Source organism: Verrucomicrobiota bacterium, assembly GCA_016871495.1.
In the GTDB taxonomy this organism is placed as follows: domain Bacteria; phylum Verrucomicrobiota; class Verrucomicrobiia; order Limisphaerales; family VHDF01; genus VHDF01.
The window spans coordinates 1-54,874 of record VHDF01000026.1 but is presented as its reverse complement, the minus strand read 5'-3'; the positions used below and the strand labels follow the sequence as shown (position 1 = coordinate 54,874).

Here is a 54,874-nt window from a genome sequence, read left to right as displayed (position 1 = left end):
CAGATCGAAATGGATGTCCCCCGCAATCGATCCACCGGGACCAAAAATGGCTTCCGTTCATGGTTGAAAGGCGTCGGCGAGCACTCCGCTAGCGCCAATTTCCCAGGCCGCGACTCGAATATCACCGAGGTGGCCCCCAGCGGCATCCAGAGCACCGGCATCAGCGCCACCGTCCGCAACTTCACCCAGGTTGGTGAGATTCGCGACCGAAGCCCACACATTGAACACGTCGTCGATAAGATCTTTGTAATCCGACAACCCCCAACCCGGAACCCCCAGCGATGTGATGGACACGGTGGGGCCAACATGACCGGGATCGAAGCCCGATACATCGACTTTGCCCGCCCCCATGATGCTCCATGTGGCACCTCCCGGCATAAGGAAACCTAGCCCCCGGGAGGTGTTGGCACCGGATCCCAAGCTGTCCCCAAAACCCCGAAATCGGAGGGTTCAAGGGTTGGAACCACCGACATGGCGTTCGCGAGCGGAGCCCAAGCGGCAAGCCCAGCGATCACGGAAAATGCGGCTGTCGATCGGGTTGAAGAAGGAAAAGCCCAAAAGGAATTCTTCATAGATTGGAGGGGTGTATGAGCTATTAGCAAGAATCGTTCCTCGTTTCTGAAAAGGCATTCAATGTTGTCATCATTTATTGATTAGTAACATATTACACATACACAACAGATCAATCTTGAGGGGTTTGAGAGTGGTGTTTTTGTAAGGAATACCGACACTCGAGATGTTAGAAGCCAGGGAACTTGGTTGAACTCTTTTCATGATCAAGCTGTTCGAGTCTTGATGCAAACTGTAAAAAAACCCGACACTGCTCAATCCTTCAGCTCAAAGACTTCGTAGGCGGTTTTTTGCATGCCCAGTTTGCGGTAAACACCTTGCGCCTTGCGGTTGGTGGCGTCGGCATAGAGACGGAGCGAGGCGGTTCCGGGGGTGGCCTGCTTTTGGCGGCGGACTTCCTGAAACAGGGCTCGGAAAACGCCCTGCCGACGGTATCGCGGGTCCACGTAAACGCTCTGGATCCACCAATACACGCCGTTATGCCAATCGCTCCATTCGTAGGTGATGCAGAGTTGTCCGACAACACGACCGGCTTCCAGGGCGACGAGGTAGAATCCGTAGGTGGGCGAGGCGATGAGGGATCGGGTTCCGTTTTCCGTGCTGGCTTTGGAAAGGCGCTTGCCCTCGGTTTCGAACGCCATGGCCCGGTTGAAGCGCGCGACGGCCGCAACGTCGCCAAGCTGGGCTTGCCGGATCAGAAACCGGTGATCGGCCGTTTCCGCCTTACGGCGTGGTGGACGCGGATTCGCCGGTTTCACGGCGTTTGAAGAGTTCGGAGACGTTGGTGGGATCCAGATCGGCGAGATCGATGCCGCCGCTGTTGTCGCGACCCTGGGCGATGAGCAATTGATCCGCGATGCACTTGATGGCGATCGAGGCATAATACTTGATCATGCCAACGCTGAGGGTGGCCTTAAAAATCACGACCACCAGGCAATTCTCGTCCACGTTCAGGATGAGGGTGCTGAAGCGCTCACCCTGCTGGTACATGCCGGTGAAATTAGTCTCCGTGATGAGACTGGCCAGGAATTGGGTGGCGTTGAACGCGTTGGAGGCGAGGGTGGCCACCTGAGTGGTGTCGAAATCCGCGCAGTGGCCGCACTGATGGATGAGATAGCCGGCCTTCTCGACGATCAACGCGCTGGTGGCCTCGCTTTGGAGGACGAGCTCGTTGAGCGTTTCCGTAAAGCTCTTGGAATCTTCCTCGGTGATTTGAGGAAAGCCGGCCATAGGGTCCCGATCGACTTACTTGCGTCCCGACTCGTTGATGAATTTGTTGAGCAGCAGCCGGACAATCATGTTCAGGGTTTCGAACACCCCGTCGCTCTTCGAGGCCACCGCCGTGAACGAGGGCACCTGCACCTCGCGGTTGTTGAGGAGAAACTCCATGTAATCGACGGGCGCCGGGTTGGCCGCGTCACGCTTGTTGTATTGCAGCACGTAAGGGATGTCGTCGAGTTTCAATTTGAGGGACTTCAGGTTGTCTTCCAAATTGGCGAAGCTCTCCACGTTCTCCTGCATCTTTTCGTAGTTGGAATCGGCCACGAACACGATGCCGTCCACGCCCCGAAGCACCAATTGCCGGGTGGTGTTGTAAATGACCTGGCCCGGGACCGTGTAAAGCTGGAATTTGGTTTTGAATCCCTTGATCGACATCGCCTCGAGCGGAAAGAAATCGAAGAACAGGGTGCGGTCGGAACTCGTGGCGAGCGACACCATCTTGCCCTTGCTCTCCGCGTTGGGCACCTGCACGTTCGCATGAACCTGCTCCAGGTTGATCGTCTTGCCGCATTTGGCGGGCCCGTAATAGACGATCTTGACCTGAAGCTCTTTCGTTGCCTGGTTGATGATGGCCATAAGAATCGAGGGTGGCTATTTCGAAGCGAGCTTCCCCAGCTCCTTCAAAACGAGATCCAGCGTCGCGGACGGGAGCGGGGCATCGGCGGCACTTAACAAGCCCAAGTAGAATTTGGAGACCGCAAAGACCCGGCACTGAACCAGGCCGGCGTTCATACTGACCTGCTGGACCTCTCCCAGGCGAATCTCTTTCGAATACTGATTCAGGCGGGAAAACATCTCGGGAAGGAATCCGGCGATCAAATCCGCCTTGAGCGCCTGCGAAACTTGACCGGCGACCAGCAACCCGTCGCTCGTGGAGATGACGGCGCCCGAGAAACCCTTCATGCCCGCCAAGCGCTGGACGAGCTCCTGTGGAGTCCAGCTCGTTTTGCCCGGCTGTTGGAAAACGTCAGCCAGCGTCGGGGCTGCAGGTGCCGCCGGCGCAGCCGGTTTCTGAGCCTTGGCAGGATCAGGAGCAGGTGTCGGAGCCGGTGCTGGAGTCGGTGCTGGAGTCGGCGCAGGCGCGGCGGGCTCGGGAGTGGCAGCCGGAGCAGCCGGTTTGCCCGCGAAGACATCAGGAATATTGTCGCCGACCGTGACTTTGCGCTGAGGTTTGGCCGGAGCCTTCCGCAGCAAATACATCGGCGCGAGCAGGGGAATCGGCAGATCGAAATCGGCGGCGTCATCCAATTCAGGACTTCCTCCCTTGATCCATGACTTGAGCTGAGCCCCTTTGACTTGAATCCGACCTTTCTTCACGCCCTGCTCGATCGCGGACATCGGGATGTCCACCGTGGCTTCGCTCGCGGCCGTGGCCGCTTGCTTGGCCGCCTCGGGCCAAGCTTGGATCAATTGTCCCAATTTGACCGTGATATCCGCTCCAATGGTCAGCGGTGCTGACGGTGCAGGAGTTGGCGTGGGAACGGAAGTTGGCGCTGGGGCAGGCACCGGCTTGGCCGCAGGCAAAGGAGCCGGCTTGGCAGCCGCGGGAGCCGGCGCGGGTCCGGTGCCGACGGGCTTCGTCGGCATCGGCTGGGCAGGCCGCAAAGAGGCTGGATCCGGCAGGCCCGAGGGGGGTTTGACGGGCGCTGCCGGGGCAGGGAGAGGCGGATTGGTCCCGGGTTTGGCGGGAGCCGTGACAGGTGCTTTCTCGGGACCCTTTCCCTTGCTCCCAAAGAGAGCCTGGATATCATCCGGCACTTCCACTCTCCGCTGGCTCTGTCGGCGCGGCAATTGGTCGGGACGAAGTTTGGGGAGGATTTCGGAAAGCGGAACCTCGATGAGGGTGGAATCGGCTTCACCGACGGACTGCAAATAGCCTTCCGGCGCCAGTCCGACGAGCTCAGTGTAGGGGATCTTGACGGCACCCGAAGTGAGCTGGGGAAGGATGGCATCCAGGCTCAGGGTTACGGTGGCTCCTCCCGGCGAACGAAGAATGCCGGCCTGCAGATTCTCGGGGAATTTGGTCGTTACGACGGCCAAGGAAACCACGATGCCATCTCCCACCAATGGAGCAGGCGTCGGCGCGGGAGGGGGGCGGGGTCGCTTTTCCTGAAAGGTTCTTCAGTAGGCCAAACATCCGATGGAATCCTGCGTTAGCCTGTCAGAAGCACTCTCGGCAGTCGATACATTTCCTTGGAGCGGAAAAGGTTCAAAAACACGTGCTGCACGCGGCGGATCCGTCCCCGCGAAGCAGACCCTGGGCCGGTTTCCTTCACGGGCAAAAAGAGGGAATCTCGATTGACTTCCTCACAATTAGCTCGCATCTCCTGATGATTCCGCGAGACTAGAACCACTACCCGCTTCCAGATGAAAGGCCGCCATTCCTCCGCGCCGGGATTTACCTTGATCGAACTCTTGGTGGTCATCGCGATCATCGCCATTCTCGCCGGGATGCTTTTGCCGGCACTGGCTCGGGCGAAGAAAACTTCCCAACGCGTCGCCTGTTCCGCACATTTGCGGCAACTGGGATTGGCGAATGCATTGTACCTCGATGAGGCGGATCAGCGATTCCCCACCCACGCCGGGGGTCCGGTGCTGTCGTATTACGGCTGGGGAGGCAAGAAAGGCACCGAGTATCTCGAGGAGCTGCGCTTTATCAACCCCTATGTCACCGTGGATCGCCGCGTGAAAACCAACGACAACGAGGGGGTTTTTCGGGTTTTCAAATGTCCCAACGACAAAGGCGCCACCAAGGGACGCTGGGCTAACGATCGCAAGCCCTCCCTCTTCGACACTTTCGGCAACAGTTATTTCTACAATAGTGGCGGCAACGAAAACGGCACCAAGGGCCTTCATGGCAAGAAATCCGCCGAAATTCGATCCCCGAGCCTGATGGTTCTGGCCAATGACTACCCCTTCGGCATGTGGGGCTGGATGACCGAGGCTCCGGGCGGAAAGACGCAACCCTTCCAGCACGCCTATTGGCATCACAACAAGGCGCTGGGGTGGGGCAACGTGGTGTTTGTGGATGGACACGTTGCCTTTCTGCGCTCCTTTCCAGACAAGCCCACTTATCAGGACGGACCTGGCTACACCTTCATGTTTGACGGTCCAAAGTTGTAACCTTCAAATCTTCACAGGAGCCACGCGGGCGCCGGGTTTGATGCGGTCACCCGGGTAAAGGATGACTTGTTCGCCTTCGCGCAGGCCGTCGAGAATCTGCACCTCGGTGCCGCTGTTCCTGCCGGGTTGGACCGACCGGAGACGCGCGACATGTCCCTCAAGCACAAAGGCGCTCCATTGATCCCCTTGGCGAAAGAGGGCGCCCCCCGCCACCTTGACGGTTTGATTGGTCTGCCAGGTGATGATGCGTGCTTCCACACGGAATTGATCTCCCAAATTGCCGCGTTGATTCGGCGGGGTCAGCAAATCCGCCACCACGTAGACCCGCTGCTCTTCCACTCCGAGCGCAGACACTTTGGTAAACGCGGCCGGCTCCACCAGCCGCACGATGGCCTTCAGTGAATCCTGGCCGCCCCACTGTTCCAGTTCGACCGAAGTTCCAGGCGAGATCATGGCTCCGTCTCGCGAAAGCACTTCCACAATCACTTCAAGGTCGGCGGGATCGCCGATTTCCAACAAGGGCGCTCCAGCCGGAACCACCCGCGCGCTCTCCTCGATCATGCGGAGAACCCGTCCTCGGGCCGGCGCCCGCACCTCGACATGCGCACCCTCCGCTTTGCCGGGGGCATGGAATTCGGCCAGTTCCGCCTCCGCCAGCCGCAGCGCGCTCTCGGCTGCGGTCAATTCGCGGGAGGCGGACACTTCCCTCCATTGCGCCTGCTCCAAGTCCTGAATGGATAACGCCCGCGCTTCGTGAAGCTTTTCGGAACGCTTCAGCTCGCTCGCGGCAAAGCGGTGTGCTTCCCGGGCGCGGTCAAGCTGAGCCGAGGCCGAATCGCGGCGGGCCTCGGAAAGCGAGCGCGAGCGGGCATCCAGCGGCGCCGGGGTCAAGGGATCGATGACGGCGACCACTTCGCCGGCCTGGGCGATGGGCGAGCCCACTTTCAGGGGAATGCGGCGGAGATTGCCCGCCACGGGCGCGGACACCAAAAAGCGCTCGCGGATACGGGTTTTCCCTTCCTCGTTGATGGTGGAACGCAGGGGCCCTCGATTCACGGTCGCAATTTCGACCGGAGTGGGTTTCGGCCAGAGCCCATAAGTCACCAGCACGGCCAGGAGGGTGAAACCGGCGTAGGGAAGCCAGGGGCGGCGGCGGACTTTGGGATCAGGAGAGTTCATCAGGAAAGGGGACCTTCAGGAACACGCTTCATTCCGGAGCGCGGAGGGCGCCCACCAGGTTTAATTGCTTGAGTTTCCGGAGCACCACTCCCGCGGACAAGAGGGAGGCGGTGAAGACCACGATGACGGCGAAGGTGTAGTTGAAACGGGTGAGCACGAGCGGAAGCCGCACGGTTTCGGTGTTCACGGCTTGAATGATGCCGGTGGCGAAGCCGGTGCCCAGCAAAAGTCCCAGGGGGACGGCCACGAACGCCAGCGCACCAAGTTCCAGGATCAGCACTCGCGCCACTTCAGGCTGGGTAAACCCAATGACGCGCAGGGTCGCCAGATCACGGCCCCGCTCGGCCAGAGAGATGCGAGCGTTGTTGTAAACGACCCCAAAAGCAACGACCGTGGCGAACGTCAGATAAATGGATTGAATCAGGTTGATGCTGGCCGCGGTGGTTTCGCGAAAATTGGCCCGAAGCGATTCCTTGACGGCCACCCAAGCCACCCGCGGCTGCCTCTTCAAGGCCGCGAGAAAGCGTTCCTTTTCTCTCGAATCCACGCAGAACGTCGCGCCGGTGACCACGTCGCCCTCGCCCATCAGCCGGTTCAGCGAGCCCCGCTCCATGTTGACTTTGATCCCCGCGAAGTCGTCCGACAACCCAAGCAAAGGCACTTCACGCACCCGGCGCTGGCCCTCCAAGAACTCCACCTTTAAGAGATCGCCCCGGCGGGCTCCCAGGACCTCGGCCAGTTTCACCGAGATCACAAGACCGTCCGGCGGCAGCGGAATCTGTTTGTTGTGCGCATCAATGGCGCGCTCGTGCATCGAGTCCGAGGGTAATCCGCTGATCCCGACCTGCCGGCTGCGGTGTCCAAAGTGAATCCGCGCCGCGGCATTGCGGAAAGCCTCCACGCTGACGACGCCCGGCAGCCTGGCAAAATCGTGCAAGGTCGATTGGGAGTCCGGCTCGATCAAGCCCAGACTGACATCGTGGCGCTGAGCGATGTCCCACTGAAATCCAAGCACCTCGCGGACGCTGTCGCGAAACGCGTTGGGAATGATCAGAATCGCCGTGGCCAGGGAAAGCCCGGACGCCGTGAAGAAGGCTTGCCAGGGCTTGCGTTCCAGGTTGCGGACCGCCATCCGAAACGGATTGCTGAAATGGCCGGACAACCCCGCGCGTTCCAGGAAGGACGGCCGGAAGCTCGCGGGGGGCTCCGGACGCATGGCTTCGGCGGGCGGCAGTTTCGCGGCACGGCGCACCGCGCCCAGCACGCCGAGCATGGCGGCGCCCACACCGACACCGAGCGCGATGCCCAGCGCGGCGGCATCCACCTGAAACGCGAGCGCGGGAAAACGGAAGAACCGATGGTACATGTCGACCAAGTTCGCGCCCAGGAGGACTCCCCCGACGGCGCCAATCAGGGTGCCGCCACAAACGAACACGATGGCAAACTTCAGATAATGCCAGGCGATCTGCACATCCGAGTAACCGAAAGCTTTGAGAATCGCCACTTGCTCGCGTTGCAAATTCAGCAGCCGGGAGAGCACCGAGTTGGTCATGAACGCGGAGACACTCAAGAACACCATGGGAAAGCCAATGGAAAGGGTCGTCAGCACCCGAATCTCGTCCGACACCCGGATATCGGAGGGATGATCCTGGCGGCCGAAAGCCCCGCGCCCTCCGTAAGGAAGCAGCAGGCGGTCGAGTTCGGCGCTCACGGCTTTCTCCGAGGCCCCGGGCCCGAGGGCCAACGCCAGATGATTGAAGGCCTGGTCCATGTCGAAGGCATTGGCGAGTTCCTCGTAGGGCATCCAGAAAATGCCGTAGGTGCGGTTGTCGGGAAGCGCCGAGCCGGGACGGGACTCGAAGACGAATTCGGGGGAAAGCACGATGCCGTTCACGCGAAAACGGCGCAGGCGTCCATTGAGGATCATGGCCATGGTGTCCCCCGGACGGAGCCTGTTCGCGAGGGCGAATGCCTCCCCCACCAACACGGCGCCGCGCGCGCCGGGTTCGAGCCACTGGCCGGACCGAAGGAACAGGCGGTTCAGCAGAGGCGTTCCCTCGTCGGGAAGCGAGCGAACCAAGCCGCTGGCGGGTTCGACCAGACCGTCGATGTCAAGCGTCACTTGGGCCGAGATCCCGGGTTGCACCTCGGCCACGCCGGCAATGGCTCGCGCCCGGCGGGCCACCTCCAGGGGAGCCCGTTTCAAGTGGACGAAAAGATCCGCAAACCGATGCGCACGGTAGTAACTCTGGCGGGTGGTTTCCAGTGAATGAATCAGGCTGCGAGCCATGATGAGCATGGCCAGTCCGCAGGCCATGACCAGGCAAACAGCCACGGCCTGGCCTTTCATGCGCGCCAAATCGCGAAGCAGTTTGCGGTCGAGTTGCCCGATCATGATTACCACTTCAAGCCGCTCACCGGAGCCCGGCGGTCATTGCGCGTGATGTGATGCACCTTGCCGTCCATGAAATGCAACACCCGGTCCGCCATGTCGGCCATGATGGCGTTGTGAGTAATGATGACGGTGAGCGCCCCCAACTCGCGGTTGACCCGGTCGATGGCTTCGAGCACCACAATGCCGGTCTTGACGTCCAGGGCGCCCGTCGGCTCATCGCAGAGCAGCACCCGGGGGCGCTTGGCGATGGCGCGCGCGATGGCGACACGCTGCTGTTCCCCTCCGGAAAGCTGGGCAGGAAAATGATCGAGCCGGTGGTCGAGCTGAACCATGCCCAGCGCCTCCTCCGGGGGCATGGGATGCGAGGCGATGTCGGTGATCAACGCGACGTTTTCCCGCGCCGTCAGACTCGGAATCAAATTGTAAAACTGGAAGATGAATCCGACGCCCTCGCGCCGGTATTGGGTCAGAGCCTCCTCGTCCGCGGACGCCAGGTTCATGCCGTGGTACCACAGTTCTCCCGAGGTGGGCACGTCCAGGCCTCCCAACTGGTTCAGGAGCGTGGTCTTCCCGCTGCCCGAAGGTCCCAGCAACACGACCAATTCGCCCTCGAACAACTCGAGATCAACGCCGTCGAGAGCGCGGACCTCGGCGGAGCCCTCACCATAAATCTTGCGCAGAGCCGCCGCGCGAAACACCGCGGGGGAAGAGGAGGACGCAAGGGCGGGCACGGCGGCCTCGACATCAACGGTGGTTTGCTTCCACGCCGGCGGCGTGGCGTTCCATCCAGCTCTTGAAAGCGGCCAGCGTCTCGGCGCTGACGTGGTGCTCGATGCCCTCGGCGTCTTGATCGGCCACCGGCGCCGGAACCCCGAGCGCACACAGGAAAGCGCTCACCAGCTCGTGCCGTTTTTGACAGTGGATCGCGAGTTGACGGCCTTTGTCCGTCAGAAAAATCGCGCGATAAGGTTCATTCCGAACCAAGCCTGACTTCTTGAGACGGGCGATGGTGTGGATGACGGTCACAGGGGAAACGCCGAAGTGGCGCGCCAGATCGACCCCTCGGGCCTCGCCGTGGGCTTGGAGGAGCCCGGCGATGGCCTCGACGTAGTCCTCGGCCACTTCCGACGCGTTGTCGCGGCGGGTCTTCCGGTGGCGCGCCGCAGTGGCGCTGCCCGGCGTCCGCCGTCTTGCCTGGTGAGTCCCCGGCTTCATGTCCGGTTCATTCAAACCGCGCTTGACATCCGGAGCAAGATAATTAGCATGCGCTAAATTTAATGGTATAGACTATGAGATCTACCACTGACTATAAGCGGCGCCGGGCGCTCGGGGGGATGGTCGCCGGGCTGCTGGCCAGCGTGCTGGCCCTGGCCCTGGAGGCGGCGACCCGTCCACTGCCCCGGCCTTACCAGATCGTGGCCACCTGCGGGATGGTGACCGACGTGGTGCGCGAAGTGGCGGGCGCCCACGCACGGGTCATCGGGTTAATGGGGGAAGGTGTCGATCCCCACCTCTACAAGCCCACCCGCGATGACGTGAACCGACTGCTCCAGGCCGACGCCGTGTTCTACTCCGGGCTGATGCTGGAAGGCCGCATGACGGATACCTTTCTGAAAATCGCCCGCAAGGGCACGCCCGTTTTCGCCGTCACCGAGTTGCTCGACGAAAAGTTTTTGCTCGAGCCCGAGGACATGGCGGGACACACCGATCCCCATGTCTGGATGGATGTGCAGGGATGGATGGCCGCCACCCGGGCCATCGCGCAATCGTTGTCCTCGGTGGATCCCGCGCATGCCGAGGATTACGCCACCCGGGCGAAACGTTACCTGGAGCAGTTGCAGCGGCTCGACGATTACGCGCGCAGCTCTCTCGCCACGGTGCCCAAGGATCGCCGCGTGCTCGTCACCGCTCATGACGCATTCAACTACTTCGGCCGGGCCTACGGCCTGGAGGTTCGCGGCATTCAAGGGATCAGCACCGAGTCGGAGGCGGGGGTGGCCGACATCAACCGGCTGGTGGAAGACATGGTGAAGCGGAAAATTCCCGCCCTCTTTGTCGAGTCCAGCGTGTCGGACAAGAACATCAAGGCGTTAATCGAGGGTTGCCGCGCGCGCGGGCACACCGTGCGCATCGGAGGCGAACTTTTCAGCGACGCCATGGGCAAACCGGGAAGCTACGAAGGCACGTATGTGGGGATGATCGACCACAACGTCACTTTGATTGCGCGCGCGCTCGGCGGGGACGCTCCCGCGCGCGGCCTCAACGGAAAACTTTCGCCCCATCCGTGAAGGCGCCTCTCGCTTCGCCGCTGAGCATTCGCGACCTCAACGTGGCCTACCAGACCAAGGTCGTGGTTTGGGACGCGGATTTTGAGGCCCCCGCGGGCCAACTGGTGGCCATTGTCGGACCCAACGGTGCCGGCAAGAGCACCTTGCTCAAGGCCGCGCTGGGTTTGGTTCCCGCCGCTTCCGGCAAGATCCAGTTCTTTGGCGAGCCTTACGCTAGGGTTCGTTCACGCGTGGCTTATGTTCCGCAGCGGGAGAGTGTCGATTGGGATTTTCCCGTCAGCGCGGTGGATGTGGTAGCCATGGGCCTTTACCGGAAATTGGGATGGTGTGTTCCGGTGAGGAAGAAGCACTTCGATGAAGCGGCCATGGCGCTGGCCAAAGTGGGATTGGAGGCCTACGCCGGGCGGCAAATCAGCCAGCTTTCCGGCGGCCAGCAACAACGCGTGTTTCTGGCCCGGGCACTCGCGCAAAAAGCGGACCTTTATCTCATGGACGAACCCTTCGCGAGCGTGGATGCCGCCACGGAGCGGGCCATCGTGGAGGTGCTCCGCGCGTTACGGACGGAGGGCCGGACGGTGGTGTGTGTTCATCACGATCTGCCGACGGTTCCCGAGTACTTCGACCATGTGGCGTTGCTCAACATGCGGGTGGTCGCGCAGGGTCCGGTGGCGGAGGTGTTCACGGCGGAGAATTTGCGCAAGACTTACGGAGCGCGTCTCACGTTGCTGGAGGAGGCGGCCCAGGCGGTGGAGCGTGCGCGCGTGACGGTGGAGCACCGGGGATGACGGGGTTTGAATATAACACCCGCGTGGTCATCGCGGGAGTCACCGCGCTGGGGCTCGCGAGCGGCGTGGCGGGTGCCTTCCTGCTCCTGCGCAAACGCTCCCTGTTGAGCGACACCTTGAGCCACTGCACGCTGCCCGGCATCGCGCTCGCGTTTCTTGTCGCGGAGGCCTCCGGCTTCTCGGGCCGGTCCTTGCCGTGGCTGCTGGCGGGAGCCTCGGTGACCGGAGTGCTTGGCATGCTGACGGTCGTGGCGATTCGAAGCCGGAGCCGGGTGAAGGATGACGCGGCCCTCGCCATCGTCCTCAGCGTCTTCTTTGGATTGGGCATGGCGTTCCTGGTGTTGATCCAGCAATTGCCCACGGGCAACGCGGCCGGCCTCACGCACTTCATTTACGGCAAGGCGGCGTCGCTGGTGGCTTCAGACGCCCGTTTGATCCTGGTGGCCAGCTTGATCGTGGCGGGAACCTGCGCCCTGCTTTTCAAGGAATTCAAGCTGCTTTGTTTTGACCAGAGTTATGCCCGCAGCCAGGGCTGGCCGCTGGCCGGGCTCGATCTGTTGCTGATGGGGCTGGTCGTGATGGTGACCGTGGTGGGCTTGCAGGCGGTGGGCTTGTTGCTGGTGGTGGCCATGCTCATCATTCCCGCCGCCGCCGCCCGGTTTTGGACCCACCAGCTTGGTCGCATGGTCGTCCTGGCGGGCGTTTTTGGGGCAGCGAGCGGTTTGATCGGGGTTGGGATCAGTTCCCGCATTCCCAAACTGCCCGCGGGAGCGGTCATTGTTCTTGCGGCGTTGTCGCTGTTCGCCATCAGCATGGTCTTCGGCCTGCGGCGAGGCGTATTGATGAAGAAGCTTCACCAAAGGCAGGTCTCCCTCCGCGTCCGCCGCCAACACCTGTTGCGCGCGATTTACGAGTGGTGCGAACAACACGCCACGGCTCCCGGATTTGAAGCCGCACGGCTGCTTGAGCGGCAGGTGCCCGCCTCGTCTCTCTGTGCCATGAACGGATGGGATCCGGCGACCTGGACCGGGCTGCGGCGGCTCGGCCAAGGGGAAGGTTTGATTCAGTGGATTCCGGAATCAGGCACCTGCCAGCTTACCGGTCAGGGAAAACTCGAAGCCAGAAGGGTCACGCGCAATCACCGCCTCTGGGAGACTTACTTGCTGCATTACGCAGACGTCGCGCCGCAACACATTCACCACAACGCGGACCAGATCGAGCACGTCATCGAACCCGAGATCGTGAATCACTTGGAGGAATTACTTGAGGTCCGGTCGGGAAACGCGCTGGTCCCTTTGGATCCGGAGAAACCATGAATTGGTCCGAACTCGATACCTGGATCGTGGTGACGGGCGCCCTGTTGGGAATGGCCTGCGTATTGCCCGGCACCTTCCTGATGTTGAATCGGCAGAGCATGCTCGGGGACGGCATCAGCCATGCCGTGCTGCCGGGGCTCGCGGCGGCGTTTCTCCTGACGGGTTCCCGGGATGTGCTGCCGATGATGACTGGCGCGGTGGCTGCGGGCCTGCTCACGGCCTGGCTGACGCAGGCCGTGGAACGTTTTGGGGAAGTCGAGAGCGGCGCGGCGCTGGGCGTGGTGTTCTGCGGGCTTTTTGCGCTGGGCTTGATTCTGATCCGGGTCTCCTCCGACAAGGTCGATCTGGACGCGGACTGTGTGTTGTATGGTGCGATCGAGACGGCGGTGATCGACACCCGCTCCGTGCCCCGGATCACTTGGATCAGCGGTGGTTTGCTTCTTTTCAATCTTCTCCTGGCGACGGTCTTCTACAAAGAACTGAGAATCAGCGCGTTCGATCCCGCCTTGGCGGACGCCCTCGGGTTTCGGGCGGATCGAATTCGGCTCGGTCTGACGCTTTCCGCCTCAGTCACGACGGTGTTGGCGTTCGAAAGTGTCGGGAGCATTCTTGTCATCGCGATGCTGGTGGTCCCGGCTGCCGCGGCTTCGTTGTTGACCCGGAAACTACACCTCTTGCTGGGATTGGCCATGCTCCTGGCTGCCGCCAGCGCCTTGGGCGGGCATCTGGGCGCGATTGCGGCACCGCGCTGGATTGGAAAATGGGTGGGGCACCCTGAATTGGGAGCCACCAGTTCCGCCGCGATGATGGCGGTGTGCGCGGGCATGATTTTCCTGGCCTGCTGGGCGATTTCGCATGCACTGACCCGCCGACACTCGCAACCAGCCTCCACCGGCGAAGCCACCCGGGGAAAAGTGTCCGTGCGGCAAGAGTGCGCCCCTTGAAGTGGAGGGCCGGATCATCTTGGGGGGCAGCTTGTCGCTCTCATCCGCCGTGTACCTGCAGCAGATCCGTTCTTGGTTGGAGGGATACTCCAACGGGCGGCGGAACTTCGGACCGCAGCTTCCGTCGTTGCGGTGCCGGATTCAAAGGATGGACCTGCGTCGCATCAAGGCCGCAGGGTTCGAAAAACTCCTCGCCAGAAGTCCCGCGCCCGTGAAAATGACGGCATGCGCATGATCGCGAAAATCGGGTTGCCCCTGCTTCTCCTCCTCGCGCTCGCCTGGTTCGGGTTCCCTTTCGCGCAAAAAAAGAGCGCCCCTGGCGGCACGCCATTCCTGCCAACCCGGAGCAGTGAAGCCACCCCACCGGTCCCCGCACCTCCGGGGATGGTGTGGATTCCCGGGGGTGAATTCTCCATGGGCAGCATTGACCCCACCGACATGGTTTGCGGTGGACCCGACCGCATGACGGACGCCAGACCCATTCACCAAGTCCGCGTCGATGGGTTTTGGATGGATGCCACGGAGGTCACCAATGAAGAGTTCGCCCAATTCGTGGAGGCGACCGGATATGTTACCGTCGCGGAGAAAGCACCGAAACCGGAGGATTTTCCCGACGCACCTCCGGAAAACTTGGTCGCGGGATCCGTGGTCTTCCAACCCACCGCCGAACCGGTGCCCCTGACCGACCATTTGCTCTGGTGGAGTTATGTGAAAGGAGCGAACTGGAAGCAGCCATTCGGGCCGGGGAGCAGCTATCGCGGACGCGAGAAGCACCCCGTCGTTCATGTCGCCCACGAGGACGCGGCGGCCTATGCCCGGTGGGCGGGGAAGAGGCTGCCCACCGAAGCGGAATGGGAATTTGCCGCCCGAGGGGGCGAGGCCGCAAAGCCTTACGCCTGGGGAACGGAATTGAAACCCGGCGGAAAATGGCAGGCGAATATCTGGCAAGGCCCATTCCCGGTCACGGACACCGCGGAAGACGGCTTTGCCGGCGCTGCCCCGGTGGGGCAATTTCCTCCCAATCCTTTCGGACTCTACGACATGGCTGGAAATGTTTGGGAATGGTGTGCGGATTGGTATCGTCCGGATTACTACGCATTGCTCGCGTCTTCCAACAACGTCGCCCTCAATCCAACGGGCCCGTCCGACAGTTACGATCCGGTGGAACCGGGTGCCTCCAAGAGGGTTCATCGCGGTGGTTCGTTTCTTTGTTCCGATCTCTACTGCACCCGCTACATGATTGGCTCCCGCGGCAAGGGTGAAGTCTCCACCGGCAGCAACCACCTCGGGTTCCGGTGCGTCAAGAGCCGTTGACCCATCCTGATCCAAGGACAAGGAACTTTATTCTCGTGGGGTTGGCGCGGTGCGCGGTTTGTCCCCATGGTGTTTTCTCGGAGCCCAGCGTCCTTGAACCTTCGAAAAACCGCCTCAGCCGAGAATCAGCCTTCCCGCTGGGCTGAATTAGACGCAGGAATACACAAGTGCGCTATTGCGCCGCTCGCGTGAATTTGCAAAGAGTCTGAGGATTTGAACGGACGTTACGACACACCAAGTACAATGCAGCACGCGAAGACGAAGCCCGAATCTCAAGGCGGTTCGCTCCGGTTAGGACCCCCGCCCAAACAAGGGCTCTACGACCCCTGGTTCGAACACGAGGCTTGCGGGGTGGGATTTATCTGCCACATGAAGGGCAAGAAATCCAACTCGATCATCCGCCAAGGGTTGCAAATCCTCAACAACCTCGATCACCGCGGGGCCTGCGGATCCGAAAAGAACACCGGCGACGGGGCGGGCCTCCTCATGCAGATGCCCCATAAGTTCCTCAAAAAGGCCGCCACCGCCGCCGGGATCAAGCTGCCCAGCGCCGGACGTTACGCGGCCGGCATCGTTTTCCTGCCCAAAGACGCTGCCACCCGCAAAGAATTTCAGCGCGATTTCGACCGCATCGTCGCGGAAGAAGGCCAGGACGTTCTGGGTTGGCGCGATGTGCCCTGTGACAACACCATGCTCGGCGCCACCGCACTCCGCTCCGAGCCGTTCATGTCCATGGTGTTCATCAAACGAGGCCCCTCGTGCAAGAACGAGATGACGTTCGAACGCCGCCTCTACGTCATCCGTAAACAAGCCGCAACCAAGATCCGGAATTCAGGGCGGCCCGATTGCGAGTACTGGTACATCGCCTCGCTCTCCTACAAGACGCTTGTTTACAAGGGCATGCTGCTCACCGGGCAGCTCGGCGCCTACTTTGCCGACCTCCGCGATTCCGACATGGAGTCCGCCCTGGCCCTGGTGCATTCCCGGTTCTCCACCAATACGTTCCCGTCCTGGGAACGCGGGCATCCTTACCGCTATATCGCCCACAACGGCGAAATCAACACCTTGCGCGGCAACATCAATTGGATGCACGCCCGGGAATCGTTGATCGCGCATGAACTCTTCGGAGACCACATTGACAAGATCAAGCCGATCATCAATCAGAACGGCTCCGACTCGGCGATGTTCGATAACGTGCTCGAACTGCTCACCCTCGGCGGACGCACTCTTCCGCACGCGGTCATGATGATGATCCCCGAGCCCTGGCAATACCATGATGCCATGTCCCCCGAACGCCGGGCGTTCTACGAGTACCATTCCTGCATCATGGAGCCTTGGGACGGCCCGGCCTCCATCGCCTTCACGGACGGCAATTGCATTGGCGCCATCCTCGACCGCAATGGACTCCGGCCCTCGCGCTACTACGTCACGAAGGATGACCTCGTCATCATGGCGAGCGAGGTGGGTGTGCTCGAAATCAAGCCGGAGAACGTCGTGGCCAAAGGGCGGCTTCAGCCCGGACGCATGTTCCTGGTCAACATGGAAAAAGGCCGCATCGTGGCCGATGAGGAGATCAAGGATCAGCTCTGCCGAGAACACCCCTACGGCGAATGGATCAAAAGGAACATGGTCAAATTGGATGACTTGGCCGATCCAGACCATCTGCCCGAGCCCAGTCACGCGACCGTGCTGCAGCGGCAGCAGGCTTTCGGTTACACGTTTGAGGACTTGCGGATCCTGATGGTTCCCATGGCCCGCGATGGTGTGGAAGCCGTGGGCTCGATGGGCACCGATACCCCCATCGCGGTGCTCTCGAACAAGCCGCAACTCATCTACAACTATTTCAAGCAACTCTTCGCCCAGGTCACCAATCCACCCCTGGATTGCATCCGCGAGGAAATCGTCACTTCCACGGTCACCACCATTGGTTGCGAGGGGAATTTGCTCCAACCCACGCCCGAGTCGTGCCGTTTGATCGAACTCAAAAGCCCCATCCTCAATAACGAAGAGTTCGCCAAACTGCGGCACCTGCAACATCCGGCCTTCAAATCCGTCACCCTGCCCATCCTCTATCCGGTCGCCGAAGGCGCGGACGGCGTCGAACGGGTCATGGAGGAGATTTTTGCCAAAGCCGACGAGGCGATTGCCGCGGGCGTCAATGTGCTCATTCTGACCGACCGGGGCATCAACGCCCCGATGGCCGCCATCCCGGCGCTGCTCGCGGTCAGTGGACTCCATCATCATCTCATCCGCCGCGGCACCCGCACCAAAGTCGGCTTGGTCCTCGAATCCGGGGAACCCCGCGAGGTGCATCATTTTGCGCTGCTGCTCAGCTTCGGATGCGGAGCGATCAATCCTTACCTCGCGTTCGCAACGCTGGACGACATGATCCAACAGGGCCTGCTCCCCTCGGTGGATCACAAGACCGCGGTCAAGAATTTCGTGAAGGCTGCCGTCAAAGGCGTGGTGAAAGTGATGTCGAAGATGGGCATCTCCACCATTCAATCGTATCGCGGCGCGCAGATCTTCGAGGCCGTCGGCCTCAATCATCACGTGGTGGACAAGTATTTCACGTGGACGACCAGCCGGATCGAGGGCATTGGTCTTTCGGAAATGACACGCGAAGTGGAGGCTCGCCATCGCCACGCCTTTCCCGAACGGCAGGTCAACGGCCACACCCTCGAAGCCGGGGGCCAGTATCAATGGCGGGCCGACGGCGAGGCGCACCTGTTCAATCCGCAAACGGTTCACAAGCTCCAAAAGGCGGTTCGGCTCGGCGACTACAAAGCGTTCAAAGATTACAGTCGTTCGGTCGATGAGCAGTTGAAGGCAGCCTGCACCCTGCGCTCCCTGCTCGAATTCAAGCCGCGCCCCTCGATCCCCATCGAGGAGGTGGAGTCCGTTGAAACCATCCTGAAGCGCTTCAAATCCGGGGCGATGAGTTACGGTTCCATCTCCAAGGAAGCCCACGAAGCCCTGGCCATCGCGATGAACCGCGTCGGCGGCAAATCCAACACCGGCGAAGGAGGCGAGGATCCGGAGCGCTACGTCTGGAAAAATGAGCGCGGTGACTCCAAGAATTCAGCCATCAAACAGGTCGCTTCGGGGCGATTCGGCGTCACCAGCCTTTACTTGGTCAACGCGAGGGAGCTGCAGATCAAGATGGCCCAAGGCGCCAAGCCGGGCGAAGGCGGGCAGCTCCCCGGCGCGAAAGTCTATCCCTGGATCGCCAAGACCCGCCATTCCACCCCCGGCGTGGGACTCATCTCCCCGCCACCACATCACGACATCTACTCGATCGAGGACCTGGCGCAGCTCATTCACGATCTGAAGAACTCAAACACCCGCGCGCGCGTCAGCGTCAAGTTGGTTTCCGAGGTCGGCGTCGGCACCGTCGCCGCGGGAGTGGCGAAAGCTCACGCCGACGTGGTGTTGATCTCGGGATTCGACGGGGGCACAGGAGCTTCACCTCAAACCTCCATCAAGCATGCCGGCATTCCCTGGGAACTCGGCCTCGCCGAAACCCATCAAACGCTCGTGCTCAACAACCTGCGTTCTCGCATCGTGGTTGAAACCGACGGCCAGTTGAAGACCGGCCGCGACGTCGTGGTCGCCGCGCTCCTCGGCGCCGAGGAATTCGGCTTCGCCACCGCGCCTCTCGTCGCGCTCGGATGCATCATGATGCGCGTCTGCCACCTCAACACATGCCCCGTGGGCGTCGCCACCCAGGATCCGCGCCTGCGCGCGCGTTTCACCGGGGATCCCGCCCACGCCGAGAACTTCATGCGTTTCATCGCCATGGAGGTTCGCGAATGGATGGCCCGGCTCGGATTCCGCACGCTCAACGAAATGATCGGGCGCACTGACGTGCTCGAACCCCGCCAAGCCCTCGACCATTGGAAAGCCAGCGGTCTCGATTTCTCCGCCATTCTCTATCAGCCCAAAGCCGGCGCCGAAATCGGGCGTTTCTGCACCGACAGCCAGGACCATGGCATCGAGGAATCCCTCGACAACACGGTCCTGCTGGACCTTTGCAAACCCGCGCTCGAACGCGGCGAAAAAGTCCGGGCCGAAATGCCCATCCGCAACGTCAACCGCGTGGTGGGCACCATTACCGGAAGCGAACTCACTCGCCGCTGGGGAGCCGGGGGCCTGCCGGACGACACCATCCGCATCCACTTCAAGGGCAGCGCCGGCCAGAGCTTCGCCGCGTTCCTGCCCAAAGGCATGACGTTCATCCTCGAAGGGGACACCAACGATTACTTCTGCAAAGGCCTCAGCGGCGGACGCGTCGTTCTGCATCCCCCCGCAGGGAGCCCCTTCAAAGCAGAGGACAACATCATCTGCGGAAATGTCGCTTTCTACGGCGCCACAGGCGGCGAGGCGTTCATCCGCGGCATGGCCGGCGAACGTTTCTGCGTCCGCAATTCCGGTGCGATCGCGGTCGTCGAATCCGTCGGCGACCATGGCTGCGAATACATGACGGGCGGAAAGGTCGTCGTCCTGGGTCCGACCGGACGAAATTTTGCGGCCGGCATGAGTGGCGGCATCGCCTACGTGCTCGACCTCGCGGGCGATTTCACCACGAAATGCAACAAGCAGATGGTCCAACTCGAGAAGATCGAGGACCCCGCCGAGGCGGCGGATCTCCGCCAACTCGTCCAGCGCCACCAGGAATGGACGCGCAGTGAGGCGGCCTCCCGTGTCCTCGCCGATTGGGAAACCTACGTCGGTAAATTCGTCAAAGTCATCCCGAAGGATTACAAGCGGGTCCTCCAGGCGCTCAAGCGGGCGGAGGAGGCGGGGCTCAGCGGCGAGCAGGCAATCAACGCGGCGTTCGAGGCCAATGCCAAGGACGAGTCGCGTGTCGGTGGAGGCTGATCAGCACCCCCCGCGAGTTGAAACCAAACCAGCTCCGGACGGCGGCGCGCCCGGAGCACCAGGACGATTCGATCTGACAACCAAACGGCAACTGCATGGGTAAACCCACTGGATTTCTTGAATTCGAACGCGCTCTCCCGGCCGACCGGGGATCCGTTCAACGCATCGGCGACTGGAACGAGTTTCACGAGCACCTGCCCGAAAAGGGGCTGCGCGACCAGGCGGCGCGCTGCATGGACTGCGGCGTTCCCTTTTGCCACACCGGCCAGCTCATTTCCGGCATGGCCAGCGGCTGCCCGATCAATAATCTCATTCCCGAATGGAATGATTTGATCTACCGCGGCCTCTGGCAGGAAGCCATCGAGCGGCTCCACAAAACCAACAACTTCCCCGAGTTCACCGGCCGCGTCTGCCCCGCTCCGTGCGAGGGCTCCTGCGTCCTCGGCATCAACGACCCGCCCGTCACGATCAAGGAAATCGAGCGCACCATCATCGATCACGCCTTCGAGCAAGGCTGGGTCACGCCCGAACCTCCAGCCCGTCGCACCGGCAAAAAAATCGCCGTCGTCGGATCAGGACCGGCCGGACTCTCCGCCGCCGCTCAGTTGAACAAGGCAGGGCACTCCGTCACCGTCTTCGAACGGGCCGACCGCCCCGGCGGATTGCTCATGTACGGCATCCCCAACATGAAGCTCGATAAGGAAGGAGTCGTGCTGCGCCGTCTCAAAGTCCTGGAGCAGGAAGGCGTCCAATTCGTGTGCAATACCGAAATCGGCAAGGACATTTCCGCCCGGCAGCTCATGGATGAATTCGACGCCATCGTGCTCTGCACCGGCGCCACCAAGCCGCGCGATCTTGGGATTCCAGGACGCCAGCTGCAGGGCGTGCATTTCGCCATGGAATTTCTCCATGCGAACACGAAGTCTCTGCTCGACAACCAGTGGGGACCTTCATTCATCAGCGGTAAGGACAAGGATGTGGTGGTCATCGGCGGCGGCGACACCGGCACCGATTGCGTGGCTACTTCGATGAGGCATGGCTGCAAGAGCCTGCTCCAGGTCGAAATCCTTCCCAAACCTCCGCTCACCCGGGCGGCGGACAATCCCTGGCCCGAATGGCCCAAGACCTACAAGCTCGACTACGGCCAGGAGGAAGCCAAAGCCAAATTCGGGGCCGATCCCCGTGTGTATCTCACCACCGCTACGCATTTCGAGGGAGACGACCAGGGCCGCGTGGCCCGCGTGCATCTTGTGGACGTGCAATGGGAGAGGAACGACAAAGGCATGTTCATTCCCAAGAACGTCCCTGGAACCGAGCGCGTCCACTCGACGCAGCTGGTGCTGCTCGCCATGGGATTCCTGGGACCGGAGCAGCCGCTGTTGGAAGCGCTGGGCGTGGAACGCGATCCGCGCAGCAACATCAAAGCGGATCACGGACGATTTCAGACAAGCATCCCGAAAGTGTTCGCGGCGGGGGATTGCCGCAGGGGGCAGAGCCTGGTCGTGTGGGCCTTCAATGAAGGCCGCGGCGCCGCGCGCGAATGCGATCGGTTCCTCATGGGCCAGACCGACCTGCCGTGACAGGGTCGCACGATTAAGCCAGTCCAGGCGCGCCCGCACGGTGGCAAACCGCCGCCGGACCTGATCGACCCAAGTCCACGGATAAGGGAGTCATTGGCCGACCCATCACCCGGATCACGTGGATGAAATCCTTGATGAAGTCATGCGCGAGGAACCTTCGAAAATCAGCGCGGTCTTGGCAAATTCAACCTCCCGACTGACTTGAGCATCAAGTGAGTCGGGAGGTTCAAGGCGCTTTGACGTTCGGGTTTGGAGCGGAATCCCGGTGCCAATTTAACGACCACAGGCCTTTGAGCCGCACTTTCGCCACGTGGCCGCCGGCGTAAGCCACATTGATGCCGCCCGCGTGCCGAATGATGGCAAAGCGGCCCATGAACTGTCCCTTGGCGTGCGGAAAACTGCCCCCGCCGTAGCCGCCGCCTTTGAAGTCAAGCGGCACCCGATCGTTGTTTTCCGGCCAGGACCCCACCCACACGGAATCCGCATAGGCCGGCACGTCCGCCGGGGATTCGGTGAATTGGGGATAATACTTTTCCTTGGGAAAATCGGTCAGATACTGGCCTTGATTGTCGAGCCAGAGATTCATGCCATAACTTCCCTCGGCCTCAAGAGCCCGCCACGTCTTCGTGGAGGTGCCCCACCAGGATTCATCGCGTCCGGGCTTCAGTTTGGGACGCTTGGTCACGGGACATACCATGATCCGCATCACCCCCTCGCTGGATTCGTGCGACTTCTGTTTGTAAGTCGGGTCTCCCATGTAAGGGGCGATTTCATGAAACCAATACCGCCCGACTTGATTGACCACGGGGGGCACGTGGTCTCGGTAATCCTCGGCATAAAACCGGGTGGCCAAAGTCATTTGCCGCAGCGCGTTCAAACAAGCCGTGGCTTTCGTCTGGGTCTTGGCCCGCGCCAGACTCGGGAGCAACATCCCCGCCAAGATCGCAATGATGGCGATCACCACCAGCAATTCGATCAGAGTAAAACCAGCCACTCCGGGCCGGCCATGCCCGGAAGCCACTACGCGATTTGATCGGTTCCCATTCATGTTTGCTCCTGTCTTACGGGCGTGCCCGTAACTGCGATCTCACCACCATTTGTAGGCGGGGTCGGGCTTCGGCGCCGCGCCATACCCCCAGCCATAGGCCTCCTTCGGAAACTGAAAATAGTCGGTGTGGCCGTCGCCCCACAGCACGTTGAACCGGTACTGTCCCTTGTAATTATGCCATTGGCTCCAGGGATCGTTCTTGTCGCGGTCGTGCCAGAATGGCCAGTCCCCATGGATGATCTTGTTCGAAGGACTCAAAGCGATCTCGCTGGTTTTCATCGGCGTGCCTTCAGGCGTTCCGCGGGCCGCTCTGCCGTCCCCGGTCACATGCTTCACCCGGAGCGTTTCCACAGACCAGACGGTCAAATAACTGTTGCCCCAGGCGTCGTAGCAACTGCGAATGCCTTTGGGAAAAAGACTCTTCCAGTGAGAATCGCCCTTGTCACCGGGACATCGATACGTTTCCACCGCCGTGACGTACCGGTTCATGGGACGATTCGTTTCATACGTGAACCCGCCGTGCAATTCGATGACCCCGCGTTTTCCGCCCAGAGTTCCCCAATCGTTATAGACCGGATACCGATCGGAATTGTCGTCGGCATACATCTGGTAACCCAACGCCAGTTGATGATGATTGCTGGAGCACTTGATGCGGACAGCCTTTTGCTTCGAACGCGAAAGGGCGGGCAACAACATGCCCGCCAGGATGGCGATGATGGCGATGACCACCAGCAGTTCGATCAACGTAAATCCCGCACCTCGGCACGCGGGACGATGCGGAACGGAAGGAGTTGGGCTCATAAAACTCAAGCAGGGATACGCAAAACTAATGATCCGTATCACCCCTCATGTCCAGCGTCAAAAGAATTGCCAGGCTAGGGCTGCAAAGGCTGGGCCGAGATCGGAAACTGCTGCCGGCCATCAATCTTCACCCGGCCCTGAAGCCGAACAGAGTTCGTGCTCCCCACCACCTCACCCGAAAACTCCACGGGCGCACCCAGGGCTTGACTGCGCCCTTCCACACGAAACGTTTGCCGAAGCTCGCCCGTGGAGGACCGGCTCTCCGCCGCCAGCGAGCCCGTGAACACCGAGCCGTCTTCATCCACCACGCGCATTTCACCTCCGCGCATCTCCACCAAGAAATTCTGCAAAACCCTGGGCAGAGGCGGCGAATTCATATTCCTGCGATACCCCCACTCCAAGCGCACAAATCGTTGCTGTCCGTTCTCGAAAGTCGATTGGCGCCCAACCTCAGGAACAGCCTTCGTGACGGAAGGGGGTGGTGAAGGCGCAGGAGTGGACGTGTTCGAAGTCTCGGCCACCTTTTTCGATTTAATCTCGCTGATCAATTGTTTGGTCAAAGCCGCCCGCGACTCGCTGTTCAAAGATTGAACCGGGATCGCCGACGGTTCCACCGGCGATGGCGGAGCGGCAGCCGCCCTGGCAGCCGACTCTTCCAACGCAGGCGCGGGAGCGGGCAACTCCGTCGACGTTGACCCTGCGCGCAAAGTCTTCTCCAAGTCTCGGACCGTCTTCTTGGTTGCCGGAATCGCCGGGTCCAGATCCCGTTCTTTATCCTCCGACAAAATGGACGACTGCCCTTCCGGCTGATCCGCCGCTTTCGAAGTTCCTAGCGCAGACGATTCAGGGGCTCTTGCCGTCGGATCGGTGTCCCGGAGCAACACAGCGAGGAAGACCAGGACCCCGACAGTACCCATTCCCCAAACGATCCGAGACCACCACACTCTCCCCATTTCGGACCAACGGACGCCCCAATCTTGCCTGGGTGGCGATGGTTGGACCAGCGTGGAAGGGGAACGTCCGAGGGTCTTGTCCACTTCGGCGAGCAATTCCGCCCGGCGCTGCGCTGGGATCGATTTGGGCACCCCATAGTCCTGTCGCCTTTGACGGGCGTAATCCTTCAACAGTGGGTCCATGGAGTTTTCGGATTCCATTGCAAATCGTCCGGTCGATTAGACGGCAAAGGAACCCGCTTGCCCCGCCGCTTGTTTTCCCTCCGCTTGTTCCAATCCCTTGACCACCTCCGCCAAAGCATCCAGGCAGCGGCTCAACCGCGAACTCACGGTCTTCTCGTTCAAGTCCAAGGCCTTGGCAATGTCCTCGTAGCACAGATCTCCGAAATACCGCAGTTCAAGGATCTCACGGCAAGGATCCCCTAACCGATCAAGGGCTCGCCGGACCAACGTCAGCCGCTCCTTCCGCATGGCGGCTTGGTCGGGCGCCAGACCTGCCGCCACCGGTTGAGGGCTGCTCCCTGGAACACCGCCGCCAGACGCGTCCGGGAAGGGATCCAGCGGCACCGTCACCCGCCCTCCACCACGCTTGGCGGTTCCCTGCTTTTCCCAATAATCGCGGCATTTGTTGGCGGCGATCCGGTAAACCCAGGTCGTGAACTGGCTGCCTCCTTGAAATCCGCCGAGACCTCTGACGATCGCAAGGAATGTTTCCTGGGCGATCTCCTCCACGTCTTCATGCTGAAACGCAGGGTGCATCTGGGCAATGAATCGGCAGACCAGTCCATAGTACCGTTCGAACAGTTCATCCCAGGCATCGCGGCGGCCTTGCCGGCAGCGGGTCAAAAGGGAGAACTCTGAATCGGTCATGGCGGCGAGGAGTGGACGGCAGGCGTTCTAACGTCCCACCCTCGAACCGAACAGCATTTTCTACAGGCTTTTCATTTGCGGTCACCGGCCCCTTGTGCGAAGAGTGAAAGGCGAGAACTAAAGCCCTTTCGACCCGCATTCTGCGTTCGCGCTCATCCTCACTGACTTCCGCCACGATGAAAACATCCGTCCTGCTCCTGGCCTCGGTGGCTTTGAATCTTTTGCTGGCCGTGCTTTGGCTCAGGAGACCCTCGCCCGAGGCCCTCGCGACGGGAAGCGCCTCCCCCCTTGCGGCCCTGCCTCTATCCGCTTCCGCCCTGGCGACCAACCGGAGTTCGGGTGCCCCGGAATCTTCCGGTTCCAAACCCGTCAAGTCCTTCACCTGGGAGGTGGTGGAATCCGCCGACTACCGCGAGTACATCCGAAATCTGCGCAGCATCGGTTGCCCGGAGGAAACGATCCGGGACATCATCGTGGCGGACGTCAACAAGCTGTTCGAGGAGCGCAAAGCCAGGCTGCAGGGCACGCGCAAGAAATTGGAGTATTGGAAGGCTTCGAGCATGTTCGCCATGGCCGCTCCGGATGAGGAGTTGCTCAAGAAGAAACAAGAACTCAATCAGGAGCGGCGCGCGCTCCTCACCGAGTTATTAGGCTCCGCGCCGGAAGAAAAACCCGACGCGTCCACCCTTTTAATGGAGTCTTTGGAGGCCATGTTCGACTTTTTGCCTCCCTCCAAGCAAACCGAAGTCTTTGAAGCAATGCAGCGGATGCAGTCGAAAATGATGAAGAGCATGGGGTCCGGCATGCCCGACCAACAGGACATGAAGAAAATGGTCCAGGCTCAAAAGGACATGGAAGCCGAGATTGCGAAGCTCATGACGCCGGAGCAGTTCGAGCAATACCAGCTTCGCCTGTCCACCACCGCGATGACCATGCGCATGCAGCTCGCGACGTTTGACCCCACCGAGGAGGAATACAAATCCATCTTCAAGCTCCGCAAGGCCTTTGATGAAGACCACAATCCGATGCTCATGGGATCCTTGACTCCGGAAGAACGCGAGAAGCGGACATCGGCGGAATCGGAGTTGAATGAGAAAGTCAAAATGCTGCTCGGAGGGGAACGTTTCACGGAGTACACCCGCAGCCAGGACTACAACTATCAGGGCATGGCCAAAGTGGTGGAGCGTCACAACCTGCCCAAGGAAACCGCGGTCAAAGTCTACGACATGAAACGCATCGCGGAGGAACAGGCGGCGAAGCTTCGAGGAAACAGCAGCCTGGATCCCGTCCGGCGGGACGAGGCATTGCGGGCCATTCGAGCCGAGACCGAACGGTCCATTCAAGAAGCCTTCGGGGCGGAAGGGGCGCAGAGTTATCTTGCCAATCCCATGGCCCGGGGATGGCTCGACCAACTTGCTCCAAGTCAAGCCGTCGCCCCTACCGCCATTCTACCTGCCCCGGTCGTCGTCCGCTCCCCCTAAACTGAAGAGGTCATGATGCTTTCGACGGGTGGGTGACTCTTCGTGGGGCGTTTGGCCTGGGCTTGGGAAGGTCCTCGATCCGCGTTGACCCGGAAAAAGCGCGGTCAGAAATTCTTTGCGCACGGATCAGAGACAGGCTTGAACCCCGGTGCGACAAACGAAACGATGGCGCGATGAAAACGGGAACGTTCGCGCAGGTGCGCGCCAATTTTTTCACGGGGCTGGCGGTGTTGCTGCCGGCCGCCGTTTCCATCGCCCTGGTCGGATGGCTCTTCGGTACGATCTCAGGCTTCACCGACAATCTCCTGTTCTTCGTGCCGCCCGAGTGGAAGCACGCCCCCGGAAATCCCCAGGCCATCCGATGGTACTGGAGTGCCGCGGCCCTGGCCCTGGCCTGCGCTCTCGTCACCGGACTGGGCGCCGTGGCTCGATTCTACCTGGGACAAAAATTGATCGAGTTTGGGGACGCCTTCCTGCTGCGCGTGCCGCTGCTGAACAAAATCTACGGCACACTCAAGCAGGTGCAGGACGCCTTTGCTGGACAACAATCCTCATTTCAAAAGGCGGTCATGGTTGAATTTCCCCGCACCGGCATTCGATCGCTGGGTTTCGTGACCGGCACCGAGGGACGCTCACTGGGTCTTCCGGGTGAAGAGCGCTGGGTGTCGGTGTTCGTCCCCACCACCCCCAATCCCACGTCGGGATTCCTGATCTTCGCGCCGGAATCCGCCATCACTCCCCTCGATCTTTCGGTGGCGGAAGCCATCAAAATGATCGTCAGCCTGGGCGCGGTAAGTCCCGAGGCCGGCGGCAAGGCTCAGCCAGGGGCGCCCAGCCTGCGGCGCACGTAGGCCACGACTTCGGTCAGATCGGTCGGCTTCCGCAAAACTTTGCCGTCATCCTGAATGCCAAACTCCCGGGACAATGTTTCACCCGGATAACCCTTGATGAAGAGTACGGGGAGCTCCGGCCTTGACCTCTTCAACAATTCCGCGAGTGCCGTGCCGTGCATGCCGCCCTTGAGAATGATGTCCGACAAGAGTAAATCGATCGAGTCACCCTGGGCTTCCCAAATGCGAAGGGCCTCCCCCGCGGTGCGGGCGGTAAGGACATGGTATCCGTGACGGCGCAATCCATGAGCTTGGACGGAAAGCACCATTTCCTCGTCCTCCACTAAAAGGATCGTTTGTGAACCTGCGGTGGCAGGCGGGTCTTCTTGCAACACCCATCCGCTCGGTGGGGCGTCAGAACGGGACGTCAGCGGCAAACGAAGCCGAAAAACAACGTGCCGGCCGGGTGTCTCGTTCACGAGGACAACGCCTTGAACGAGGGAGACCAACTGGTCGGCCAGTTCCAAACCCGGATCTCCTTGCGAGAGCGTCCGGGCTCCATCTTCATGGGTGCTCCAGAACTCGGACAGCACCGCGCGCTTGGGGTGAGAGCTTGAAATCGTGCCGAGGAAAAGCTCGATCCAGTCCGCCTGGCCCGAGTCCGCGTCCGAAACGAACCGGGTTTGAACGATCAGGGTTCCACCTTGTTCCAGCTCATGCCGGGCATGCAACGCCAGCGAGAGCAGCACTTGCTCCAGGACGAGGGGATCCCCAAAAAGTTGCGGCTGGCCGAGGCCCAGCTCGAGCTCGATGAGGCATTGATCAGGCAGCACGCGACGGACCGAAGGAAGGGATTCCTTGATGGCTTGATTCAGTTCGAACGGACGCGCGTCGCATTCCTGTCGGCGTCCAAACGCGGTGAGTTGCCGGGTCAGCCCCGAGGCGCGCCCGGCGTGGCCGACGATTTGGATGGAATGTTTCCGGATTTCATCGCCGACACCGGGATGATTCGAGATCAACTCCGCGTGCCCGCGCACCACGCCCAGCAAATTATCGAATTCGTGGACAAATCCGCTGACCACGCGCCCCATGATCTCGGCTTTGTGGGCGGCGTGCCTTTTGGAGGACCATCGCCTGGCTTCGGTGATGTCCTGGGCCACGCCGAGGAGCCACGGCTCCGGTGAGAATGCGGGGTGAAAGCGCTGGATGCGCTCCCGAACCCATCGTTCCGTGCCGTCCGGGCAATTCCAGGCAATACATGAGTGAGAGCGGCAGGCCGGTCTGGGAGGCTTCGTCCCTTTTTTCACGGACGAACTTTTGAAAGTCAGCGTGAATCCAACCTTCGGCCTCCGTGCGGCTGATCGAGGAAACGTGCCGTCCGTGCAGGGCGGCCATGTTGGCGCACCAAGCCACCGGCCCTCCGAGCAGACTATGCCTCCAATGACCGACGGGTCCAAAAAGGGCGCCGTCCAGGGTGGCATCGTGCTCGGCGAGCAACTCCACGCGCAGGTCGCGCCATCTTCGACGGATCCGGGCCTCCCATGCACCTCGCCGGAGACCGTCACGAAGGTCTTGAACGCGGCTGCTCAAGACAACCTCGAAAGCCCCGGCACGCTGGAGTTCGGATGCCCGTTTGAGGTCGGGTTCGGGCAGGAGTCCAATCAACACCATGGACGGATCCTGTTCGAACCAGGATTCGGCCGATTCCAGCCGGGCAGCGGCCGGATCCACGAGGCTGAAGATCCCCAGTGTGCCTTCGGGCCTTTCGAGGGTAGCGGTGGATGGTTGGCCCAGTTGAAGCAGATCGAAGAAGGAGGGCCAATCTGATGCGGGCGAGGTTCCTTCCTTCCAGACGGACAACGATGCGAGGGGCCCAGGAGAAAGGCCAATAGGCGGTGGTTGGGGATCAGGATACGGCTCGGGATGATCGTGCATACCCAAGGGGCCCATGACGCCCTACCCAGGGCGTCTGGTGGACCTTTCGGATCCTTTGGAAGCTCGAAGCCACATGGGATGCGAAGCAGGCGGCCTGGAAGTGTGTCGTGGATTCATCCCGGTTTGATTTCTTGTTTCCTCAAAATCCGATGCCGGTGTTCCCTCCACGCAGGCCCATGTTTCATGAGCCAGTCGGTGCGGGCCCGTTCCCATCCAATGTCGCGGCCGGCTTTCTCGGACTCGATCCATTTGTGCCGCAGAATCTCCTCTTTTTCGAGCAGAGACTCCCGGTAGAGGATGGAGTTTTTCAACAGTTCGAGGCTCGGAGTGAAAGAAGGGTCTGGCATAACGGGTTCCGATGGAGATTGGGCTCCTCGAATGTATCAAACGACCCTTCGCTGCCAATCGAAATTTCCGTCCTCATTCAAAATCGTAAACGACAACCTTCTTGCAGTGGGGCTTGAAAACCTTCTCCACGAATTCCACGTGCATCGGATGAACCTGATAATCGTCCTGCGACTTCTTGTCCGGAAAAATCAGATTCAACGCGACCTGGTAAGATTGGTCCACCACGGGACGTGGGCTCTTGACCATGCGTCCGATGTGAAATTGAAGGACCCCCGGGATGGGCCTGAGGTATTTCTCCGCGCCCGCGATCAAGGCTTCAGCGGCTTGGGGATCGTTGGGGTCGGTCCAGAAAATGACAACGTGTGAGAACATGGCGTGAGGGTAAGAAAGCCTTCGGCGATGGAGCAATCGGAATTTGTTTCCCGAATCCCGGGGATGCAGTTTCCGATTGTCTCCTGCCTGTTCCGCCGACGAACATGGCCCGTGGGAAGAATGAAAAGCCACGCCGCGATCACGGTGGAACTGCTGTGGGTCATGGTGCTCTGGGGCGGCAACAACGCCGCCATGAAGTACCAACTCCGCTTCTGGCCGCCCGTGTTTACCGCCTCCATCCGGTTCCTCTGTGCCGGCGCGCTCCTGATGCTGGTGATGCGGTGGACGCAGTGGCTGGGGAAACCCGCCGACTTGACCCCCGTGCAACGCCGGGAACTCTGGACACGGGCCGGAGCGCCCCTGGCGTGTTACATCACGGTGTTCGTTTGGGCTTTGCATCTCACCACGCCTTCCTCCGTCGCGTTGTTCATGGGCACCTCACCCGTGTGGGCCTTGATCTGGGAAGAGCGCCCCAACCGCGAATCCATGCACCGGTTCATCGCCGCCCTGCTGGCCTTGCTCGGCGTGGCCGTCCTTTTTCTGCCCAGTCTGCAAATGAACACTTCGACTTGGAAAGGGAACGCGCTGGCCTTGCTGGCCAGCGTCCTCTGGACCCACTACAGCCGGGAATCCAGGCGTTTTTCAGCCTCGATTTCAGGGTTGGAACTGACGGGCCAATCGTTTTGGAGAGCGGGTGCCCTGCTGTTGCCGCTGGCTGGAGCCGAGCTGAGCTGGCGCGGCTGCACCCACGACTCACTGGCGCTGGGCCTGATGGCCTACAGCGTGATCCTCAGCGGCCTGGTCGCCTTTGGATTGTGGAATGACGCCTTGCGCGCCTGGCCGACAAGCCGGGCCTTTCTGTTTGGAAATTTGATCCCGGTCACCACGATGCTCTTCTCCCATTATTTTCTAGGGGAACCGATGACCTCGCAATTCTGGCTGGCTCTGGCGCTGATCGTGGGAGCGGTGGTGCTGGGACAGTGGCAGCCTCGATCGTCAGGGCCGGGCGCGGGCACTGGAAACAGCGTTTGAAAAAGTAATCTTCCCTAGCGAATGCTTTCGATTAGCCTGCACCCCTGGTAAATCGAAGAAAGCACTATGACACCCATCCTCATTCTCCTCGCGTCGGCCGCCGTGCTGGCGGTGGTCATCGGCCTTTGGGCGATCGGGAGCTACAACGGCCTCGTCGGCTTGCGCAATCGTTTCAAAAACGCGTTTGCGCAAATTGATGTTCAACTCAAGCGCCGGTATGATTTGATTCCCAACCTCGTCGAAACCGCGAAAGGCTATCTCAAGCACGAGCGAGAAACGCTGGAAGCGGTGATCGCGGCTCGGAATTCCGCCCAAAGTGCGGGGACGCGCGCGGCGGCCAATCCGGGCGATCCGCAAGCGATGCAGCAATTGGCGGCCGCCGAGGGCGCGCTGCAAGGAAGCCTCGGCCGGCTCTTCGCCCTGGCCGAGTCCTATCCCGACTTGAAAGCCAATCAGTCCATGTCGCAACTGATGGAAGAACTGACCTCGACCGAAAACAAAGTCTCTTTCGCCCGCCAGGCCTACAACGACGCCGTGATGGTTTATAACACCCGGCGGGAACAATTCCCGGGAAGCCTCGTCGCGGGCATGTTTCAATTCGGGGCGGCCGAGCTCTTCCAGATCACGGACGAGCGGGAGAAGCAGGCTCCCAAGGTCTCGTTCAGCTGACCGTGGATTTCTTCGCAAGGCAGGAATCGGCGCGCGGACGAACCCGCCGTCTGGTCGTGTATTTTGGCCTGGCCGTCGTGCTCACGATCCTGGCGATCTACGCCGCGCTGGCCCTGATCTTTCTCGATCACACGGGGGTCGAAACCGGATTCGATCCCTCCGCGCTTTGGGACCCGCGGCTCTTCATCGCCGTGGCGGCCGGGACGCTGGCGATCGTGGCCGGAGGAAGCCTTTCCAAGATGGCTGAACTTCGCCGTGGCGGCGGAGCGGTGGCGGAAATGCTCGGGGGCAGGTTGGTCCGTTCCGACACTCACGATCCGGCCGAGCGCCGCCTCTTGAATGTAGTGGAGGAAATGGCCCTGGCGTCCGGCACCGCGGTGCCACCGGTGTACCTGTTGGAAGGAGAACGGGGGATCAATGCGTTTGCGGCTGGACACGGGACCGGGGACGCGGTCATTGGCGTCACCGAGGGTTGCCTGCGACGGCTCACGCGGGACGAGTTGCAAGGCGTGATCGCACACGAATTCAGCCACATCCTCAACGGCGACATGCGCCTCAATTTGAAGTTGGTCGGGGTCATTTTCGGGCTCGTCTGCCTCACGGTGCTGGGAAGAATTCTGCTGCGGTCAGGCGGAGGCGGTGACGGACGCAAGCGCAACCCCCTGCCTTTGGTGGGGCTGGTGCTGGTGGTGGCGGGATGGATCGGCGTTTTCTTCGGGCGCCTCATTCAAGCCGCCGTCTCGAGACAGCGCGAATTTCTTGCAGACGCAGCGGCGGTTCAGTTCACCCGCAACCCAGGAGGACTCGCCGGGGCCTTGAAGAAAATCGGGGGCTTGCCTTTGCGCGCGAAACTGACATCGCCTCACGCCGACGAGGCCGGTCATTTGTTTTTCGGAAACGCGCGTTCGGATTCATTTCTGAATTGGATGTCCACTCACCCGCCTCTCCTGGAGCGCATCCGGGCCATGGAACCCCATTTCGACGGCGATTTTGCCGGATTGCCGCCCGCGGAGGACGAGCTGAGCCGTTCAGAGAACGCGATCGCCGGACGGTTGCAGGGGAAATCGGTTGCTCGTGCGGAGATCGCCCCTCTGGCGAGCGGCGTCGCGGTGGCGGAAGCCATGGCTTCGATCGGTCAGCCTCGACCGATGCACCTGGAGTTGGCGAGGGAATGGAAGTCGGGTCTCGATCCGGGGTTGCTGGAGGCGGTGCGGAATCCGCAACAGGCGCCCGCCGTGGTGTGGGCCGCTCTGATTTCGGAGGATGAAGAGGTGGCCCGGCGCCAGCTCGGTTTGTTGCGGGAAGAACTGGAGGGGAAGGCGGAGGAATGGGTGACTCAATGGCGGCCTCTCATCCGCGAGCTGGGAGAAGCCGGACGCCTTCCGATCATCGAGCTTTGCCTGAGTGCCTTGCGACAACTCCAGCCTGAGGGTTACGAACGATTCGCAAAAAGCACGAGGCGTTTGATTGAGGCGGACGAGGCGGTGGATCTTTTCGAGTTCGCTCTGGAAAAATGTTTGGAGCGGCACTTGGCGCCGCACTTCGAGGCTCGTCCGAGGGAGCGAGTGGAGGTGTTTTCGCTGGTGGCCATCAAGAGCTCGTTGAGTTTGCTCGTCGGGCTCGCGGCCAAAATCGGCCAGAACGACGAGCGACTCGAAAGAGAAGCGCGTCGGGCAGGATGGAGTGCCATGGGTTTCGCGGAGGAACACGACCCGGCATGCGAAGTGGGCCTGGCCGAGGTGAATGCCGCGTTGACGGAAGCGGCCAAGGTGGGCCCCGCACTCAAAAAGAAAATCTTGTTCGCCTTGGCGATCACCGCCGCTCATGACGCGGTGCTTGGGGTGCGGGAGGCCGAGTTCCTCCGCGCGGTGGCGGATGTTTTGGACTGTCCCGTACCGCCGTTCTTAGAGCTCCATCGACATTTGAGTTGAGCTTCCCCGGCGGAAAGGACGCCTGTTTCACTTCGGGCAGGCTGTCGGGCTCTCGCCGCGTCTCCCGATGGAGGTGTATGAAATATCCGGGCTCAAGCGCCAGGAACGGCGCGCTCCCGCAACGGGCGGAAGCATCGTTGCCGGGATAGTCATGGTCATCGTTCCATTCTCAGCCTTGAGCTGGTTTGCGACTTGCTCAACACTGGGGAATCCAACGGCGGAGGAGCCGCTTAAGTGGTTGATAGCGAAAGACGATGAACCTGAGGTGGACAACAGAATGAACGATGATGGGGATGCGTTGAGGCCTCGGCGGGATGAGAAAACGGGGCCTTTCGCTCGAGCAACGATGAATTCAAACAGAGCTTCCATCCTCCCGAGGCTGCTCCGTCAGCTGCTGCGGGCTGAATGGCTAGGCGTTTTCTTGCTGAGTTGGAGCGTCACTTGGGCTCAGGCGACGACGAGTGAGTCCACCAATCCATGGTTTTCAGAGGATGAAACCCAGCAGGAGAAATCCTTGACCCCCGCTTCGATCGGAGGCCCCTTCAAGCGAATTCGATCAGCCCGAATGAAGGACAAGGTCGACAACGCCGCAGGGATCTTCCCCTTCAATTCAGGCAAACGTGCGCGACTCAATTTTTTCAAGGGGGCGGATTTCGAGGCGATTCTCACTCAGGTCGAGCATCGCGAGGGTCAATGGAGCGCGACCGGCCAGGTTCAGGACGTGGAAGGAAGTTTGGTGTTGATGAGCGGCTCAGGGAACATCGTGGCCGGCTCGGTGGCGGTTCCAGGCGCCGGCCGGTTTCGATTCGAAGGCGAAGCGGGAGGACGGGTCCGGCTGTTCGAACTCTCCGACGCGGTCCCGCGCTGTGGCACCTGCGACAGGCTTCCCACCGGGGAGAACCCTGCCCTGCGAAACGGTTTCACAAGGCAAAGCCTGAGCCCGGTGCTCGAACCCTTGACCCAACAAGTCGCGGTGGTGGATCTGATGATCGTCTACACCGTGGCGGCCAAGCAGGGGGCGGGAGGAGAGGAAGCGATTCGCGTTTTGGGTCAATTGGCGGTCGCCGAAGCCAACGCGGTTTATCAGAACAGCCGCGCGCTGACGCGGCTGCGCCTTGTGGATCAGCGGGAAGTCGCTTACGAAGAGTCCTCGAGTTTTTCAACGAATCTGGCTCGCTTGCGCCTTCCCGACGACGGGTTCCTGGACGAAGTTCATGGGTGGAGGCAAACCAACCAGGCCGATCTGGTCTGTCTGATCACGGAAGGGGGCGACATTGGATTTGGCGGCCTCGCAAGCTTAATGCAGGAGGCCAAGCCCGAATCGCGGACATTGGGGTTCAGCGTGGTGCGCCGGCAAAATGCCGTGGGCGATTATGTGTTTGTGCATGAAATCACGCACAATTTTGGGTGTCAGCACGATCGGGAAAGCTCCTCCGGCTCCGACGGCCTCCTGATTCCGGGCGTGTTCGAATACTCGTTTGGCAGAAGGTTTTCGGCCGAGGGTATGATCTATCGCACCGTCATGGCTTATCCGCCAGGGGAGGTCGTTCCGTTTCTCTCCACCCCGGCCATCTTGTTTCGAGGAGTTCCCCTGGGCATTCCTGACACCGATCTGATGTCTGGCGCGGACAATGTGAAAACGGTGAACACCACCGCGCCCATCGTTTCAGCCTACTTCGGGGAAGCCGTGTTGAGCACGGTTCCGTCCCTCGCCTGGCGATCGCCGGCGGATGGTTTAGTGCTCTCCTTCGGACAAAAACTGAAAGTGGAGATCGAGGCGTCGGATCCGGATGGTTCCATCGAGCGCGTGGAAATCTATGATGGCAAAACCCTGGCTCACGTCGTCAGCCGGCCCCCTTCAAGTGTTGTGTCGGTCGAGTTGGAGCTGGCGCATCCGGGAGCGCATGAAGTGTTCGCCCGCGCGGTGGACCGAGTCGGGGCGGATTCCGGGCTGGTGAAGAGGACGATCGTGGTCCGGCCCGCCAACGACGATTTCTCCAAAAGAACGCGCCTCACCGGGGAGGGATTCTCGACCCGAACCAGCACGGCCGGTTCAACCCGGGAATTGGGCGAGCCGATTCACGCGGGCAATCAGGGAGCCGGCTCCATTTGGTTCGAATGGACGAGCCCGAAATCGGGAACCGTGAAACTGACGTCGGAAGGGGATCGTCACACGGAGATCCTCGACGTCTACACAGGGACCATTCTGGGATCGCTTTTCCGTCCCACCCGCTCGGTGCGATTCGATGCCACGCGACGGCTTTGCACCGTGATCTGGGACGTCGTCGCCGGCCAGACCTACATCCTGGCTGCGGACGGACTCCCGGGCACGGGCGAGTCTTTCTCGTTGTCGCTGGAGTACCATGAACCTCCTGTGAACGACGCCTTTGCGAATCGGCGGAAGGTCGAGGGGGAATCCTGGACGTTGAGCGGTTCAAACGAGTTTGCGTCGGGCGAACCGGGCGAACCCAAGCACGCTGGGTTTAGTGGAGGGAAATCGGTGTGGTTTGACTGGGAAGCGCCGAAGTCGGGCTCGGTGTTGATCACCTGCACGGGAGCCAACGTGACGTGGTTGGTGGAGGCCTACCTCGGAACCAATCTCACTTCGTTGACCCTGGCCCCCGGACGCTTTGTCTCGATCGATCAGGAACGCGATGTGTCGAGCGTGGTCTTCAACGCGGAGGCCGGACGACGGTATGCCCTGGCCTTGGACGGATCACTCGGGCTGTCCGGAAATTATGAGATATCCCTGGTCTATCCACCTCCTCCCTCCAACGACGCCTTTGCCCAGAGTCGTCTGATCGGGGGCACCAACGTGGCCTTTATGGACAACAGTTTCGCGGCAACCTCCGAACCGGGCGAACCTCTGCATGCGGGAACTTCGTCCGCAAAATCGCTTTGGTACCGCTGGACCGCTCCGGTGACGGGCCCGGTGAAGATCTTGATGACGGGGCAGGGGTTCTCGGTTTTGCCGGACGCGTATCAAGGGGAGCATTTGCTGGGATTGAGGACGGTCAATCGCGGGATCAAGGTGGTGCCGGGAACGAGTTCGGAACTCACATTCCAGGCTGTTCTGGGCGAGACCTATCACATCGCGGCGGATGGCTTCGGCGGCAAAGGCGGTGAATTCTCTTTTTCCTTGGTCACCTCAAATCAGCCCGCGCAACTCTTCGGGCGGGCGACGCTAGGCTCGACCACCACGGAGTTTCGGTTTCAAATCAGTGGTTCTCCCGGACAACGCTACGCGGTGGAAAGCTCGACGGATCTCGTGTCGTGGGCTCACGTCAAATCCGGAAGCATCGGCAGCGAGCCGGAAGTTTTCCAGGACATGGTCCTTTCGGGGAAGGGGATGAAATTCTACCGGGTGCTGCCTTTGCCGTAGCCCGGAAATTTCATCCGTGCTTCGCGACCGGGAATTTCCGGGCTAGGGAAACCGCGCCCTGGTTGCACGAAAATGGATCCTTGAGGCGAAGTCCGAGGAAGAACTTTTTCCAATAAGGTGTGGAATGGGAATGGCATCCGTTTGTCGAACGGAGGGCGCGGTTCGATCTAACCCGCATTGCTAAAAATTCGATGGGGGACGTTTCGCAACCCAGTCGAGTGTGAAAGATGCGGGTTAGGCGAAGCGAAGGAACGAGCGCTGACGGGGAGGTCGCAGCCGCCGCGAAGAGTTTCCTCTTTTCGATGCTTTCGCTTGAGATGTTTGCCCTCCGCGCCAATACTCCTGCCCCATGAAGCCCAGCACCTTCCTCCATTGGGCCGCGGCCCTGGCCGCGGCAGGGACCCTCTCCGCATCCGCCCAGACCAAGATCGATTTTGCCAAGGACGTTTTCCCCATTTTCGAAAAGACCTGCGTGAAGTGTCATGGCCCGGAAAAGGCCAAAGGCAAATTCCGCATCGACAATAAAGCGGACGCCATGAAGGGCGGGGGAGAAGGTCCGGCCATCGTCGCCGGCGATCCGGCCAAGAGCGATTTGTACCGCCGCATCACCCTGCCCAAGGGACACGATGACATCATGCCCAGCGAAGGGGATCCGCTGGAAAAGGCCCAGGCCGACCTGATCAAGGAATGGATCAGTCAGGGCGCGGTCTGGCCCGAGGGTGTGGGGGTGAAAGCCGCCGCCCCGGCAAAACCCAAAAATGAACCTGTGCTTCCGGCCGACTTCAAACCTTCGGATGCCGAGACGAAAGCGATCGCGAAGCTGGCGCAATCCAGTGTCGAGGCCCGCCCCATTGCCATGAACGTGCCCTGGCGCGAGGCGAACTTCCGTCTGCAGGGAACCAATGTGACCGATGCGACCCTGGCTCCGGTGGCGGATGTGCTGAGCCTCGTGGAAATCAATCTCGCGACGACGAAAATCACGGACGCCGGATTGGTTCACCTCAAGAACCTCAAGCACCTGCAACGGCTGCACCTTGAAAACACGGCGGTGACCGACGCGGGCATCGCCCATTTGAAAGGACTCCCAAGCCTCGTCTATCTCAACCTCTACGGCACCACCGTCACCGATGCCGCTTTGGAGAATCTCACCGGGATGAAGTACCTCAAGAGCGTGTATGTGTGGCAATCCAAAGTCACCGATGCCGGCATCGCCAAGTTGAAGCAAGCTCTTCCGGAGGTTCAGGTTTACAAAGGCTGGGATCTCGCGGATCTGCGCAAGAAAGAAGAGAAAAAAGAGGAAAAGAAAGAGGAGAAAAAGTAAGCGGCGGCAGCTTGTAATCGCAGCGAGCTTAGTGGCACTGCGATCGCCCGGGGGCCAGTCTAAGGCTCCGCGGCAGCAGACTTGCCCGGGACGCCGTCGCCTCCACCCGGGAAATCAAGGGATGGCGGCGCATCGCCATCCTGGGCAAGCTCGGGTGAAAACATCCGTCGCGGCGTGGTGTCCACAGCCGGCAAAGCCTCGATCTCCACACCAAGCGGACTGGCTTCCAAGTCCCGAAACCTTCGTGCGGAGGGCAGCACTCGCGTTTCCAGTGTCCCCACAGCTTTGTTGTAGTTTTCCACCGCGCTTTCCAACGTCCGGCCCAGCCTGCCCCAGTGCTGTCCCAGGTCGCCAAGCCGCTTGTAAAGTTCCTTGCCAAGTTCGCTGATCGCTTGGGCGTTGGCAGCCAGCCGTTCTTGCCGCCATCCATAGGCCACGGCGCGGAGCAAGGCGATCAAAGTCGTGGGAGTGGCTAGAATGACTCGTTGTTCGACGCCCGCTTCAATCAGGCCGGGATCCTGTTCCAGCGCGGCGCTGAACATCGACTCGCTGGGCAGAAAAAGAATGACGAACTCGGGCGCGGGCTGAAACTGATCCCAGTAACTTTTCCGGCTCAGCGCCACGACATGGGCGCGAATTTGACGCGCGTGATCCATCAGTCCGCTTTCTCGCGCAGAGTCCGACTTCGCGTCGAGCGCGGACAGATACGCCTCCAGGGGCGCCTTGGCGTCCACCACAACCTGCTTTCCACCTGGCAGCAAGACGATCAAGTCGGGACGCAGTTTCCCGGTGTCGGATTCCTGGGTTTGCTGCTGCGTGAAATGGCAGTGCTCGATCATGCCGGCCATTTCAACCACGCGCTGCAATTGAATTTCCCCCCATCGCCCTCGCACCGAGGGTGCGCGAAGCGCTTGCGCCAGTTTCGAGGTCTCCCCGCGAAGCTGGCCTTGCAACTCCATCAAGCCCTTGACCTGAGCGACCAATCCTTCATAGGCGCCGGCGCGCACCTTCTCGATTTCCCCAATGCGGAGTTCGATCTTATCGAGCGATTCCCGCACCGGCTTGACCATTTCTTGGATGGCTTGCTGCCGCTTGTCCAACTCGGTTTGAGCGGACTGCTGCTGGCCAAGCAGGCTGGTCTTGGCCAGATCGAGAAAGGCCTGGTTGTTGCTCTTTAACGCGTCCGCCGACAGAGCTTTGAACGCGTCCGAAAGCCGGACCTCGGCGGCTTGAACCAATCGAAGCCGGTCCGCCGCGGCTTTGCGTTCCTCCTCCAGCTGGGTTTCCAAGGCGGAGATGCGCGTGGAGGTGACGGCCAGGGAGGTTTGTAATTCGTCGGCTCTCGCCTCCGCGAGCCGGAGCGAGGTTTCCAGCGCAGGCAAACGCGCGCAGCGCTCGTCCGCCGCGGCCCTCCAACGGCTTTCTTCCGAGAGCCGGGTGCTCAGGCTGGTCACGGACTCCTCCTGAGCCCGGGCTTTCTCCCGCTGTTCGCGTTCCCGGGATTCCGTTGCAGACAGTCGCTCTCGGAGCGTGGACAACTCCGCTTCCGCCGTGGCCCGGGCCCAATTCGCGGCATGGCGCTCGCGCGACCGCCCCAGCCAGGCGAAGAGAAAGCCCGCCCCCACGAAACCCACCACGAAACCGATGATTGGTCCCCAGCCCGACATATTGGACACGACTCCACGCTACCGCGCCGGGTTGGAGCGCCAAGCGAAATCCGATCGTTCGAATTCCGGTTGCCGATTCGGATCGAGGTCGCGATAAAGCGCCTGTGCAACGCCGCGTGCTCATCGTCCCCGACAAATTCAAAGGCACCCTCACCGCGAAGGAGGCCGCCCAAGCCATCGCGGCAGGCTGGCGCTCGGTCTTCCCTTCCGACACGCTGCATCTCCTGCCCATGAGTGATGGTGGAGATGGTTTCGGTGCCGTGGTGGGTGAGGCCCTGGGAGCCCGGCCCCGCCGGACGTTCACCACGAACGCGGCAGGAAACCGCATCCGGTCCGTCTGGTGGTACGACACCGAGAGCCGCACCGCCGTCATCGAAACCGCGCGCGTGATTGGCTTGGCCATGCTGCCTCGCGGACGTTTCCATCCGCACGACCTGGATACCTTTGGATTGGGCCGGGTGTTTCAAGCCGCCTCCCGGGCTGGAGCAAAGCGATACCGAATCGGCATCGGGGGAAGCGCGACCAACGATGCGGGATTCGGACTGGCTCGCAGTTTGGGTTGGCACTTTTGGAATCGAGACGGAAAGGAAATTGACCGCTGGCTTGGCTTGGCTGATCTGGTCCGGATTCAACCCCCGTCGAAAGAGGCCGGAACGAATAAGCTCCCCGAAAGCGAGCGGCTGGTCGCGGTGGACGTGAGCAATCCTCTGCTGGGTCCGCGCGGCTGCAGCCGGATTTATGGTCCACAAAAAGGATTGAGACCGGAGGACATGTCCGGGGCGGAGAAGGCGCTGCGCAAGCTGGCGGAGGTGCTCCGCCAGCAAGGATTGCGAGGAGACGCGAGGCAACCCGGGGCGGGAGCGGCGGGTGGGCTTGGCTTCGGATTGCACGCCTTTTGGAATGCCAGGCTTTTCAGCGGATTCGAGCTCTTCGCCACCGCTGCGCATTTGGATCGATATTTGTCGAACGCGGATGTGGTCATCACCGGTGAAGGTTGTATCGATGCCTCCTCGCTCATGGGCAAGGGAGTTGGGGGCATTGTCGCGTTATGCCGGAATCGGAATCTGCCCTGTCTGGGACTGGGCGGAATCGTGACCGAAGATCCCAAGGTCGTTCGCCAATTCCACCGGCTCCTCGGGATGGGGAATCACCTGACCACAGCGGAGGAAGCGCGAAGCCGGCCCGCCTTCTGGCTCAAACGACTGGGAGCGGAGGCGGCCCGACCGTTTCTCCTGTAGCCCGGAGGCGGAAGTCTGCATGTCGATGCGCGACAGCCGAGCGAGGCGTGGACGCCGCCTCAAGCCTCGGGAGGCTGCCCCGCGGTCCCGGGGACCGATGGGTTTGCCTTTGCGTGCCGTGAGCACGGACGAGTAGAGTTCAGGCATGTCGTCCAAACGCGAAGGGTTGCGTCTTGCCCTGGAGCATTCGCCGCAAAACGCCCCTTTGCTCGCGCTCTACGGCCAGGCCTGTTTGGATGATTTTCAGCTGGCGGACGCGCGCGCGGCCTTCGAAAGACTCGTTCAACTGGAGCCTGGCGGCGTTGAAGGAAGGCTGGGTCTCGCCCGAGTGAACCTGATTGAGGGAAAATCCTCCGAGGCGGCCGTTCGAGTCGAACAATTGCTTCAGCAACACCCCCGCTGCGCGCCGGCCCTGGTGCTCTTGAGCCGCATCCACGCCGCGGAAGGCGACCTGGCCAAAGCGTCCGAACTCTACGCGCTGGCCCTGCAAATCGACCCCAGCCACACCGATCCCGGCATGGAAAAGGCCCTGCGGGAATTTCGATCGAAGTCGAAAGCAGAACCGCCGCGGCAACGGGCGGGCCTCGCGCAAGGCGGAGAGAGTGTGGAAGCCTCCGAAGACGATCCATTGGAGGAAGACCACGCGCCCCTGGGAGGCGATGCCTTCGACCTCGGCCTCGACGGCATGGAACGTCCAAAGCTCTCCTTTTCGGAAGTGGGTGGCATGGATGCGTTGAAGGAGGAAATTCGGATGAAGATCATTTATCCGCTTCAACACGCCGGCCTGTTCAAAGCCTACGACAAGAAAATCGGCGGCGGCGTGCTGTTGTACGGACCTCCGGGTTGTGGCAAGACGTTGATCAGCAAAGCCACGGCGGGCGAAGTTCAAGCCCGGTTTCTGGCGCTTGGCTTGCACCAGATCCTGGACATGTGGATTGGGAATTCGGAGAAACACATGCACGCCGTTTTCGAGCTGGCCCGCAAGAACGCCCCTTGCGTGTTGTTCTTCGACGAGGTGGATGCGCTCGCGGCGGATCGCAAGGATTTGCGGCAATCGGCGGGGCGCACGCTGATCAACCAATTCCTGGCCGAACTCGACGGCGCCGAAGGCAACAACGATGGCGTTCTCATTTTGGGCGCGACGAATGCGCCGTGGCACATCGATCCCGCTTTCCGCCGCCCGGGACGATTCGATCGCACCGTGTTCGTGCCGCCTCCCGACGAAGCGGCTCGAGCTTCCATCATCCAAGTCCTGGCCCGAGGCAAACCAGTCGGTGAACTGGATCCAAGAATCATCGCCAAGAAGTGTCCTGAATACTCGGGGGCCGATCTCAAGGCGTTGTTCGACCTGGCGACGGAGGAAGCGCTGGCATCCGCCATGAAATCGGGAAACATTGTGCCTTTGGTCACCAAGGATTTGCTCAAAGCCGCCGGTCGCCATAAGCCGACCACTCGAGCCTGGTTCGAGAGCGCGAAGAATTACGCCCTCTTTGCCAATCAGGGCGGCTACTACGACGAGGTGCTCAAGTATCTCGGTCTAGCCCCTTGATCTCGACATGGGCTTCGACGCTTCCGCCTCGGAATCCGATTTCGCCAGCGTCTTCCTGCGGGCCGAACTGCTCCTCGACCAGGGCCGTCCCGCGGACGCGGCAGAGTGGTTTCAAAAAGCCGTCGCGCTGAATCCCGACAGCGACGCCGCTCACGCCAAGCTGGCACTCTCCTGGATTCACCACGAAGCCACCTACGCGCGCGCGCAGAACGCGGCGAGGCGCGCTGTGGAACTCGATCCCGAGAGTTCCTTCAACCACGGCGTGCTCGCCATCGTGCTGCTCAACAGTTCCAAACCCGGCCAACACCAGCCCGAGAAAGAAGCCCAAACGTGCGCGGACAGGGCCGTGGAACTGGATCCCGAAAGCAGCTTTGCCCACGGCATTCGCGCCCTCGCATTCCTGCGCCGGGGCCGGCATCGGGAAGCCGAACTGCCCGCGAGAAAGGCGCTCGAACTCAATCCGGACAACACCACCGCCGCCCAAGCTCTCACCGTGGTGCTGGCCCATCTGGGAAAAAAGGAGGACCTCCGGTCCCTTGTCGAGTGGCAGCTTCAGGAGCATCCGAACGATGACGCGGCTCACGTCTCGGCCGGCTTCCAAGCATTGCACGACGGGCGCGTCAAAGAGGCCAATCTTCATTTCCAGCAAGCGCTCCGCATCGATCCAAGCAATGAGGCGGCGCGGCAGGGGCTCTTGGATTCCTTTCGCGCCCGGTCCTTCTTCTACCGCTGGTACCTGCAATTCTCGCAGTTCATGCGGACCACGGCGGGAGACAAGGCGCAGTGGGTTCTGCTCGGAGGATATGTCGTTTACCGGCTCACCCGCGAAACGTTGCAGAAATCGCATCCGGGGCTGGCCGGCCTTTTGGGCGCGGTCTGGCTCACGTTCGCGCTCTGGTCCTTTTTCGCGCGGGGATTGGGATCGTTGCTCATGCTGACGGATCCGTTTGCGCGCGCCGCCGTCCGCGCTTCGGAACGCTGGGAAGGCATTTGCGTCGGAGGCGCCGTGCTGGGAGCTTTCGCCCTGTTTTCGGGTGCCGTCCTCGCGGGGTCGAAGGACGGCATCGACGCCGCCGGCGTGCTCGCGCTTGGAGCGGTGCCGGCCGCCTGCGCATTCGCAAACGACCATGTGACGTGGAAGCGTGTGTTCACCGCCGCGGCAGCCATTGCCGGGGTTATGGCGCTCGCGCACACGGCAGGATTTCTGTGGGGTGTCGATTCGCCGCTTCTCGATGCCGCCGGACTGGGCGCGGTCCTGATCGGTGTCGCCGCCACATGGATTGCAATGCTCTCCGGATTCAGGCTGTGATCCCCGGGCCGACGGCCGCATCAGGACGGTGAACCTCCCGACTAACTTGATACTGAAGTTACTCACCCTTCCGCACCCCGGCCCGGCGGAGTTCTCATGCTAGAAACGGCAATTCAGCAGCGTCGAGATGCGCAAAAGCTTGAGTGGCAAAGGCCTGCCGAAAGTTGAGGTGGATCCGCAAGGTGATCCATTGAAACTTGAGAAAGGCCTTTGCCGCCAAGATCTGGCGACAGATCGATGCTGATCAATTGCCGCTTTTAGGTTGAACGCTTCGAGGAAAGGGCGCGGCGCAATAAATTATGCGTGATCCGCTGCACGCGGTCGTCAGGTCCATGGGGTCGGCTCCAATGCGACCAGGGCAAGGTATGCCCCGGAGGCCGCGACAATCCCTGAGCCCAAAAAATGGAAGCCGCGTTGAAAACAAAATTTCCCTTGGGACCTGGATAAAGCGTGGAGGTCCATTGCTGCGGACGATCGCCTGACACCCACGCACTGCCCGCGCCAATCACATCCAACCCCGGGATCTCGGCGGGCTGCCCATGGTATTCCCAGCCGATGAGACCGGGGATGCGCTCGCCCTTCTTCATGCCGGTGCCCTCAAAAGCCCAGTGTTCCGGCGCGGCGCAAATCCAGTCGCCGCCTCCATTGACAGGCTCCACGTTGCGCGCACCGATCAGGAATCCCTCGTCCGGCCCCCGCTCGGGGAAAGGGCCGTGATCGCGCTCCCTTTCCACCGCGTAGGGTTGTTGAGCGCCGTAGGGTCCGCCCCGAAACAGAATGCGATGGGGACGCCCGTCGAAACTCTCCCGAAACGGAGACACCCAGCACACCGAGTTCCCGCAAAGAAAAAGCAGATTCACACCGGCGTCACGAAGGGCTTCCACACTGCGAAACTGGCGCAAATCCCAATACTCGTCATGCCCCACACTGATGAACGCCTTGCAGCGCAAGGCCCGCTCCGGCGTCAGCAAGTCACTGTTCGAGCCGTAGGTCACATCGTAACCGTGCTGTTCCAAAAAATAAGCGAGCGGAAACTCGAACGAGATGAATTCCCCGGAACCGACCGAAAGCGGGTCATTGACGATGTCCCGATATTGCGCCTGGCGTCCGTACGGGCGGTCAAAACTCACATCGGCCCAGGGGCCCTGTCCCCCCTTGGGATGCGTGTAAACCGAATACCGGCTCGGCCAGCGATTGTAAGCTTGCCAGGTATTGTCCGAGCACTGAACGAAGATGTCCGCCGGACGCTCGTCCCGCACGATGAAGATGACATAGCTTTGCCAGTACGCCTCCGCGGGAGACTCCGGCAGCGTGGTCATGCGCCCGAGATAAACCCCGCTTGGCCAATCCTCGGGAATCGTCAGCTCGACGGTGGGTTCCCAACGGCATTCATGCAAATCTTTCGCGCCCGGCGCAGGCGTGGGCTGCGTTTGGCCCGGAAATACCCCCAGATCTCGCATGAGCCGGGCTCCGCGCCCGCCGTAATAACCCATCCGAAAAATTTCGAGATGAAACCTCCGGGCCGGCTGGGTGGACACCATGATCGTCAGCCTGTCTCCCGCACGTAGACTTTGCTTCGAGCAAAACCCCTCGATCCAGGAAGAACGAAACTCGGCCTTGTCCAACCTCACCCGCGTCAGCTGCCAATCCCGTGCTCCGGACTTGCGATTCTCGGAGGCGATCAGCCCTCGCGTGCGGGCCGGCGTCGGGGCAGCCGCGCCGGCGACAGGGGAAGTGGCCGCAAGCAACGCCGCGCTTCCCTGCAAAAACCGGCGGCGTGTCGAGCGTCCCGGACCTGGATCAAAGGATGGGGGCATAGGAGTTTCGCGGTGGCTTTCTGCGTCATGGTAACTCGATGAGCTCAATGCGAGCGAGCTCCGAATGGCCCAATTCCAGGAGGGAAGCGTTTTCCAGAAGCTGGCGCACCGCCTTCTTCTCGCTCTGTTTCCGCCCGGGCCGAAATTGATCGATGTCATGAATCGACAAAGCGTCCAGGGCGACCGGGTCGGAGGAAAACCTCAATTCCTGAGTCACCGCGGTGTAGTGCAGCAAGGAACGCTGCTCACCCTCGTACTGGCAAAGCAACGCGTCCGTAATGTTCAGCACGACACGATCGGAGAATTCCTTCTGCGCATAGATCTCCGGCACCGCTTCCGCCAGGAGGGCCGGACTGTTCTCGAAGCGAAGTTGATTATCCACGCCGCCCATGGCCAGCCCGTAAAGGTGGCCATACACACCCACGGCGTTGTGATTGAACAACGGATGAATGTTGATGATCTTGGTGATATCCCGCGTGAGCAACCGTGAGATATGGGAGCGGCGGCTGACCTTCTCACCTTCCCCTCGGAATTGGAGATCGCCCCAAATCAACCGTCCCAAGACCGCCGCTTCATAAAAGGCCGCCTCGTCAAATCCGGCATCGGCACTTCCCGCCAGGAGAACACCCCACTTCTCAGCAAGCTCCCCGTAACCTGACCGCCGCAGATCAGACAGATGGCGGTCCCATACGATGATATGATGGGGGGGCACCCCCGCCTCGATCAAACCCTGGATCACGGCGGATACCACGACCGCACGGGTTCCGCTGAGCCGGCCGGGCGAAGCATAAACCTTGATCCCAATCCGGTCCGAAGGTTGCACGAGGGTTTGCCAGGCCTGGGCCACGGAAGGTTTGCCCGTGAATGCGATGATCCCCTTGCGGCACATGTCGATGACACGCTCCGAGGATGGCTCGAAGGCCGAGACCGCCTCGAGATCCTTGGCCACGTAAACACGAGCCTTCGCCGGAAGGGGAACTCCTCCCGAGCCGGCCTGCGCCAGCAGTCCCGCGCACACGCTGCTGAGAAGCAGTGACACCAATCCTGGCATAAACCAATTCACTCGTAAAAACAGGGCGTTTCTTGACTCATCGGGCGGCGGATGTTACCACCCAGCCCAGTGCTGAACACCAAAAAACGGGGGCTCAACCCCGACACGGGGACTCTTCAATCCTCGATTTCGGGGAGCGCTCCTTCCGTCCCCTGCGCGCAAGCCCCTCGTGGCATCGATGGGCGTGAGCTTTCTGCTCAAAGGCGTCATGGCTACAAGTCGCTTTGGACCGCTTTTTTCCTGGCGGCGCTCGGTTGCGGTTGCGCGCCGAGCGGACCCAAAGCTTTGATGCAGGGAGAGAAGCTGATCGCACAGGGCAAGTATGTTGACGCTGCCGCGATGTTGGAACGCGCCACCAGGGATATCCCGGAACAAGCGCAAGCCTGGAACCATCTGGGGCTGGCTTACCATTACTCGGGTCAAAAAGAGAAGGCCGTTCAAGCGTATGCCAAGGCGCTGGAGCGCAATCGCAACCTCGAAGTGGTCCACCACAATCTCTCGCAGCTCTTCCTGGAACACGGTGAGATTCCTGCCGCCATTGATTCGCTGACCCGATACTTGATTCATAAACCCGACGCCGCCGAATCCTGGCTGCAATTGGGTTTGTGCCATCTCCGGTTGCGACAGTGGGACGCGGCGGAACGCGCCTTGCAGGCTCACTTGCGGTCAACCCCCAAATCGCCGGAAGCGCTCAATGCTTTGGGACTCATCCAAGTCCAGCGCCGGAAGTATCGCGAAGCGTATTCGCAGTTCCACGCCGCCACCCAAGCCCGCCCCGGTTACCCACCCGCCGTGCTGAACATGGCCACGGTGGCCATCCAGTTTCTGAATTACCGGGCCTTCGGCGTTCAGAAATATCGCGAGTTCCTGGGCTCGAATCCAGAAGCTCCGCACGCGGCTTCGATTCGCCAATTGCTTCAGCAACTCCAGCCGGAGACCCACGTCCCGCCACGGATTGCAGTGACATCGAATACCCCAATCCAGGTTGTCAAATCCGCGCCCACGAACTCGATCACATCTGGAACCACGACCGCTGTCCAAGTGGCCTCCTCACCCGCCCCTTCGAATGCAATCCTGCCGCCGCCCATCCCGCCGCCCCGGCAGCTCAGCAATCCCCCCCCTGCCAACGCCACCCCATCGGCCGAGAAGCCACCTGCACCCCTCGTCGCCACCCCAACTGCGATCGCGGATAAAGCACCGACCCCCGCCGCACCAGCCACTTCCGCCCCGATTGCAGCCCCTCTGCCCGTGGTTGTCGTCCCGGCGGGAGAGGAAGAACCCAAGCCGGCAACCGCCCCCATCATCGAAACCGCTCGCGCCCCCCAGACGCCGAATCTCGCTCCCAACACAGACGCTCGCTCTGAACCCGGCGGGGAGATTCAGTCCACCCAACCCCTCGATCGCCCAGGCCTTCTCTCCAGGCTCAATCCGCAGAGTTGGTTCAAGAAATCCGAAAAGCCCCCCACGCCGCTCGACAAGGATCCCGAACCACGCAAAGCGCCATCGCCTGCCTCCACCAGTCCGACGGCACCCGACAAGAAACCCACTTTGTCGCGCGTGACCAACCCGCGCCCGGCAGTCGAACCACAGCCCACACCGACCACCCCGGCCCCTGCCACCCCTCAACCCAGTCCACCTCCCGCTCCCAGTTTTCCACGCTACACCTATCGAAAACCCCCTGCGCCGGGCTCCGGAAATCGCGAGGCGGCACGCACCGAATTTACGCTCGGCGCCTCTGCGCAGGAACAAGGCCGATTGAGCGAAGCCATTTCGCATTATCAAGCTTCAGCACAAGCCGACCCTGCTTTTTTTGACGCCTGGTTCAACCTTGCCATTGCGCAGGGACGATTGGGCCATTCCCTCCCTTCCCTCGAAGCCTACGAACGAGCGCTCGCCATCCAGCCTGATTCGCTTTCAGGCCGCTTCAACTTTGCCTTGGCACTCCAAAAGGCCAGTTTTCCGGAGGATGCCGCCGCCGAATTCTCCCGCCTCGCCCGAGATCATCCGCGCGAAAGCCGCATTCCTTTCGCCCTCGGCAACGTTTATGCCCAGACGATGCGGCGACCCGATCTCGCGCGAACCCAGTACGCGAGAGTGCTCGAATTAGAACCCAACCATCCCCAGGCGCCCGCGCTTCGGCATTGGCTGGCTCAGCACCCTTGACCATGTCCACCCACTACCTCGCCTGCGACCTGGGCGCCGAGAGCGGACGCTTGATGTCCGGAACCTTGGATCAAGGCAAAATCGAGCTCCGGGAACTGCACCGCCTTCCCAATACCCCGATCTCCTCCTCCAACTCCCTCCACTGGAACATTCCCGCTTTGGTGGACGGGTTTCGAGCCGGTCTTCGCGCGGCCAGTTCAACCGGCCACACCTTCAGTTCGTTGAGCACCGACTCTTGGGGCGTGGATTATGTTCTGCTGGACAAGGACGGGCAGCTCCTCAGTCCGACGTTTCATTACCGCGATTCCCGCACCGCCGAGGGGGTTCGACGGGTGTTCGCCAAAACCGATTGGTCAACGGTGTTCGATGAAACGGGGTTGCAGTTCATGCCCTTAAACACGTTGTTCCAGCTGGCGGCCGAAGACTCTTCCCGGCTGCAGCAAGCCGCTCGAATTTTGGGAATTGGCGACTTTTTCAACTTCCTTGCGTCAGGCATTGCCAAAACCGAACTCTCCCTCGCCAGCACCTTTCAACTTTACAATCCCGTCGCCCGCCGTTGGTCGTCGGCGATGCTTCAAACCGCCGGTGTTCGTGAAGACCAGCTCGGAGAAATCGTTCCACCAGGCACCGTGCTCGGCCCCGTCGTCAGCGCGTTATCCAAACTGCCGGGGCTGGCGGAAGCCCGGGTCGTGGCCTCGTGCTCCCATGACACCGGAGCGGCTGTCGCCGCGGTGCCCGCTCAGGGAAAAGGATGGGCCTATTTGAGTTCCGGAACTTGGTCGCTCATGGGATTGGAGCGGCCGGCACCCGTCGTCACCGCCACGTGCCGGGACTTGAATTTTACCAACGAAATCGGCTTTGGCGGTGCCATCCGCCTCCTGAAAAACATCAGCGGACTGTGGATCATCCAAGAATGCCGCCGTTCCTGGGAACGCCAAGGGATGAGGTTTGATTACGACTCGCTCTCACGCCTGGCCAGCCAAGCAACCCCTTTCCGTTCTCTCATGGTTCCGTCGGATCCAAGGTTCCTCGCTCCGGCGGACATGCCGTCCGCCATAGCCGCCTATTGCATGGAGACCTCGCAGCCGGTGCCGGATTCCCCGGGAGCCTTCGCGCGGTGCGCCTTCGAAAGTCTGGCCCTGCTTTATCGCCACACCCGTGACCAGCTCCAACAACTCACGGGCGAACCTGTCGAGCATTTGCACATCGTCGGCGGCGGCAGCCGCAACCACCTGCTCAATCAATTCACATCGGATGCCCTGCAGTGCCCAGTCCTCGCCGGTCCCGTGGAAGCCACCGCCATGGGCAACGTGCTGGTCCAGGCCATCGCTCTTGGACACCTTCCCTCTTTGGAAGCAGCGCGTGATGTGGTGCGACGATCATCGCCCTTGCGGGAATTTTCCCCGGGCAACGCGCAGGCGTGGGATCAGGCCTTTCTCACCTTCCAGAGCCTCCTCCGACATTCGGCGGTATGACCGCCGTATGCTCGCAAGGTTCCTTCTCCCTTCACTCGACCCTCAAGGTTTGACGGCAATTGTGCCGATGCCGTATGCGCCATTCGGCACCCAAAATCCTTCCTCGGGAGATCCGGCCAATTTCGTCATGTCCAGCCACGTGCAGGACGAAAAGATACCGGTGCCGACTTTGACCAGTGCGTCGGCAGGCTGCCACCGGAAGAACTCCAGCTTGCCTCCTCCTTGCAAAACCCCGATCCAATCGGATCCCAACGCCAACCCGTCAGCGTTGCCGCTGAGATTCGCGACCGATCGAAGTTCGAATTTCCCGGCGCCACCAAGCTTCCAAACTTCAATCTTGGCGGAGCTTGCTTTGTCTCCCGGCTTCGAGATCAAAACTCGACCTTCCTGAACGCGCGACTCGCGGGGCCAGGATTCCGGAAGGGGAACCGCGTCAATCAAACGTGCCGACACACCGTCGTAGGCACTCGCCTGAATGTATTCCTTCCAGTCCGTGGTCAAGGTCACCGGATCCCATACCGGAGCCGCCGTGTAGATCACTTCCCCCTGATGCGAGAGTCCGCGCAACTCCCCGGGTATGTTCACGGGCTTTCGCACGGTCGGAATAGCGGGATCCGCAAAATCAACCACGTCCAGAAAATACCGGGTGATCCAGGTTCCCATGGGTGGCGTGATCAAAACCTCGTTGCCTCGTTCGTCCAGCGTCATCACAGGCTTCGGCATCTCCTGTCCTTTGGGCAAAACATTGGGCACAAATTCGGAAGACTGATGGCTGAGGTAAACTTTGGTCCCGGATGCGAAGGCCTGGCTGTAATTCCACCAGGATTGGGTTTCGTTGACGCGAGTCATGCTCACCCATTGGGGCAAACCCGCCCCATTGATCTGACTCGCGATCAGCCTTGAACCGCCTCCGCCACCCCACCAAGGCCCTCCCCTGCCGATGAAAGCAGCATCCACCACGGCAAGCCTGGCCCACGCCCAATACGGATAGGATCGATCACTCCAAACCAGCGTCCCGTTCTCCAGCCAGTGGGCTTCGAATGTTCCCCAATATTCTTCCCCACGCTCGGTGCGGGTGGTGGACCCAAGAACTTTGACCAACGGCAAAGCACTGACATCGACAACCGTCATGGTCAGACTCGCCGCGTTGGTGGACTCCGGTACCCAGGGACCTTCGGGAGTGGGTTTCCACTTCACCTCCGAGGAAACACCCTGCAACAAGACCAGCCGCGGACCGGAAAGGCTCGCGCCAAGGATCGAACCCAAGGCCGCGTCCAAGTCGAGCTTGGCCAAAGTTTGATCCTTCGCTGAGGTCGTGCTCACCCGAACCCCGGGCACGCTTGCCCCCAGCCAGGATCCACCGTCGGCAACCGACAGCAAGTGGCTGCCGATTTTGAAAATCCGATCCGCCGGCCACGCCAGCTCCAATCGAGCCGTTACCTTGGGCACATCTCGATTCGCCGCGTCCACCACCAACAGGGCCTCGCCCGAAATCGACAAGACGCGCCCGTTTCTCAACTGGGTGCGCCGGGGCTGAAAGGTGTGTTCGATCACGCCTCGCTGCACGAGTGCCGTTCTCGAAAGATCGATCAATTGCACTCGGGAAGCGTAGCCGTTGGACGTATTCCCCTGGTAAGGCAGCATGATCAAGCCCTCGTCCTCAAACACACTGAAGGCCTTCTCGTCGTGATTCGCCTCGCTCCAGGAGTAGTTCTCCCCCAACCTCACCCGGCTCAACATCGAGGGCTTCGCGGGATCCGCCACGTCGAACAACGACACTGCAACACGATTCGTCTCCACCCCCACCGAGACCAAACGATCCCCCATCGGGTGGATGTAACTCGACCATCCCGGAATCTCCAGTTCCCCATGAATCACCGGCTTGGCGGGATTCGTCAAGTCGATCACCCACAAAGGATCGATCCGCAGGAAAGTCACGGCGTAAAGCCGCTTGCCATCGAAGCGCGTCGCGAACAGCCGCTCCCCAAATCCAGTTTCCAAATGACCGAGTTTCACAGGTTGAGCCGGATCCGCAATCGAGTATGTCTCCACTCGCGTCGCCAGCCGGCCCCACCCTCCTGCGGTATTCCTCAACTCGCTATCCCATCGCTCCACCACCAGAGCCAGCACGTCCCCGTCAATGTGCAATTTGAACTTGTCCAACAACTGACCCAAAGGACGAATCTCCGACCATGTCTTCATCGTCCCATCCGGGTTCGAAATATCCACCACCTGGATCACCGAACGCCAACTGGCTCGAGGATCCATGTTGCTCAAGAGAAAGAATCGGTCCGTGGCGTAGACCACCGTCTGATAACCCGGCGTCCAAAACTCAGAACGCTTCCTCGGATTCAAGGGATCAGCAAGATCTACGGAGACGAGCTGAGTGCCCCATTCCCAGTGACTGGGACTCTCCAGCGTCGAACCAGGAGGCACCGGCACCGGCTTGCGGATCTCGCGATACCGCTGCGAGGCGACATACAACACCGACCCCACCATGCGTGATTCCACAATGCTTCCTTCCAAAGGCACAGAAGCCAATACTTCAGGCTGGCCCAGAGTCTTGACCACCACCGCAGCACTCCCCACCTGATCCCATGAAGCCTGATGACAATTCTCTCTCGCCAGTAAGACCACCGGCCCCCCCTCCAATACATACATCTGCTCGCCCGCCATGGCCATGGATAGGGTCCCCTCCAGCTTGGGTTGATCCGGATCTGCCACATCAATAATCTGCAGTCCCCGATACTGATTGAAAAAATAAACCCGATCCCCCCGCACCTGCCAGATATCCGACTCCACAACCGCCCTTGCCGATTTGTCTCCCCCTGTCGTGCGATTGGCCTTCGGCGCCCCAAGGGCATCCTCCGCCATTCCGGGAACCACCCCCGTCATCGGAGCTGAACTCGACGGACCCCCAAATTGATTGGTTCCCCGCTGCCACGATGCCGGCACTATTTCTTCAGTGTCCACCCTGGCCCGCAATAGCTCCACCGACTCCGATAATGGGAACTTCAGTTGAACCACATTGACAACCGATGAATGTTCCGTGCGTACCACCGCCTTCGGCTGCCATGCCCCTCCTTCCGCGCGCGTCCGGCCCTCAATGGTCACACGCTTGACCCCGGCGGGCACTTCCACCCGCACGACGACCTCTTTCCCCACCACCTCGATATCCAAGATCGACGGCAGTCCGGTCGCAACGGACCCAGCCGACCATCCCAGTACACCCCCAAGTAGACCCACCGCCAGGATGATCAACAAACGTAACAGCTTCATATTCAACTCGGTCAATCTACCGAAAACGCGTCGTTTGGAAAGTCTCCAGTCGCGCTCCCCGCACCGCCCGGGTCAACCAAGCCCAGGCTGCCCGGGCGGTGCCACCCAGCGACCGTACTCAAACAACCACCACTCTATCTATGGACACCGCAGCCCAAACCGGACAAGCATTTTCCGTGAGGATCGAATGCTCGCGGATTCGGCCGGAAGCGAAACGCCATGACGCTCCTGGTCTGACCGGAACTGTCGTGCGAACTCGCTGGAAGTAAACATTGCGGCCATTCCCACTGCGACGACTCGGAAAGCGAAATGACGGGACTCACCTTCTTCTCCGCGCGGTTGGGCAATGCTGCCCTGCGTTTCAGCCTCGTCCTGGTTCTCCTCATCGCCGCCTCCTATCCCGAGGTCGTGCTCGGCATTTCCACTTTCTTCTTCCGCGATTTCGGTTACTTCGGCTTTCCCCTCGCCCGTTATCTCGAACAACACCTCCTCTCCGGGCAGCTTCCGCTCTGGAATCCTCTCAGCAACTGCGGTGTCCCCTTTCTGGCCCAATGGAACACCATGGTCCTCTACCCAGGCTCCTGGCTCGTCGCCCTCGTGGGCGCCGATCGCGGCCTGGGCTGGTTCTGTCTGGCCCATCAAGCCTGGGGCGGCCTGGGCATGTTCCTCCTGGCCCGCCACTACTCAGGCAGCCTCC

At 61.0% G+C, this 54,874-nt stretch carries 41 protein-coding genes and 1 pseudogene; 21 read left to right on the top strand and 21 right to left on the bottom strand.

The genetic code is table 11. The features are described 5' to 3' along the window. Positions 1 to 57: 57 nt before the first annotated feature. The 6 genes from FJ404_08080 to FJ404_08055 all read right to left on the bottom strand — a co-directional run bounded on the left by FJ404_08080 (position 58) and on the right by FJ404_08055 (position 3,602). Positions 58 to 378, bottom strand: a complete 321-nt coding sequence (locus FJ404_08080; protein ID MBM3822826.1) for a hypothetical protein — start codon at positions 376 to 378, stop codon at positions 58 to 60. 446 nt (positions 379 to 824) lie between these two features. Further along, positions 825 to 1,451, bottom strand: a complete 627-nt coding sequence (locus tag FJ404_08075; protein MBM3822825.1) for a GNAT family N-acetyltransferase — start codon at positions 1,449 to 1,451, stop codon at positions 825 to 827. After that, positions 1,294 to 1,800, bottom strand: coding sequence for a hypothetical protein (locus tag FJ404_08070; GenBank protein MBM3822824.1), 507 nt, complete (start codon positions 1,798 to 1,800; stop codon positions 1,294 to 1,296). Before FJ404_08070 ends, FJ404_08075 begins: the two co-directional genes overlap by 158 nt. A 15-nt stretch (positions 1,801 to 1,815) precedes the next feature. Continuing rightward, positions 1,816 to 2,427 (bottom strand): gliding-motility protein MglA, encoded by a 612-nt coding sequence (locus tag FJ404_08065; protein ID MBM3822823.1) that lies wholly within the window; start codon positions 2,425 to 2,427, stop codon positions 1,816 to 1,818. 15 nt (positions 2,428 to 2,442) lie between these two features. Beyond that, positions 2,443 to 3,261, bottom strand: coding sequence for a hypothetical protein (locus FJ404_08060; protein MBM3822822.1), 819 nt, complete (start codon positions 3,259 to 3,261; stop codon positions 2,443 to 2,445). Between the two features lie 35 nt (positions 3,262 to 3,296). Continuing rightward, complete coding sequence (locus FJ404_08055) at positions 3,297 to 3,602, bottom strand: hypothetical protein (protein ID MBM3822821.1); 306 nt, start codon at positions 3,600 to 3,602, stop codon at positions 3,297 to 3,299. A 616-nt stretch (positions 3,603 to 4,218) separates the two neighbouring features. Here FJ404_08055 and FJ404_08050 point away from each other — a divergent pair. Next, on the top strand, positions 4,219 to 4,974 hold the full coding sequence (locus FJ404_08050) for a type II secretion system protein (protein MBM3822820.1): 756 nt from the start codon (positions 4,219 to 4,221) through the stop codon (positions 4,972 to 4,974). Between the two features lie 3 nt (positions 4,975 to 4,977). On the opposite strand, the gene FJ404_08045 is transcribed toward FJ404_08050, so the two are convergent. From FJ404_08045 to mntR, 4 genes are read right to left on the bottom strand one after another with little or no spacing between them, the layout of a single operon-like run. Further along, positions 4,978 to 6,153, bottom strand: coding sequence for an HlyD family efflux transporter periplasmic adaptor subunit (locus FJ404_08045; GenBank protein ID MBM3822819.1), 1,176 nt, complete (start codon positions 6,151 to 6,153; stop codon positions 4,978 to 4,980). Positions 6,154 to 6,181: 28 nt separating this feature from the next. Continuing rightward, complete coding sequence (locus tag FJ404_08040; GenBank protein ID MBM3822818.1) at positions 6,182 to 8,548, bottom strand: FtsX-like permease family protein; 2,367 nt, start codon at positions 8,546 to 8,548, stop codon at positions 6,182 to 6,184. Between the two features lie 2 nt (positions 8,549 to 8,550). Then, positions 8,551 to 9,279, bottom strand: a complete 729-nt coding sequence (locus FJ404_08035; protein ID MBM3822817.1) for an ABC transporter ATP-binding protein — start codon at positions 9,277 to 9,279, stop codon at positions 8,551 to 8,553. Positions 9,280 to 9,292: 13 nt separating this feature from the next. Next, positions 9,293 to 9,763: a manganese-binding transcriptional regulator MntR gene (mntR, locus tag FJ404_08030; GenBank protein MBM3822816.1), complete on the bottom strand. Its 471-nt coding sequence runs from the start codon at positions 9,761 to 9,763 to the stop codon at positions 9,293 to 9,295. 74 nt (positions 9,764 to 9,837) lie between these two features. On the opposite strand from mntR, the gene FJ404_08025 reads away from it, so the two are divergent. From FJ404_08025 to FJ404_07995, 7 genes are all read left to right on the top strand, one after another. Beyond that, on the top strand, positions 9,838 to 10,836 hold the full coding sequence (locus FJ404_08025; GenBank protein ID MBM3822815.1) for a manganese transporter: 999 nt from the start codon (positions 9,838 to 9,840) through the stop codon (positions 10,834 to 10,836). After that, positions 10,833 to 11,621 (top strand): ABC transporter ATP-binding protein, encoded by a 789-nt coding sequence (locus tag FJ404_08020; protein ID MBM3822814.1) that lies wholly within the window; start codon positions 10,833 to 10,835, stop codon positions 11,619 to 11,621. The genes FJ404_08025 and FJ404_08020 overlap by 4 nt, the downstream gene beginning before the upstream one ends. Continuing rightward, positions 11,618 to 12,937, top strand: coding sequence for an iron chelate uptake ABC transporter family permease subunit (locus FJ404_08015; protein ID MBM3822813.1), 1,320 nt, complete (start codon positions 11,618 to 11,620; stop codon positions 12,935 to 12,937). Before FJ404_08020 ends, FJ404_08015 begins: the two co-directional genes overlap by 4 nt. Continuing rightward, on the top strand, positions 12,934 to 13,881 hold the full coding sequence (locus tag FJ404_08010; protein MBM3822812.1) for a metal ABC transporter permease: 948 nt from the start codon (positions 12,934 to 12,936) through the stop codon (positions 13,879 to 13,881). Before FJ404_08015 ends, FJ404_08010 begins: the two co-directional genes overlap by 4 nt. A gap of 225 nt (positions 13,882 to 14,106) precedes the next feature. Beyond that, complete coding sequence (locus tag FJ404_08005) at positions 14,107 to 15,195, top strand: formylglycine-generating enzyme family protein (protein ID MBM3822811.1); 1,089 nt, start codon at positions 14,107 to 14,109, stop codon at positions 15,193 to 15,195. A gap of 243 nt (positions 15,196 to 15,438) precedes the next feature. Beyond that, positions 15,439 to 20,076, top strand: coding sequence for a glutamate synthase large subunit (gene gltB, locus FJ404_08000; protein MBM3822810.1), 4,638 nt, complete (start codon positions 15,439 to 15,441; stop codon positions 20,074 to 20,076). A 95-nt stretch (positions 20,077 to 20,171) separates the two neighbouring features. Next, complete coding sequence (locus FJ404_07995) at positions 20,172 to 21,656, top strand: glutamate synthase subunit beta (protein ID MBM3822809.1); 1,485 nt, start codon at positions 20,172 to 20,174, stop codon at positions 21,654 to 21,656. Between the two features lie 856 nt (positions 21,657 to 22,512). Here the strand turns inward: FJ404_07995 and FJ404_07990 are convergent. From FJ404_07990 to FJ404_07975, 4 genes and pseudogenes are all read right to left on the bottom strand, one after another. Next, positions 22,513 to 22,704: pseudogene (locus FJ404_07990) on the bottom strand (type II secretion system protein). 39 nt (positions 22,705 to 22,743) lie between these two features. Then, entirely contained in the window at positions 22,744 to 23,505 is a 762-nt protein-coding gene (locus tag FJ404_07985; protein ID MBM3822808.1) for a type II secretion system protein, read from the bottom strand. Positions 23,506 to 23,579: 74 nt separating this feature from the next. Beyond that, positions 23,580 to 24,641 carry a hypothetical protein gene (locus tag FJ404_07980; GenBank protein ID MBM3822807.1) on the bottom strand — a complete coding sequence of 354 codons (1,062 nt, stop codon included), beginning with the start codon at positions 24,639 to 24,641 and terminating at the stop codon, positions 23,580 to 23,582. 36 nt (positions 24,642 to 24,677) lie between these two features. After that, positions 24,678 to 25,328, bottom strand: coding sequence for a sigma-70 family RNA polymerase sigma factor (locus FJ404_07975; GenBank protein ID MBM3822806.1), 651 nt, complete (start codon positions 25,326 to 25,328; stop codon positions 24,678 to 24,680). Between the two features lie 176 nt (positions 25,329 to 25,504). Here FJ404_07975 and FJ404_07970 point away from each other — a divergent pair, with 176 nt between their 5' ends. Together FJ404_07970 and FJ404_07965 are read left to right on the top strand one after the other, a co-directional pair. Then, entirely contained in the window at positions 25,505 to 26,809 is a 1,305-nt protein-coding gene (locus FJ404_07970; protein MBM3822805.1) for a hypothetical protein, read from the top strand. 173 nt (positions 26,810 to 26,982) lie between these two features. Further along, positions 26,983 to 27,660 carry a DUF502 domain-containing protein gene (locus FJ404_07965; GenBank protein MBM3822804.1) on the top strand — a complete coding sequence of 226 codons (678 nt, stop codon included), beginning with the start codon at positions 26,983 to 26,985 and terminating at the stop codon, positions 27,658 to 27,660. On the opposite strand, the gene FJ404_07960 is transcribed toward FJ404_07965, so the two are convergent. The 3 genes from FJ404_07960 to FJ404_07950 all read right to left on the bottom strand — a co-directional run bounded on the left by FJ404_07960 (position 27,627) and on the right by FJ404_07950 (position 30,294). Further along, positions 27,627 to 29,120: a response regulator gene (locus FJ404_07960; protein ID MBM3822803.1), complete on the bottom strand. Its 1,494-nt coding sequence runs from the start codon at positions 29,118 to 29,120 to the stop codon at positions 27,627 to 27,629. The genes FJ404_07965 and FJ404_07960 overlap by 34 nt on opposite strands. 567 nt (positions 29,121 to 29,687) lie before the next feature. Next, positions 29,688 to 29,921, bottom strand: coding sequence for a hypothetical protein (locus FJ404_07955; protein ID MBM3822802.1), 234 nt, complete (start codon positions 29,919 to 29,921; stop codon positions 29,688 to 29,690). A 73-nt stretch (positions 29,922 to 29,994) separates the two neighbouring features. After that, positions 29,995 to 30,294 carry a Dabb family protein gene (locus FJ404_07950; protein ID MBM3822801.1) on the bottom strand — a complete coding sequence of 100 codons (300 nt, stop codon included), beginning with the start codon at positions 30,292 to 30,294 and terminating at the stop codon, positions 29,995 to 29,997. A gap of 27 nt (positions 30,295 to 30,321) precedes the next feature. Between FJ404_07950 and FJ404_07945 the strand changes: the two genes are divergently transcribed. The 5 genes from FJ404_07945 to FJ404_07925 all read left to right on the top strand — a co-directional run bounded on the left by FJ404_07945 (position 30,322) and on the right by FJ404_07925 (position 38,629). Continuing rightward, the gene (locus FJ404_07945) at positions 30,322 to 31,326 is read left to right on the top strand and encodes a DMT family transporter (GenBank protein MBM3822800.1); all 1,005 of its coding nucleotides are present in this window, start codon (positions 30,322 to 30,324) and stop codon (positions 31,324 to 31,326) included. A 66-nt stretch (positions 31,327 to 31,392) separates the two neighbouring features. Then, on the top strand, positions 31,393 to 31,995 hold the full coding sequence (locus FJ404_07940; protein ID MBM3822799.1) for a LemA family protein: 603 nt from the start codon (positions 31,393 to 31,395) through the stop codon (positions 31,993 to 31,995). Between the two features lie 2 nt (positions 31,996 to 31,997). Continuing rightward, positions 31,998 to 33,926, top strand: a complete 1,929-nt coding sequence (locus tag FJ404_07935; GenBank protein MBM3822798.1) for a M48 family metallopeptidase — start codon at positions 31,998 to 32,000, stop codon at positions 33,924 to 33,926. 67 nt (positions 33,927 to 33,993) lie between these two features. Further along, a complete protein-coding gene (locus tag FJ404_07930) occupies positions 33,994 to 37,308 on the top strand; it encodes a hypothetical protein (GenBank protein ID MBM3822797.1) in 3,315 nt (1,104 codons plus the stop codon). 349 nt (positions 37,309 to 37,657) lie between these two features. Next, positions 37,658 to 38,629 carry a hypothetical protein gene (locus FJ404_07925; GenBank protein ID MBM3822796.1) on the top strand — a complete coding sequence of 324 codons (972 nt, stop codon included), beginning with the start codon at positions 37,658 to 37,660 and terminating at the stop codon, positions 38,627 to 38,629. A gap of 59 nt (positions 38,630 to 38,688) precedes the next feature. On the opposite strand, the gene rmuC is transcribed toward FJ404_07925, so the two are convergent. Then, positions 38,689 to 40,296 (bottom strand): DNA recombination protein RmuC, encoded by a 1,608-nt coding sequence (gene rmuC, locus FJ404_07920; protein MBM3822795.1) that lies wholly within the window; start codon positions 40,294 to 40,296, stop codon positions 38,689 to 38,691. Between rmuC and FJ404_07915 the strand changes: the two genes are divergently transcribed. From FJ404_07915 to FJ404_07905, 3 genes are all read left to right on the top strand, one after another. Next, positions 40,278 to 41,534 carry a glycerate kinase gene (locus tag FJ404_07915; GenBank protein ID MBM3822794.1) on the top strand — a complete coding sequence of 419 codons (1,257 nt, stop codon included), beginning with the start codon at positions 40,278 to 40,280 and terminating at the stop codon, positions 41,532 to 41,534. The genes rmuC and FJ404_07915 overlap by 19 nt on opposite strands. 145 nt (positions 41,535 to 41,679) lie before the next feature. Beyond that, entirely contained in the window at positions 41,680 to 43,083 is a 1,404-nt protein-coding gene (locus tag FJ404_07910) for an ATP-binding protein (GenBank protein MBM3822793.1), read from the top strand. A gap of 7 nt (positions 43,084 to 43,090) precedes the next feature. Then, a complete protein-coding gene (locus FJ404_07905; protein ID MBM3822792.1) occupies positions 43,091 to 44,392 on the top strand; it encodes a tetratricopeptide repeat protein in 1,302 nt (433 codons plus the stop codon). A gap of 257 nt (positions 44,393 to 44,649) precedes the next feature. Here FJ404_07905 and FJ404_07900 read toward each other — a convergent pair whose 3' ends face one another. Next, positions 44,650 to 46,209, bottom strand: coding sequence for a hypothetical protein (locus FJ404_07900; GenBank protein ID MBM3822791.1), 1,560 nt, complete (start codon positions 46,207 to 46,209; stop codon positions 44,650 to 44,652). Positions 46,210 to 46,234: 25 nt separating this feature from the next. Further along, entirely contained in the window at positions 46,235 to 47,260 is a 1,026-nt protein-coding gene (locus tag FJ404_07895; GenBank protein MBM3822790.1) for a DUF362 domain-containing protein, read from the bottom strand. A 51-nt stretch (positions 47,261 to 47,311) separates the two neighbouring features. On the opposite strand from FJ404_07895, the gene FJ404_07890 reads away from it, so the two are divergent. Further along, positions 47,312 to 49,423: a tetratricopeptide repeat protein gene (locus tag FJ404_07890; protein ID MBM3822789.1), complete on the top strand. Its 2,112-nt coding sequence runs from the start codon at positions 47,312 to 47,314 to the stop codon at positions 49,421 to 49,423. Between the two features lie 2 nt (positions 49,424 to 49,425). Continuing rightward, positions 49,426 to 50,898 (top strand): rhamnulokinase, encoded by a 1,473-nt coding sequence (locus FJ404_07885; protein MBM3822788.1) that lies wholly within the window; start codon positions 49,426 to 49,428, stop codon positions 50,896 to 50,898. Positions 50,899 to 50,940: 42 nt separating this feature from the next. On the opposite strand, the gene FJ404_07880 is transcribed toward FJ404_07885, so the two are convergent. After that, complete coding sequence (locus FJ404_07880; protein ID MBM3822787.1) at positions 50,941 to 54,177, bottom strand: hypothetical protein; 3,237 nt, start codon at positions 54,175 to 54,177, stop codon at positions 50,941 to 50,943. A 309-nt stretch (positions 54,178 to 54,486) separates the two neighbouring features. Between FJ404_07880 and FJ404_07875 the strand changes: the two genes are divergently transcribed. After that, on the top strand, positions 54,487 to 54,874 hold a 388-nt coding region (locus FJ404_07875; GenBank protein MBM3822786.1), incomplete at its 3' end, for a hypothetical protein.

Coding starts and splice junctions, on each gene's coding strand:
- gltB (MBM3822810.1), top strand. CDS start 15,439: ATGCAGCACGCGAAGACGAAGCCCGAATCTCAAGGCGGTTCGCTCCGG.
- FJ404_07900 (MBM3822791.1), bottom strand. CDS start 46,209: ATGCCCCCATCCTTTGATCCAGGTCCGGGACGCTCGACACGCCGCCGG.
- FJ404_07985 (MBM3822808.1), bottom strand. CDS start 23,505: ATGAGCCCAACTCCTTCCGTTCCGCATCGTCCCGCGTGCCGAGGTGCG.
- FJ404_07950 (MBM3822801.1), bottom strand. CDS start 30,294: ATGTTCTCACACGTTGTCATTTTCTGGACCGACCCCAACGATCCCCAA.
- FJ404_08045 (MBM3822819.1), bottom strand. CDS start 6,153: ATGAACTCTCCTGATCCCAAAGTCCGCCGCCGCCCCTGGCTTCCCTAC.
- FJ404_07885 (MBM3822788.1), top strand. CDS start 49,426: ATGTCCACCCACTACCTCGCCTGCGACCTGGGCGCCGAGAGCGGACGC.
- FJ404_08050 (MBM3822820.1), top strand. CDS start 4,219: ATGAAAGGCCGCCATTCCTCCGCGCCGGGATTTACCTTGATCGAACTC.
- FJ404_07960 (MBM3822803.1), bottom strand. CDS start 29,120: ATGCCACCCTGGACGGCGCCCTTTTTGGACCCGTCGGTCATTGGAGGC.
- FJ404_07955 (MBM3822802.1), bottom strand. CDS start 29,921: ATGCCAGACCCTTCTTTCACTCCGAGCCTCGAACTGTTGAAAAACTCC.
- FJ404_07945 (MBM3822800.1), top strand. CDS start 30,322: ATGGAGCAATCGGAATTTGTTTCCCGAATCCCGGGGATGCAGTTTCCG.
- FJ404_07995 (MBM3822809.1), top strand. CDS start 20,172: ATGGGTAAACCCACTGGATTTCTTGAATTCGAACGCGCTCTCCCGGCC.
- FJ404_08015 (MBM3822813.1), top strand. CDS start 11,618: ATGACGGGGTTTGAATATAACACCCGCGTGGTCATCGCGGGAGTCACC.
- FJ404_07890 (MBM3822789.1), top strand. CDS start 47,312: ATGTTACCACCCAGCCCAGTGCTGAACACCAAAAAACGGGGGCTCAAC.
- FJ404_07970 (MBM3822805.1), top strand. CDS start 25,505: ATGAAAACATCCGTCCTGCTCCTGGCCTCGGTGGCTTTGAATCTTTTG.
- FJ404_08070 (MBM3822824.1), bottom strand. CDS start 1,800: ATGGCCGGCTTTCCTCAAATCACCGAGGAAGATTCCAAGAGCTTTACG.
- FJ404_07975 (MBM3822806.1), bottom strand. CDS start 25,328: ATGACCGATTCAGAGTTCTCCCTTTTGACCCGCTGCCGGCAAGGCCGC.
- FJ404_07980 (MBM3822807.1), bottom strand. CDS start 24,641: ATGGACCCACTGTTGAAGGATTACGCCCGTCAAAGGCGACAGGACTAT.
- FJ404_08075 (MBM3822825.1), bottom strand. CDS start 1,451: ATGCCTCGATCGCCATCAAGTGCATCGCGGATCAATTGCTCATCGCCC.
- FJ404_07910 (MBM3822793.1), top strand. CDS start 41,680: ATGTCGTCCAAACGCGAAGGGTTGCGTCTTGCCCTGGAGCATTCGCCG.
- FJ404_07940 (MBM3822799.1), top strand. CDS start 31,393: ATGACACCCATCCTCATTCTCCTCGCGTCGGCCGCCGTGCTGGCGGTG.
- FJ404_08040 (MBM3822818.1), bottom strand. CDS start 8,548: ATGATCGGGCAACTCGACCGCAAACTGCTTCGCGATTTGGCGCGCATG.
- FJ404_08005 (MBM3822811.1), top strand. CDS start 14,107: ATGCGCATGATCGCGAAAATCGGGTTGCCCCTGCTTCTCCTCCTCGCG.
- FJ404_07930 (MBM3822797.1), top strand. CDS start 33,994: ATGGAGGTGTATGAAATATCCGGGCTCAAGCGCCAGGAACGGCGCGCT.
- FJ404_08025 (MBM3822815.1), top strand. CDS start 9,838: ATGAGATCTACCACTGACTATAAGCGGCGCCGGGCGCTCGGGGGGATG.
- FJ404_07965 (MBM3822804.1), top strand. CDS start 26,983: ATGAAAACGGGAACGTTCGCGCAGGTGCGCGCCAATTTTTTCACGGGG.
- FJ404_08055 (MBM3822821.1), bottom strand. CDS start 3,602: ATGATATCCAGGCTCTCTTTGGGAGCAAGGGAAAGGGTCCCGAGAAAG.
- FJ404_07925 (MBM3822796.1), top strand. CDS start 37,658: ATGAAGCCCAGCACCTTCCTCCATTGGGCCGCGGCCCTGGCCGCGGCA.
- FJ404_07880 (MBM3822787.1), bottom strand. CDS start 54,177: ATGAAGCTGTTACGTTTGTTGATCATCCTGGCGGTGGGTCTACTTGGG.
- mntR (MBM3822816.1), bottom strand. CDS start 9,763: ATGAAGCCGGGGACTCACCAGGCAAGACGGCGGACGCCGGGCAGCGCC.
- FJ404_08065 (MBM3822823.1), bottom strand. CDS start 2,427: ATGGCCATCATCAACCAGGCAACGAAAGAGCTTCAGGTCAAGATCGTC.
- FJ404_07895 (MBM3822790.1), bottom strand. CDS start 47,260: ATGCCAGGATTGGTGTCACTGCTTCTCAGCAGCGTGTGCGCGGGACTG.
- FJ404_08010 (MBM3822812.1), top strand. CDS start 12,934: ATGAATTGGTCCGAACTCGATACCTGGATCGTGGTGACGGGCGCCCTG.
- FJ404_07905 (MBM3822792.1), top strand. CDS start 43,091: ATGGGCTTCGACGCTTCCGCCTCGGAATCCGATTTCGCCAGCGTCTTC.
- FJ404_08080 (MBM3822826.1), bottom strand. CDS start 378: ATGCCGGGAGGTGCCACATGGAGCATCATGGGGGCGGGCAAAGTCGAT.
- rmuC (MBM3822795.1), bottom strand. CDS start 40,296: ATGTCGGGCTGGGGACCAATCATCGGTTTCGTGGTGGGTTTCGTGGGG.